Source organism: Rhizobium sp. 268 (assembly GCF_036571585.1).
GTDB classification, from domain to species: domain Bacteria; phylum Pseudomonadota; class Alphaproteobacteria; order Rhizobiales; family Rhizobiaceae; genus Rhizobium; species Rhizobium redzepovicii.
Map to the genome: position 1 here is coordinate 111785 of NZ_JAPPSO010000015.1, position 56724 is coordinate 168508.

General features: G+C 61.7%; 54 protein-coding genes and 2 tRNA genes (2 of these 56 only partly in view). 31 read left to right on the forward strand and 25 right to left on the reverse strand.

The genetic code is table 11. The features are described from left to right. The 8 genes from OS035_RS26440 to OS035_RS26475 form a co-directional block, all read right to left on the reverse strand. Window positions 1-75: the 5' portion of an alpha/beta hydrolase family protein gene (locus OS035_RS26440; protein WP_097624789.1), read on the reverse strand. It extends 912 nt beyond the left edge of the window; 75 of the gene's 987 nt are visible here — the first part of the coding sequence; its start codon is at window positions 73-75; its stop codon lies beyond the left edge, outside the window. Between the two features lie 108 nt (window positions 76-183). After that, window positions 184-741 carry a dihydrofolate reductase family protein gene (locus OS035_RS26445; RefSeq protein WP_097624790.1) on the reverse strand — a complete coding sequence of 186 codons (558 nt, stop codon included), beginning with the start codon at window positions 739-741 and terminating at the stop codon, window positions 184-186. 181 nt (window positions 742-922) lie between these two features. Beyond that, window positions 923-1723, reverse strand: coding sequence for a TIGR02186 family protein (locus tag OS035_RS26450; RefSeq protein ID WP_331814242.1), 801 nt, complete (start codon window positions 1721-1723; stop codon window positions 923-925). Continuing rightward, window positions 1723-2646 carry a sulfite exporter TauE/SafE family protein gene (locus tag OS035_RS26455; protein WP_054183786.1) on the reverse strand — a complete coding sequence of 308 codons (924 nt, stop codon included), beginning with the start codon at window positions 2644-2646 and terminating at the stop codon, window positions 1723-1725. The genes OS035_RS26450 and OS035_RS26455 overlap by 1 nt, the downstream gene beginning before the upstream one ends. 346 nt (window positions 2647-2992) lie before the next feature. Further along, window positions 2993-6778, reverse strand: coding sequence for a peptidoglycan-binding protein (locus tag OS035_RS26460; RefSeq protein ID WP_331814243.1), 3786 nt, complete (start codon window positions 6776-6778; stop codon window positions 2993-2995). A gap of 327 nt (window positions 6779-7105) precedes the next feature. Further along, window positions 7106-7471, reverse strand: a complete 366-nt coding sequence (locus tag OS035_RS26465) for a VOC family protein (RefSeq protein ID WP_097624792.1) — start codon at window positions 7469-7471, stop codon at window positions 7106-7108. A gap of 84 nt (window positions 7472-7555) precedes the next feature. Beyond that, window positions 7556-8257 carry an SDR family NAD(P)-dependent oxidoreductase gene (locus OS035_RS26470; RefSeq protein ID WP_331814244.1) on the reverse strand — a complete coding sequence of 234 codons (702 nt, stop codon included), beginning with the start codon at window positions 8255-8257 and terminating at the stop codon, window positions 7556-7558. 75 nt (window positions 8258-8332) lie between these two features. After that, entirely contained in the window at window positions 8333-9022 is a 690-nt protein-coding gene (locus OS035_RS26475; protein ID WP_183852724.1) for a DNA-3-methyladenine glycosylase I, read from the reverse strand. A 230-nt stretch (window positions 9023-9252) separates the two neighbouring features. Between OS035_RS26475 and OS035_RS26480 the strand changes: the two genes are divergently transcribed. From OS035_RS26480 to OS035_RS26500, 5 genes are all read left to right on the forward strand, one after another. After that, window positions 9253-11049, forward strand: coding sequence for an acyl-CoA dehydrogenase C-terminal domain-containing protein (locus OS035_RS26480; RefSeq protein ID WP_331814245.1), 1797 nt, complete (start codon window positions 9253-9255; stop codon window positions 11047-11049). A gap of 229 nt (window positions 11050-11278) precedes the next feature. Beyond that, window positions 11279-12487, forward strand: coding sequence for an acetyl-CoA C-acetyltransferase (locus tag OS035_RS26485; protein WP_331814246.1), 1209 nt, complete (start codon window positions 11279-11281; stop codon window positions 12485-12487). 2 nt (window positions 12488-12489) lie between these two features. Next, window positions 12490-12873: a cupin domain-containing protein gene (locus OS035_RS26490; protein ID WP_130715564.1), complete on the forward strand. Its 384-nt coding sequence runs from the start codon at window positions 12490-12492 to the stop codon at window positions 12871-12873. A 16-nt stretch (window positions 12874-12889) separates the two neighbouring features. Next, window positions 12890-15103, forward strand: a complete 2214-nt coding sequence (locus tag OS035_RS26495; RefSeq protein WP_183779296.1) for a 3-hydroxyacyl-CoA dehydrogenase NAD-binding domain-containing protein — start codon at window positions 12890-12892, stop codon at window positions 15101-15103. 458 nt (window positions 15104-15561) lie between these two features. After that, complete coding sequence (locus OS035_RS26500; RefSeq protein WP_003545273.1) at window positions 15562-15771, forward strand: cold-shock protein; 210 nt, start codon at window positions 15562-15564, stop codon at window positions 15769-15771. Window positions 15772-15994: 223 nt separating this feature from the next. On the opposite strand, the gene OS035_RS26505 is transcribed toward OS035_RS26500, so the two are convergent. Beyond that, the gene (locus OS035_RS26505; RefSeq protein ID WP_097624798.1) at window positions 15995-16495 is read right to left on the reverse strand and encodes a MarR family winged helix-turn-helix transcriptional regulator; all 501 of its coding nucleotides are present in this window, start codon (window positions 16493-16495) and stop codon (window positions 15995-15997) included. A gap of 54 nt (window positions 16496-16549) precedes the next feature. On the opposite strand from OS035_RS26505, the gene OS035_RS26510 reads away from it, so the two are divergent. The 3 genes from OS035_RS26510 to OS035_RS26520 all read left to right on the forward strand — a co-directional run bounded on the left by OS035_RS26510 (window position 16550) and on the right by OS035_RS26520 (window position 20119). Then, a complete protein-coding gene (locus OS035_RS26510) occupies window positions 16550-16954 on the forward strand; it encodes a GFA family protein (RefSeq protein WP_183779298.1) in 405 nt (134 codons plus the stop codon). Window positions 16955-17037: 83 nt separating this feature from the next. Further along, window positions 17038-17502 carry a YybH family protein gene (locus OS035_RS26515; protein WP_183779300.1) on the forward strand — a complete coding sequence of 155 codons (465 nt, stop codon included), beginning with the start codon at window positions 17038-17040 and terminating at the stop codon, window positions 17500-17502. 259 nt (window positions 17503-17761) lie between these two features. Then, window positions 17762-20119, forward strand: coding sequence for a methyl-accepting chemotaxis protein (locus OS035_RS26520; RefSeq protein WP_183852714.1), 2358 nt, complete (start codon window positions 17762-17764; stop codon window positions 20117-20119). A gap of 60 nt (window positions 20120-20179) precedes the next feature. On the opposite strand, the gene OS035_RS26525 is transcribed toward OS035_RS26520, so the two are convergent. Beyond that, window positions 20180-21373, reverse strand: coding sequence for an MFS transporter (locus OS035_RS26525; protein ID WP_097624801.1), 1194 nt, complete (start codon window positions 21371-21373; stop codon window positions 20180-20182). Window positions 21374-21536: 163 nt separating this feature from the next. On the opposite strand from OS035_RS26525, the gene OS035_RS26530 reads away from it, so the two are divergent. Next, on the forward strand, window positions 21537-22094 hold the full coding sequence (locus OS035_RS26530) for a TetR/AcrR family transcriptional regulator (protein ID WP_183779304.1): 558 nt from the start codon (window positions 21537-21539) through the stop codon (window positions 22092-22094). A 9-nt stretch (window positions 22095-22103) separates the two neighbouring features. Here OS035_RS26530 and OS035_RS26535 read toward each other — a convergent pair whose 3' ends face one another. Then, window positions 22104-25607: a PAS domain-containing hybrid sensor histidine kinase/response regulator gene (locus tag OS035_RS26535; protein ID WP_183779306.1), complete on the reverse strand. Its 3504-nt coding sequence runs from the start codon at window positions 25605-25607 to the stop codon at window positions 22104-22106. A gap of 221 nt (window positions 25608-25828) precedes the next feature. On the opposite strand from OS035_RS26535, the gene mscL reads away from it, so the two are divergent. The 5 genes from mscL to OS035_RS26560 all read left to right on the forward strand — a co-directional run bounded on the left by mscL (window position 25829) and on the right by OS035_RS26560 (window position 32033). After that, window positions 25829-26266 carry a large conductance mechanosensitive channel protein MscL gene (gene mscL, locus OS035_RS26540; RefSeq protein ID WP_183779308.1) on the forward strand — a complete coding sequence of 146 codons (438 nt, stop codon included), beginning with the start codon at window positions 25829-25831 and terminating at the stop codon, window positions 26264-26266. Between the two features lie 122 nt (window positions 26267-26388). After that, the gene (locus OS035_RS26545; protein ID WP_310806919.1) at window positions 26389-27555 is read left to right on the forward strand and encodes a pyridoxal phosphate-dependent aminotransferase; all 1167 of its coding nucleotides are present in this window, start codon (window positions 26389-26391) and stop codon (window positions 27553-27555) included. 194 nt (window positions 27556-27749) lie between these two features. Then, a complete protein-coding gene (gene galE / locus OS035_RS26550) occupies window positions 27750-28784 on the forward strand; it encodes a UDP-glucose 4-epimerase GalE (protein ID WP_183779312.1) in 1035 nt (344 codons plus the stop codon). A 107-nt stretch (window positions 28785-28891) separates the two neighbouring features. Then, window positions 28892-30853, forward strand: coding sequence for a putative bifunctional diguanylate cyclase/phosphodiesterase (locus tag OS035_RS26555; protein WP_310804129.1), 1962 nt, complete (start codon window positions 28892-28894; stop codon window positions 30851-30853). Window positions 30854-30980: 127 nt separating this feature from the next. Further along, window positions 30981-32033 carry an enoyl-CoA hydratase/isomerase family protein gene (locus OS035_RS26560; RefSeq protein WP_331814247.1) on the forward strand — a complete coding sequence of 351 codons (1053 nt, stop codon included), beginning with the start codon at window positions 30981-30983 and terminating at the stop codon, window positions 32031-32033. A 13-nt stretch (window positions 32034-32046) separates the two neighbouring features. Here OS035_RS26560 and OS035_RS26565 read toward each other — a convergent pair whose 3' ends face one another. Together OS035_RS26565 and OS035_RS26570 are read right to left on the reverse strand one after the other, a co-directional pair. After that, window positions 32047-34107: an ATP-dependent helicase gene (locus OS035_RS26565; protein WP_331814248.1), complete on the reverse strand. Its 2061-nt coding sequence runs from the start codon at window positions 34105-34107 to the stop codon at window positions 32047-32049. A gap of 106 nt (window positions 34108-34213) precedes the next feature. Continuing rightward, window positions 34214-34480: a hypothetical protein gene (locus OS035_RS26570; RefSeq protein ID WP_097624862.1), complete on the reverse strand. Its 267-nt coding sequence runs from the start codon at window positions 34478-34480 to the stop codon at window positions 34214-34216. A gap of 178 nt (window positions 34481-34658) precedes the next feature. On the opposite strand from OS035_RS26570, the gene OS035_RS26575 reads away from it, so the two are divergent. After that, entirely contained in the window at window positions 34659-34919 is a 261-nt protein-coding gene (locus tag OS035_RS26575) for a BON domain-containing protein (RefSeq protein WP_183852701.1), read from the forward strand. Window positions 34920-34977: 58 nt separating this feature from the next. After that, the gene (locus OS035_RS26580) at window positions 34978-35238 is read left to right on the forward strand and encodes a hypothetical protein (RefSeq protein ID WP_097624809.1); all 261 of its coding nucleotides are present in this window, start codon (window positions 34978-34980) and stop codon (window positions 35236-35238) included. A gap of 267 nt (window positions 35239-35505) precedes the next feature. On the opposite strand, the gene OS035_RS26585 is transcribed toward OS035_RS26580, so the two are convergent. Beyond that, the gene (locus OS035_RS26585) at window positions 35506-35748 is read right to left on the reverse strand and encodes a DUF982 domain-containing protein (RefSeq protein ID WP_003588688.1); all 243 of its coding nucleotides are present in this window, start codon (window positions 35746-35748) and stop codon (window positions 35506-35508) included. A 279-nt stretch (window positions 35749-36027) separates the two neighbouring features. Here OS035_RS26585 and OS035_RS26590 point away from each other — a divergent pair, with 279 nt between their 5' ends. Beyond that, window positions 36028-36450 (forward strand): hypothetical protein, encoded by a 423-nt coding sequence (locus OS035_RS26590; protein ID WP_310804127.1) that lies wholly within the window; start codon window positions 36028-36030, stop codon window positions 36448-36450. A gap of 190 nt (window positions 36451-36640) precedes the next feature. Here OS035_RS26590 and OS035_RS26595 read toward each other — a convergent pair. After that, window positions 36641-36715 (reverse strand) — tRNA-Thr (locus OS035_RS26595). 156 nt (window positions 36716-36871) lie between these two features. On the opposite strand from OS035_RS26595, the gene OS035_RS26600 reads away from it, so the two are divergent. From OS035_RS26600 to OS035_RS26645, 10 genes are all read left to right on the forward strand, one after another. Then, window positions 36872-37066 carry a hypothetical protein gene (locus tag OS035_RS26600; RefSeq protein ID WP_331814249.1) on the forward strand — a complete coding sequence of 65 codons (195 nt, stop codon included), beginning with the start codon at window positions 36872-36874 and terminating at the stop codon, window positions 37064-37066. Window positions 37067-37172: 106 nt separating this feature from the next. After that, window positions 37173-38465 carry a UDP-N-acetylglucosamine 1-carboxyvinyltransferase gene (murA, locus tag OS035_RS26605; RefSeq protein ID WP_088939387.1) on the forward strand — a complete coding sequence of 431 codons (1293 nt, stop codon included), beginning with the start codon at window positions 37173-37175 and terminating at the stop codon, window positions 38463-38465. A gap of 93 nt (window positions 38466-38558) precedes the next feature. After that, on the forward strand, window positions 38559-38990 hold the full coding sequence (locus OS035_RS26610) for a DUF2948 family protein (RefSeq protein ID WP_183779331.1): 432 nt from the start codon (window positions 38559-38561) through the stop codon (window positions 38988-38990). A 115-nt stretch (window positions 38991-39105) separates the two neighbouring features. After that, complete coding sequence (gene hisD / locus OS035_RS26615) at window positions 39106-40404, forward strand: histidinol dehydrogenase (RefSeq protein WP_097624812.1); 1299 nt, start codon at window positions 39106-39108, stop codon at window positions 40402-40404. A gap of 4 nt (window positions 40405-40408) precedes the next feature. Continuing rightward, a complete protein-coding gene (locus OS035_RS26620) occupies window positions 40409-40882 on the forward strand; it encodes a UPF0262 family protein (protein ID WP_097624813.1) in 474 nt (157 codons plus the stop codon). After that, complete coding sequence (locus tag OS035_RS26625) at window positions 40879-41364, forward strand: arsenate-mycothiol transferase ArsC (RefSeq protein ID WP_179867088.1); 486 nt, start codon at window positions 40879-40881, stop codon at window positions 41362-41364. Before OS035_RS26620 ends, OS035_RS26625 begins: the two co-directional genes overlap by 4 nt. 123 nt (window positions 41365-41487) lie before the next feature. Then, entirely contained in the window at window positions 41488-41706 is a 219-nt protein-coding gene (gene infA, locus OS035_RS26630) for a translation initiation factor IF-1 (protein ID WP_003545338.1), read from the forward strand. Between the two features lie 55 nt (window positions 41707-41761). Further along, the gene (locus OS035_RS26635; RefSeq protein ID WP_003570453.1) at window positions 41762-42382 is read left to right on the forward strand and encodes a Maf-like protein; all 621 of its coding nucleotides are present in this window, start codon (window positions 41762-41764) and stop codon (window positions 42380-42382) included. A gap of 167 nt (window positions 42383-42549) precedes the next feature. Next, the gene (gene yacG / locus OS035_RS26640) at window positions 42550-42762 is read left to right on the forward strand and encodes a DNA gyrase inhibitor YacG (RefSeq protein WP_183779338.1); all 213 of its coding nucleotides are present in this window, start codon (window positions 42550-42552) and stop codon (window positions 42760-42762) included. Window positions 42763-43046: 284 nt separating this feature from the next. Continuing rightward, window positions 43047-43122, forward strand: a tRNA-Phe gene (locus OS035_RS26645). Window positions 43123-43203: 81 nt separating this feature from the next. On the opposite strand, the gene OS035_RS26650 is transcribed toward OS035_RS26645, so the two are convergent. The 4 genes from OS035_RS26650 to OS035_RS26665 all read right to left on the reverse strand — a co-directional run bounded on the left by OS035_RS26650 (window position 43204) and on the right by OS035_RS26665 (window position 47331). Beyond that, window positions 43204-43500, reverse strand: a complete 297-nt coding sequence (locus OS035_RS26650; protein WP_131711357.1) for a transposase — start codon at window positions 43498-43500, stop codon at window positions 43204-43206. Next, on the reverse strand, window positions 43490-44932 hold the full coding sequence (locus OS035_RS26655; protein ID WP_131711358.1) for an HlyD family type I secretion periplasmic adaptor subunit: 1443 nt from the start codon (window positions 44930-44932) through the stop codon (window positions 43490-43492). Before OS035_RS26655 ends, OS035_RS26650 begins: the two co-directional genes overlap by 11 nt. A gap of 14 nt (window positions 44933-44946) precedes the next feature. Then, a complete protein-coding gene (locus tag OS035_RS26660; RefSeq protein ID WP_097624817.1) occupies window positions 44947-46662 on the reverse strand; it encodes a type I secretion system permease/ATPase in 1716 nt (571 codons plus the stop codon). Window positions 46663-46755: 93 nt separating this feature from the next. Continuing rightward, the gene (locus tag OS035_RS26665; RefSeq protein ID WP_012556558.1) at window positions 46756-47331 is read right to left on the reverse strand and encodes a hypothetical protein; all 576 of its coding nucleotides are present in this window, start codon (window positions 47329-47331) and stop codon (window positions 46756-46758) included. Window positions 47332-47808: 477 nt separating this feature from the next. Here OS035_RS26665 and OS035_RS26670 point away from each other — a divergent pair, with 477 nt between their 5' ends. The 3 genes from OS035_RS26670 to OS035_RS26680 all read left to right on the forward strand — a co-directional run bounded on the left by OS035_RS26670 (window position 47809) and on the right by OS035_RS26680 (window position 50620). Further along, window positions 47809-48897, forward strand: coding sequence for a hypothetical protein (locus OS035_RS26670; protein WP_097624818.1), 1089 nt, complete (start codon window positions 47809-47811; stop codon window positions 48895-48897). A 640-nt stretch (window positions 48898-49537) separates the two neighbouring features. Then, on the forward strand, window positions 49538-50311 hold the full coding sequence (locus tag OS035_RS26675; protein ID WP_097624819.1) for a response regulator transcription factor: 774 nt from the start codon (window positions 49538-49540) through the stop codon (window positions 50309-50311). Window positions 50312-50419: 108 nt separating this feature from the next. Further along, window positions 50420-50620 (forward strand): hypothetical protein, encoded by a 201-nt coding sequence (locus OS035_RS26680; protein WP_179867089.1) that lies wholly within the window; start codon window positions 50420-50422, stop codon window positions 50618-50620. A 37-nt stretch (window positions 50621-50657) separates the two neighbouring features. Here the strand turns inward: OS035_RS26680 and OS035_RS26685 are convergent, their stop codons facing one another. The 6 genes from OS035_RS26685 to OS035_RS26710 form a co-directional block, all read right to left on the reverse strand. Next, window positions 50658-51383, reverse strand: a complete 726-nt coding sequence (locus OS035_RS26685; protein ID WP_097624820.1) for an SDR family oxidoreductase — start codon at window positions 51381-51383, stop codon at window positions 50658-50660. A 10-nt stretch (window positions 51384-51393) separates the two neighbouring features. Then, the gene (locus OS035_RS26690; protein WP_097624821.1) at window positions 51394-52455 is read right to left on the reverse strand and encodes an ABC transporter ATP-binding protein; all 1062 of its coding nucleotides are present in this window, start codon (window positions 52453-52455) and stop codon (window positions 51394-51396) included. Between the two features lie 153 nt (window positions 52456-52608). Continuing rightward, on the reverse strand, window positions 52609-52815 hold the full coding sequence (locus OS035_RS26695) for a DUF2160 family membrane protein (protein WP_097624822.1): 207 nt from the start codon (window positions 52813-52815) through the stop codon (window positions 52609-52611). 4 nt (window positions 52816-52819) lie between these two features. Next, window positions 52820-53656, reverse strand: a complete 837-nt coding sequence (locus OS035_RS26700) for a carbohydrate ABC transporter permease (RefSeq protein WP_097624823.1) — start codon at window positions 53654-53656, stop codon at window positions 52820-52822. A 4-nt stretch (window positions 53657-53660) separates the two neighbouring features. Beyond that, the gene (locus OS035_RS26705; protein WP_097624824.1) at window positions 53661-54536 is read right to left on the reverse strand and encodes a carbohydrate ABC transporter permease; all 876 of its coding nucleotides are present in this window, start codon (window positions 54534-54536) and stop codon (window positions 53661-53663) included. 94 nt (window positions 54537-54630) lie between these two features. Next, complete coding sequence (locus OS035_RS26710; protein WP_097624825.1) at window positions 54631-56064, reverse strand: extracellular solute-binding protein; 1434 nt, start codon at window positions 56062-56064, stop codon at window positions 54631-54633. Window positions 56065-56358: 294 nt separating this feature from the next. Between OS035_RS26710 and OS035_RS26715 the strand changes: the two genes are divergently transcribed. Next, window positions 56359-56724: the beginning of a sugar phosphate isomerase/epimerase family protein gene (locus tag OS035_RS26715; RefSeq protein WP_097624826.1), read on the forward strand. 519 nt of this gene lie beyond the right edge of the window; 366 of the gene's 885 nt are visible here — the first part of the coding sequence; it begins with the start codon at window positions 56359-56361; the stop codon falls past the right edge of the window.

Genomic DNA, 56724 nt, shown 5'->3' on the forward strand with positions numbered 1-56724 from the left:
GATCTCCACCGGTGTATCCACCGCCGGCCGTTCATCTTGTTCTTGCGCAAGCGACAGGTCAGCGCCTTCTGCCATGCTCCGTCTCCCCAATCTTCGGGGATGATGATAGAGGCGCCATTTCCGCAGGAAAAGCCGAATGCGGCCCCAGATTGGGCCGCCGGCGTCATCAGATAGTCTAAGACGCTACGCTTTCACCGGCTCGTAGCGCAGGATCACCGCACCGCCTTGCGTCGTCGAGGATTCGATGAGCTTCAGCGGCACCTGGCCCTCGGCAGGCTTGAAGAGCGGGTTGCCGCCGCCGAGGATGACGGGCACCACGCAGACCCTGATTTCATCGATAAGACCCGCTTTCAGCAGGCTATCGGCGAGCTCGGCACTGCCGAAGATGAAGATCGTTTTGCCGTCTTCCTGCTTCAGCCGCGTCAGTTCCGGGATCGGATCGCTGACGACGCGGGCATTGTTCCAGCCGGGCTCGGTCATCGTCCGCGACACGGCGATTTTGGCGATGCCGTTCATATAGGCTTTGATTGTGTCTTCGCTTTCGGCGGTCGGCCAGTAGGAGGCCATGCCCTCATAGGTCTTGCGGCCGAAGACCAGGAGATCGCCTTCCTCGCCGAATTGCTCGGCATAGTGCTGCAGCTCCGGCCCCCAGGCGAGATTGTGGAAGTCGATATCCCAAGGCTTGGTGCCTTCGAAATAGCCGTCGAGGGTCATCAGGTTCCAGACGATAATCTTTCTCATGTCCATCCTCCTTGTGGATTGCATTCACCGCAACAAACCGATTGCGAATAGCAACTGGTTCAAGCTAGAGCGACTGATAGCAAAATGCAAGCGGTTTTCACGGGAAGGCAAGATGAGCCGCATCCGTGTCGCGTGCCATTCCGGGAGGAGATTTTCATGAATGCCGCGCCGGCGGCGGAGATCAGTCCTTGCGGAAGATCAGGCTGGCGCCCCAGCCGGTGATGACGGCGAGCAGCACGGCAGCGCAGCCGTAGAGGATCGGCTGACCATGCGCGGCGTCGGTGATCGTCTGCTCGATACCGGTCTTGATGACGCGCAGCGGAAGCGATTCCTCGGTAATCAGAGTCCCGCTCTTGAAGAGATAGGCGCGCACGGTGTGGACGCCGTTCGGAATGTTTGCCGGCAGCCGCAGGCTCGCCTTGAAGAGGTTGGAGGAAACGAAACGCACGCCGCTCGGGTTGCGGTCGTAGAATCCGCCGCCCTGCTGCAGCCGCCGGAAGGCATCGCGGAATTCGCCGAGATTGCTGCCGTCGCCGACGAAGCCGACCGGTGTCAGCGGAATATAGTCGATGCCGATCCCCTGGTCGGTCAGTTCGAGTGGCGTCGTCAGGTCGTCGATCATCCGCGAACTCGACATCGAATAGGAGTGCGGTACGGATTCGAAGGTCATCGAGCGCGTATTCACCCAGATGCCGAAGACGCGCTCCTTCTTGCGCACCGTCGCATCCTGACGCGGGCCCTCCAGGACCACGACCACGTCATATTGGCCGATGGCGAGCAGCAGCTGGTCGGTATTCGACAGCGCCCCGAAGATGGTCAGATCGGCGCCGTGGAAATCCGAGGTGATGGCGATTTCGCTGGTCGACGTGCCGATCTCAAGTCCTTCACGCACTGCTTCGGTTGACTGCCCCGGCAGCCATTGCGCTCCGGCCGCCGCCGGCAGCAGACAAAGCAATGTGAGGACGGCGGCAAGCAGGCGCATCAGTTGTGGGCTCCGATCACCACCGAATAGATGTCGGCCGGCGTCACCACCAAGGCGATCGCCAGACGCAGGCCGACGGCAAGCACCAGCAAGCCGAGCAGGGCGCGCAGCTGCTCGCCGCGCAGCTTCTGGCCGACGCGCACGCCGTATTGCGCCCCGATGACGCCCGCCACCATCAGGATGAAGGCGAGCACGATATCGACGGAAAAGTTCGTCGCCGCCTGGACGATCGTCGTATAGGCGGTCACGAAGATGATCTGGAACAGCGACGTGCCGACGACGACATTGGTCGGGATGCGCAGCAGATAGATCATCGCCGGCACCATGATGAAGCCGCCGCCGACGCCCATGATCGAGGTGAGGATGCCGATCGCAAAACCGAGCGCGACGATCGGAATGACGCTGAGAAAGATCTTCGATTTCTTGAAGCGCACCTTCAGCGGCAGTCTGTGCACCCAGTGCTGATGGCCGGGTTTGCGCGGCGCCGGCGGCTCGTTGCGCGCCGCCCGCCGCATGGCATTGATGCTTTCGAGCAGCATCAGCCCGCCGACCGTGCCGAGGAAGATGACATACATCAGCGAGATGATCAGATCGAGCTGACCGATGGCGCGCAGCAACGAGAAGATCCAGATGCCGACCGTGGCCCCGGTGAGGCCGCCGATCAAAAGCACCGTGCCGAGCTTGACGTCGAGCGTGCCGCGCCGGAAATGGGTGATCGCGCCGGAGATCGACGAGGCCACGACCTGGTTGGCGCCGGTGGCGACGGCAACCACGGGGGGAATATTGTAGAAGATCAGCAGCGGCGTGATCAGAAAGCCGCCGCCGACGCCGAACATTCCAGACAGGAATCCGACGGCCGCCCCCATGCCGAGAATGATGAAGATGTTCACCGACAATTCTGCGATGGGCAGATAGATTGTCACAGCCGACCCCGAATGATGACCGCTCCTGCCGGGCGGTTTCTGTCACGTCCCCGTTCGAATGCGCACCATACTGTGAAATCGTTGCCAGAGGCTTTCGATCGGCCCTTGGATCGAGCGATGGAGATCGGTGGCAGAAGATTCGCCGGATGCGCGGATGGATATGTCCCGCATAATCCGGCTTTTTTCAGGTTTTGTGACAGTCGGCGGCAAAATTGGAAAAAGCCTTGCGGCATAGTGCCGCCAGGCTTTTTCTAAAGCAATTTCAGCAGAAGGGCCGTGCGGTTTGCGCCCGGTTTGGCGCAATCACGATAGAAGTCATTTCCGCGCCCGAGGGAATGGAAATGCTCTAGATCGCTTTGGCTCCCTGCTTGTTGCGTTCGAGCAGCGCCTTGACGGTTGCGTCGGTCACCTTGCCGTCCGGCTCTTGGCCGATCGACTTCTGGAAGTTCTTGATCGCGGTCACCGTCTTGGCGCCCATTTCGCCATCCGGCGTCCCGGCGTCGAAGCCGTTATTGTTGAGGATCGCCTGGATGTTGCGGACCGCCTTCTTCATGTCGACGCTCGCCGTCTTCAGGCCGGTTCCCGCCCATTCGTCCGGAATGTCGATGGTATTGCTGCGGTGGTCGAGCGGCTCCGGCTTCCAGAGATCGGCCTTGGCGCGGGCACGTTCGAGCTGGTCGGGCTTCATGGCGTTGGCCACTTCGTCGCGCTTCTGCGCCGCATCCTTGTCGCCGGCCTTGGCGGCAATCGCAAACCATTTGTAGGATTCTTCGAGATCCGCCGGGACGCCGTTACCCCTCGCGCAGAGGATCGCCAAGTTGAACTGGCTGTCGGTGATGCCGAGGTTGGCAGCCTTGGTGAACCAGGAGGCGGCCGTCGCATAATCCTGCTGGCCAAGAGCGCCAGAGGCGTAGAGCACGGCGAGATTGTGCATGGCGCTGGCATTGCCCTGGTTTGCCGCCTGTTCGTAGAAGCCCTTGGCCTTGGCGATGTCGCGTTCGACGCCGTTGCCCTTCTCGTACATGCTGCCGAGCCGGTATTGCGCCGGTGCAAAACCCTTGTCGGCCGAAAGCTGGTACCAGCCTGCGGCTTGCTTCTGATCGACGGTGATGCCGTTGCGGCCGTCCGAATAACGCGCGCCGATCTCAAACAGCGCCAGCGCATCGCCGCCCTGCGCCGCATCGGCAAGCGATTTCGGCTGGATGGTGTCGGGAATGGCGATGGCGGCCTGGGGCGCGCTGGCCGCCGGCGTATTCGCGACGAAGCCCGATGTCTCCTGCGCAGCACCCGATGGCGCGCCGGGGGCAAAGGTCGCGGCCCCTTCGCCGTCGAGCGGCGTCGCGTCGGTCAGATGATCTCCGGCAACCGGTGGGGTTGCCTCGGGTTGTGCCTGCTCGGCGGCGGGTGGGGTCGCCTCCGCTGTGGGAGCGGCCGTCTCTGCGCCATTGCTGTCCGACTGGGCCGGCGTCGCTTCAGGCAAGGCCGGCTGCGGGTTCTCGGTCGCGCCGGTCAGGGCCGAGACCTCGGCCGGCGGCTGCGGTGCGCTCTCGCCGCTCGTCAGCGTTCTCGCAAGCGGAAAGGCCATGATCGCGAGCAGCACGGCGCCGACTGCCAGCAGGATCGGCCGGCGGTAACGCGAAAAGGCGCTGGTCTTGCCTGCCTTATCCGTCTTCTCGGAAATCTTGCCGCCCTTGTCGGCAGCCTTCTTCTCGCCCTTGACGGCTGCCTGTTTCGGATTGGCGTCCACCTCCATCGCGGCCGCCTGAGCGGCGCGACGGGCAGCGGCGATATAATCGGCGCGATCAGTTTCGGCGGCAGGTTTGCCACGTGCCGCACTCTGGCTGGCGCGAACCCGCTCGAGGATCTTCTTGACGTCCGGTGCGCCCGAGCCCGGCTCGAGCAGTTCGTTTGATGCATCCGACGGCATCACGTCGGCGGGATCGATCGACGGCGCGGGGTCGATCATCGGGCGTTCGGCTGCCCGGTTTTCGGCCTTCTTGCCGGGCCGCAGCCGCTTGCCGAGGCTGGCGAGCAGGCTGGCCTTTGCCGGTGCCTGTGCCAGCGCGGCGGTGGCAGCCTCCGGCGTCCTGGTGGCGGCTTCGATGGCGATCGCGCTCGTTCCGCTCATGGCGGTTGCCTGTGCCGGGGGGGCAGGTTCGGGGGCGACCTCGGCGGTGCGGATGACGGGAGAGGCCTTCGCCGTCGCGACAGCGGCCGGCGCCTTGTTCATCTCGGCCTCGGCCACCATCAGCGCATAGGGATCGACATCGAAGTCGACCTCGGCCAACGGCATCTGGGCGGCCGGCCGCCCGCGCTCTTCCATGCCATCGAGGCGATCGGCGATATGCACCAGCGTCTCGTGCAGCGCCTTGAAGGTCTTGTGCGTGCGTTCCTCGCTGTCGCGGCTGATATCCTCGAGATGGCGCAGGTCTTCGGCGAGCGCCGTCAGCGCCGACATGTCGGCGGCGGGCACGCCGCCCTGGGCGGCGCCATTGCGCGAATAGGCCTCGACGACGGCCTCAGCCGCCTGGCGCGCTGCCTCGATGATATATTCGTCGCTGGTCGCCATATAATCTTCGATCGCGCCCATCCGCCGGTCGAGATCGGCGGGGATCGCAGCGCTTTCGCGCGGCTCGCTCATCAGCGCCGAAAGATTGGCGATCTGGTCTTCGAGGTTCTTCAGCGCGTGCGGATCGGTCGGAGCTGCCGCCGTGCTCTCTTCCAGCCGGGCGGCGATGTCGCTCAGCCGTCCTTCCAAACGCTGGAAGGCGCCGTCGTCGACCGCCGCCACGGGCGCCGGCTGCTGATAGGCCATCTCGTCGATGCGTCGGGCGAGATGATCGAGCCGCTGCGCCAGCACGTCGTTGACGGCGCCGTTTTCGAGCGCGTCGATCTTGCGGGAAATGTCGGAAAGCGGTCCGGTGAGATCGGGCTGCGGCGCGGCCTTCTGGGTGTGCTCCAGCAGATAGGACAGATGTTCCAGCCGTTCGTCGAGTCGCGACGTCGCTTCCGCCTTGGTCAGCTCCTCGACGCGGGATGTTAGGGCCTCGAGCCGCAGCGCCAGCTCGTCATCAGGCGTTGCGCGATTGGCCGCATCATGACTCATCAGGTCTATCTGGTCGGCCAGCGCCGAAAGCCGGCCCTCCAGCCGCTGCATCAGCCCCGGATCGTTGGCGGCGGCCGCGCGTCCGCTGGCCGCGATCGCCCGGCTGATCTCGTCGAGCCGCATGTCCATGGCGGCGAACTGTTCGGACATCACCCGGTCGTGCGGCTGGATCATGCTGCCGAACTGTTCCATCGCCGTGGCGATGGCGATGAGCTTGTCCTCAAGCGCCCTGACCGCCGGGCTTTCGCCCATGCCGCCGATATGGCGCTTGATGTCGTCGAGCCGATAGGCGAGCGAAACCAGTTCTTCCTGCAGCCCCTCGGTATCGAGGGCGGCAAGCCGGCTTTCGAAGCCGTCCCAGCGATTTTCCATATGGCGCAGCGAATCCTCGCGCGCCAGCCCGTCCATCAGCGAGCGCAGTTCCTCGAAATCCTCGCGAAGGCCGGCGGCCTCCGGGGCGCTCGAACGGCCGGTCAGCTGGGTGATGCTCTGGGCAAGGCGGCCCATATCGGCGCGCATGTCGTCGGCGAAGCGGCCGTCTCCGGCATTCGTCTTGATCTCGCGAAGTTCGGCGCGCAGCGCGTTCATCTCGCGGGTGACGCCTTCGGAAATGTCGCGCTTCAGGTCTTGGCGCAGGTTGACGAGCGCCTGGGCGATCTCCGTCATCGTGTCGTCGCCGGGGCGGAAGGCGGGTGCCGCCTGCGGTGCGGCGCGCGGCGCAGGGTCGCGCAATTGCGGGGCCGGCTCGCGTCCGTAGGGCCGCTCACGGCCGGCTTCGAGCGCGCGTTGGCGCTGGCGGATTTCGGCGAGCGGATCCGGCCGCGGCTCGATCGGCGCCCTTGCCGGGCGCGGAGGGTTGGAGCCGCCATAGGGATCGCGCTCGGCCGTTGCCGTGCGCGGCCGCTGTTCGCGCCCGCTGCCCATCAGCCCTTCAATGCGCGCCTCCAGCCCCTCGATCGTGCGGTTCAGCGCATCGAGCGAGGTCCTGTCGGACTGTCGGGAAGGATTTGATCGCGATCCGTTCATCTTCTTGCTCGCTTCGACTGCTCGACCCCTCGTCAGAGCTCGATCCGTGGCTTTTCCGTCTGTGGCCAGCGTCTTCACGCGGACCGGAGCATCTTTCATCAGAAGTTAGTCAATTAGACTTTCCTCAAGCTGAACGATGTAGCGGCATCCCTGGGAAACGCGAGACTGGGAAAAGGAATGCGGATTGCTGTTGCTCAATCCGCACCTTTCACGAAACGTGGTAAACAAGCCGTTAATGTCGCTGAGAATTTTTTAACGTTTGGGCTCAAAACGCCGTTTTTGGCGGCAATTGCCGGCCAATTGGTCGGATCGAACGGCGGTGCGCGTTCAGGCCGGCCGCTTATATTGCAGCTCGATCTTCACGCCCTCGGGGCCGTAAACGAAGACCTGGCCGAGATCGGTGTCGGGGATATCGTAATATTCGTAGCGATAGCCGCTCGACTTGATGCGCTCCAGCGCCGGGGCGAATTCGTAAAGGCTGAAGGCGACATGGTTGAAGATGCCGGGTGGAAAATCACCGCTGCGCGATGTCAGGCTGAGATGGATGACCGGGCGGTCGTCGAGATAGAGCCAGTGGCCGGGCGAGGGGAAAGGCGGCCGGTAGCCTTCCTCGACGCCGAGCACGGTCTTGAAGAAGCCGATCATGCGAGGCGCATCGCGGGTATCGATCGTGACATGGTCCAGGCGCGGCATCGGTTCCTCCCTGCCAGCTCTTTCGACGAAACATAGTCTGTTCGTAACCGTCGCGAAAGCGGCCTCTTCTGCGCCGCCGGCAGCTCAGAAATTCTCCGTCCATGGCCGGACTTCCACTTCCAGCGACCAAGCACTGCGGTGCTGGCGAAGCACGTCAACATAGGTCTGGGCGATCGCGTCCGGCAGCAGCGTGCCGTCTGGTTTCTCCACCCGGTCCGGCCGGATTTCGGAACGCACGCCGCCGTCGATGACGAAATGGGCGACATGGATGCCCATCGGCCCGAGCTCGCGGGCGGCACTCTGGGCAAGGCCGCGCAGCGCGAACTTGCCCATAGCGAAGGGAGCCGATTGCGCAAAGCCTTTCACGCTTGCCGAAGCGCCGGTGAAGAAGATCGCGCCGCGGCCGCGCGGTATCATGTGCTGCGCCGCCTGTTGCGCCACCAGAAAGCCGCCGAAGGCGGTGGTCGCGATCGCCTTTTCCACTTCGGCGGGGTCGAGTTCGGCAAGCGGGCCGCGCACCCGGGCGCCGGCATTGAAGATCACGACCTCTGGCCCGCCGATGGTGGCGGCAGCCTCTTCGAACAGCGCCGCGACGCTGGCAGGCTTCGACACATCGGCGCTGAATGCGCTGGCGCCTGTTTCCTCCAAGAGCGCCTGGAGCTTTTCGATGTTGCGGGCGGCAAGCCCGACCTTGACTCCGAGCGCCGACAATTGCCGGGCGAGCGATGCGCTGATGCCGGAACCCGCCCCGACGATGAGGGCGCTGGCATAGGGAAAGTCGGACATGAGTATCTTCCTGCGTGGATCGTCCGAAAGAGGTAGGAAGTGCCGATGGCTCGTGCCAGCGCCCTGGCGGGAATTTCAGTGCGGCCCTACCGCATCGATCGAATAGGCGCTGATGCGCGAGAGGTGATTGAAGGAAAGGCCGGTCTCCTCCGCCCATGCATTGAAGGCCTGCTGGATCAGCGGCTGGTCCTTCTTCGCTGTGCCGGAGGCAGACAGCGGCACGCCCGCCGATCGCAGGCAGGCGAGTACGTCCATCGTGGCGACGAAGCTGTCGCGGCCGATGCCGCGCAGGAAATATTGCCCGGTCATGCCGCCGAGCCGGCTGCCGCGTTTGCTCAGCAGGTCGAGAAGGCCGATCTGGTCCTCTCGCGGCCAGTCGGCGAAAAAGGCGCCGGCGCTGCCATATTCCTTCGCCAGCTCCCTCACGAAAGCGGCATTGGCGCGCACCGCCATGATCTTCGCGCCGTTGCGGATGATCCGTTCGTCCGAGGTCAGCTCATGCCAGTAATCGTCCGGCGCAATATTGAGCATTGCCGGATCGAAACCGTAAAACGCCGCTTCGAAGCCCGGCCACTTCGCATCGATCACCTTCTGGACGAAGCCGCTGTAGAAGATACGTCGGGTCATGTCGGCGAGGATGCGGTCGTCGGGCATGGTGCGCAGCCGGTCGTGATCCGGCCGATGTTTCTCCAGCATTGCCTGCAGCGCTGCCGCGCCGCCTTTCCGTTGCTCCGCACGCTGCCTTATCGCATCGAAACTGATCATCTGAAGCATTCCCGATCTGCGGTTTAAAGAGCCTTGCCGCTTATACGTCGTTCCGCAATGGACAAGGAAGGGGAGACGACGTCTCGTCAGCAGTTGCGGATTCGCGCCCGTAATTTTTTTCGCGAAAGGCAGCCAACGTGGCGATTTTGACGTTTACGCAAACGTCAATATTTTGTAAGACAGTCCGCGAGGCCGGCGCGACCGGCAGTCGAATGGGAGGAATTTGACAGATGCCAGTCTACAAGGCCCCGGTGAACGATACGCTCTTCGTCCTGAACGACGTGCTGGGCCTCGAACGCTACAACAATCTGCCGGGTTTCGCCGACGCCACGCCCGATATGATCGAAGCGATCCTCGGCGAGGCGGCCAAGGTGGCCGAAGAAGTTCTCTTTCCCGTGAATTATTCCGGCGATCAGGAAGGCTGCACGCGCCACGACGATGCCAGCGTCTCGACGCCGAAAGGCTTCCAGGAGGCTTACAAAGCCTATCGCGATGGCGGCTGGATCGGCCTTGCGGTGCCGGAGGAATTCGGCGGGCAGGGGCTTCCCTATACGCTGCATACCGCCGTCGGCGAATATACCTCCGCCGCCAACATGTCGTTGATGATGTATCCGGGCCTGACGCAGGGCGCGATCGCCGCGATCCTCGTCCACGGTTCGGCCGAGCAGAAAACCACCTATCTGCCGAAGATGGTGGACGGCGCCTGGACCGGCACGATGAACTTGACCGAGCCGCATTGCGGCACCGATCTCGGCATGCTGCGCACCAAGGCAGTGCCGCAGGCCGACGGCAGCTACAAGATCTCCGGCCAGAAGATCTTCATCTCCGCCGGTGAGCATGACCTTGCCGACAACATCGTCCACCTGGTGCTTGCCCGCATCGAGGGCGCGCCGGAGGGTACCAAGGGCATCTCGCTCTTCATCGTACCGAAATTCCTCGTCGGCAAGGACGGTGCGCTTGGCGCCCGCAACGCGGTCACCTGCGGTGCGATCGAGCACAAGATGGGCATCCACGCCAACGCCACCTGCGTCATGAATTACGACGAGGCGACCGGCTTCCTGATCGGCGCCGAAAACCGCGGCCTCAACGCCATGTTCGTGATGATGAACGAGGCCCGTCTGATGGTCGGCCTGCAGGGTATCGCCATTTCCGAGATCGCCTATCAGAATGCCGCCAACTACGCCCGCGACCGCATCCAGGGTCGCTCGCTGTCCGGTCCCAAGGCGCCGGACAGGAAGGCCGATCCGATCATCGTCCATCCCGATATCCGCCGGACGCTGATGACCATCCGCGCCTTCAACGAGGCCGGCCGCGCCTTCCTGCTCTGGACGGCGCTCAAATCCGATATCGCCCACCGCGCCACCGACGACAAGGAGCGCCAGACGGCCGACGATATTCTCGGCCTCGTCACCCCCATCCTCAAGGGCGTGATGACCGACAAGGGCTTCGATAACGCCGTCATGGCCCAGCAGGTCTTCGGCGGTCACGGCTATATCGAAGAACACGGCATGAGCCAGTATGTGCGCGATGCCCGCATCGCCATGATCTATGAAGGCGCCAACGGCATTCAGGCGCTCGACCTCGTCGGCCGCAAGCTCGCCCTGAACGGCGGCCGCGCCGCCATGGCCCTTTTCAAGGAGATCGGTGATTTCTGCGAGGAGAACCGCGGCGACGAAAAGCTCTCCTTCTTCACCAAGCATCTGAAGAAGGGCTTGAACGACGTCCAGGCCGCGACCATGTGGTTCATGCAGAACGCCATGGCCAAGCCCGACAACGCCGGCGCCGGCTCGACCGACTATATGCATCTCTTCGGCCTCGTCGTTCTCGGCTATATGTGGGCAAAGATGGCGAAAGCCGCCGATGACGGCCTTGCATCCGGCGATGGGAGCCGCGAAGATTTCCTGAAGAACAAGCTGGTGACCGCCCGCTTCTTCATGGAGCGCATCATGCCGGAAACCGCGCTGCGCAAGACCCGCATCGAAGCCGGCGCCGACACGATGATGGACCTGGCCGCGGAAGCCTTCTAATTGAGGTTCCCCCTTCTCCCTAGCGGGGAGAAGGTGGCCCGAAGGGTCGGATGAGGGGGGGGCCGCAGGCGCGGCTTTCGTTTGGCTCCGGCCTTGCCGGAGCCCCCTCATCGCCTCGCTTTGCCCAGGGTCGAGCCACTGGTCTCGACCCGTCCTTCGCACCCCCGCTGGGGAGAAGCGAAAACACGAAATTTACCGGCGCCCGCCGCGCCGCCAGGGAGACGAGACAATGACCGAGGTTTTCATTTACGATCACGTCCGCACGCCGCGCGGCCGCGGCAAGAAGGACGGCGCCCTGCATGAGGTGCCCTCCGTCCGCCTTGCGGCCAAGACGCTGGAGGCAATCCGCGACCGCAACGGGCTCGACACCACGACGGTCGACGACATCATCATGGGCTGCGTCGATCCGGTGATGGATGCCGGCGCGGTCATCCCCAAGGCCGCCGCTTTCGAGGCCGGTTATTCCACCAGGGCGCCCGGCATGCAGATCTCCCGTTTCTGCGCCTCCGGCCTCGATGCCGTCAATTTCGGCGCCGGCAAGATCGCTCAAGGCGCCGACGACATCGTCATCGCGGGCGGCGTCGAAAGCATGTCCCGCGTCGGCCTCGGCATGTCCGGCGGCGCCTGGTTCATGGATCCCTCGGTGAATTTCCCGGCCTATTTCATGCCGCAGGGCGTCTCGGCCGATCTCATCGCCACCAAATACGGTTTCAGCAGAACCGATGTCGACGCCTATGCCGTCGAGAGCCAGAAGCGCGCCGGACATGCCTGGGCGCACGGTTGGTTCGACAAGTCGGTCGTCCCGGTCAAGGATCAGAACGGCCTGACGATCCTGGATAAGGATGAACATATGCGCCCGGGCACCGATATGCAGGCGCTGGCTTCGCTCAATCCGTCCTTCCAGATGCCGGGCGAGATGGGCGGCTTCGAAGCCGTCGGCATCCAGGCGCATCCCGAGATCGAGCGCATCAACTATGTCCACCATGCCGGCAATTCCTCCGGCATCGTTGACGGCGCCGGCGTCGTCCTGCTCGGCTCGAAGGCCGGCGGCGAAAGCATGGGGCTGAAGCCCCGCGCCCGCATCAAGGCCTTCGCCAATATCGGCTCCGATCCGGCTTTGATGCTGACCGGCCCGGTCGATGTCACCGAGAAGCTGTTGACGCGGACCGGCATGCGCCTTGCCGATATCGACCTCTTCGAGCTGAACGAGGCCTTCGCCGCCGTGGTGCTGCGATACATGCAGGCTTTCGACATCGATCACGACAGGATCAACGTCAATGGCGGCGCCATCGCCATGGGCCATCCGCTCGGCGCCACCGGCGCGATGATCCTCGGCACGGTGCTGGACGAACTTGAACGCCGCGACCTCAACACTGCGCTGGTGACGCTCTGCATCGGCGCCGGCATGGGTACCGCAACGGTTATCGAAAGGGTCTGACGATGGGCTTCAACACCGGCACGATCGAAACCGAATATGCTGAGGTCACCGAGCACTGGTCGCCCCGCGTCATCGCAGATCTCAACGGCCAGAGCGTCAAGCTCGCCAAGGTTAAGGGCCAGCTCGCCTGGCATTCCCACCGTGACGAGGACGAGCTTTTCCTCATCTGGAAGGGGTCGTTGACCATCGAATATCGCGATCGCCCGCATGTGCATCTGAGCGCCGGTGATTTTCATGTCGTGCCGAGGGGTGTCGAGCATAATCCGGTTGCGCCGGAGGAATGCTGGATCGTGCTTTTCGAGCCTTCGCAGACCAAGCACACCGGCGATGTCGTCACCGAAAAGACGAAGACCTTAGACGCGCAGCGCAGCCATTTGCCGGCCTGATCGGGGAGGAAACCCAATGACCTACACCAATTTCACGCTCGAAACCGACGCCGATGGCATCGCTCTCGTCACCTGGGACATGCCCGGCAAATCGATGAACGTCTTCACCGCCGAGGTGATGGCCGAACTCGACGCGATCATTGACGCCACGACCGCTGACGCTGCCGTCAAGGGCGTCGTCTTCACCTCGGGCAAATCCTCCTTCTCCGGCGGCGCCGATCTGTCGATGATCAAGTCGATGTTCAGCGCCTATCAGGACGAGAAGGCAAACAGCCCGGAGACAGCGGTGCAGAACCTCTTCGGGCTGGTCGGGCGCATGTCCGGCCTGTTCCGCAAGCTCGAAACATCGGGCAAGCCCTGGGTTTCGGCCATCAACGGCACCTGCATGGGCGGCGCCTTTGAACTGTCGCTTGCCTGCCACGGCCGTGTCGCCTCCAACGCCAAGAGCGTCAAGATCGCGCTGCCCGAGGTAAAGGTCGGCATCTTCCCCGGCGCCGGCGGCACCCAGCGTGTGCCGCGGCTGGCCAACGCCCAGGACGCGCTGCAGATGATGACGACCGGCCAGTCGCTGACCGGCTCCCGCGCCAAGGCGATGAACCTCGTGCATCAGGTGGTCGAGCCGGATCAGTTGATCCCCGCCGCCAAGCAGATGATCAAGGATGGCCTGAAGCCGGTCGCCCCCTGGGACGAGAAGGGCTTCAAGGCGCCTGGCGGCGGCATCTGGACGCCGGCCTCCGCCCAGCTCTGGCCGGCCGCACCGGCAATCCTGCGCCGCGAAACCTCCGGCAATTATCCAGCCGCGCTCGCCATCCTGAAATGCGTCTATGAAGGCCTGCAGGTGCCCTTCGACACCGGACTGAAGATCGAGCAGCGTTATTTCACCGAAGTGCTGCAGACCCGCGAAGCCTTCTCGATGATCCGCTCGCTGTTCATCTCGATGCAGGAACTCGGCAAGGGTGCCCGCCGCCCGGCAGGCCATCCCAAGACCGAACTGAAACATGTCGGTGTCGTCGGCGCCGGCTTCATGGGCGCCTCGATCGCCTATGTCACCGCCGCCGCCGGTCTCCCGGTGACGCTGATCGACCGCGACATGGAAGCGGCCGCCAAGGGCAAGGCCGTCTGCGAAGGCCTGGTCAAGGATTCCGTCGGTAAGGGACGGTTTACGCAGGACGAGGCCGCGGCCCTTCTTGCCCGCATCACGCCCTCCGCCGATTATGCCGGTCTCGCCACCGCCGATCTCGTCATCGAGGCGGTGTTCGAGGATCGCGAAGTGAAAAAGTCGGTCATCGAGGCGGTCGAAGCCGTACTGCCGGAAGGCGCGATCTTCGCCTCCAATACCTCGACCCTGCCGATCACGGGACTGGCGAAGAACTCGAAGCGCCCCGCCGATTTCATCGGCATCCACTTCTTCTCGCCCGTGGAGAAGATGATGCTGACCGAGGTCATCCTCGGCAAGGAGACCGGCGACAAGGCGCTCGCCGTCGCTCTCGATTATGTCGCGGCGATCAAGAAGACGCCGATCGTCGTCAACGACACCCGCGGCTTCTTCGTCAATCGCTGCGTGCTGCGCTACATGTCTGAGAGTTACGACATGCTGATCGAGGGCGTGCCGCCTGCGATGATCGAGAATGCGGCGAAGATGGCCGGCATGCCGGTCGGTCCCCTGGCGCTAAACGACGAGGTGGCGATCGACCTGTCGCTGAAGATCCTCAAGGCCACCGCCGCCGATCTTGGCGAGAAGGCGATCGACCCCAGGCATATGGAGCTGATCTCCCGCATGGTGGAAAAGGAGGGCCGTTTCGGCCGCAAGAATTCCAAGGGCTTTTACGACTATCCGCCGAAACCGGCGAAAAAGTCGCTCTGGCCCGAACTGAAGAGCCTCTACCCGCAGAAGAAGGCGGATGAGGTCGATGTCGCCGTGCTGAAGCAACGCTTCCTCGTCACCATCGCGCTCGAAGCCGCCCGCACCGTCGAGGAAGGTATCGTCACCGATCCGCGCGAAGCCGACGTCGGCTCGATCCTCGGATTCGGCTTCGCGCCCTATACCGGCGGCGCGCTCAGCTATATCGACGGCATGGGCGCTAAGGCCTTCGTGGACCTGGCAGAAAAGTTAGCTGGGGCTTACGGAGATCATTTCAAGCCGACGCCGCTGCTGAAGGATATGGCTGCCAAGGGTGAGACGTTTTATGGGCGGTTCGATCCTTATGCGGGGGCGAAGGTGGCGGCGTAAGCCGTTTCGCGGTCTTGGTTTTAACGGGACGAGCTTTTCCGTTGTGCCGCGGCCGCCCCCCTCTGCCCTGCCGGGCATCTTTCGCACAGGTGGGGAGATCACAAGTGGCCAAACCTTCCCGTCCCTCGACGGTTTCGCCACGCTGTGACGCCAGTTGTTTGGGGAAGCCAGTAAGCCAAGCCAATCTCCCCACCTGGGGGGAGATGCCCGGCAGGGCAGAGGGGTGGCCACGGCACGCCGTCCAAGAACGTCCCGCAAGCTGATTCGACTTTTCCGTGCCGACGCCTTGCCACGGACACAATTCCCGATTAAACGTTCTCGCATCGATCTTGCTAGATGAACTTTGAAACGGCGCTTGCGTCGTTCCTGGCGAACTTCCTCCAAAATCGGTTTTCATCGCCGCTCGTGCTTCGGTACGCGCGGCAATCTTCTATGAGCGATTCGAAAAGGATATCGTCATGAGCACTGGTACCGTAAAGTGGTTCAACGCAACCAAGGGCTTCGGCTTCATTCAGCCGGATGACGGCGCTGCCGACGTTTTCGTCCACATCTCGGCCGTCGAACGCGCCGGCATGCGCGATCTCAAGGATGGCCAGAAGCTCTCTTACGAGCTCGTCCGCGACAACAAGTCCGGCAAGATGTCGGCTGACCGCCTCCAGGCGGCTTAAGGCCCAGAGCAATTTCCAGGAAAACTGCGAAGCGGTTTTCCGTCGGGAATTGCGTAGAATAAAAAGCAGCGCGTCCCTTGGACGCGTGGAGCTTTGAATATCATCTCCGGATCGTGACCACGGATGTACTGGCACGGTTCGTTGAGATGGCAGGGAAGGTCGGGTTAGCCCGGCCTTTTTTATTTGCGGTCAGCCCCGGCCGTATCATCGCAAGGCCGATCGTTCAGCCGCGCGACGCCTCTTCGGCCTCCAGCATCTCCATCACCCGCGCCATCACCCCCCGCGCGGCATCGAGTTCGGTCGACATAAACGCGGCTCCAAGCCCATCGGCCCATCGGGCCTGCGCCACCTCGATGACGCCGAGCCGCGCTGCCCCTTCCGCGGTCAGCCGCACCAGCTTGGCCCGCTGGTGCTGCGGGTTGTCGGCATAGGCGATCAGCCCTTCACCCTCCAGCACGTCGGCAAGCCGCTGCACGCCCTGGCGGGCGAGGCCGAGCGCACGGGCGATCTGCGCCACCGACATGTCGCCGCGCCTTGCTGCGGCCAGCACCTGCCATCGCGCGCTTGTCTGTCCCGCGGGCTTCGCCAGCTGGTCGCCCGCCGCCGTCAGATGGCCGGCGAGGCGAAGGGCGGTGATCGCGAAAGCGGAAAAGGCATTCCCCTCCATCGTTCGCTCCGGCCGATTTTGTTTGACAACATGTTGTCGATTTTGTATCTCATCCATAATGACAACATATTGTCATATCGAAGTGTTGAAGGCAACAGTGAGGCGAGCGCCATGAAGAAGACCTACAAGGGAAGCTGCCATTGCGGCAAAGTGCACTACGAGGTCGATATGGATCTCGAAGAAGGCACCGGCCGCTGCAATTGTTCGATCTGCGCCAAGCGGCGCTATTGGGGCGCCAACGTCAAGCCGGAGGATTTCCGGCTGATGTCCGACGCAGCTGAGACATCAGATTACCAGTTCAACACGATGAGCGGCCATCACCGCTTCTGCCGCACCTGCGGCGTGCCTGCCTTCGGCGACGGTTATGTCGAGGCGGTCGGCGGCGCCTATGTCTCGATCAACATCGCCTGTCTCGACGATATCACCCCTGAGGAACTGGCAGCCTTATCAGTCCGTTATTACGACGGCAGGCACGATGCTTGGTGGAACGAGCCTGAAGTGACGAGTTATCTCTGAAGCAATTCAGCAAATTGCGTGGCGGTTGTCGGATCGTCCTCCTCTCGTTCGTCCTCTGGCCGTAGTGGAAAAGGAGAACGATCGTGAACGACGAAGCCAATGCCAGGCATGAAGAAGAGGCGATCATCGCCATGCTGATGATGCGGGCCAAGGCGCTCGGTGAAAAGAACGCCGAAGAGGCGCTTTCCTATGAGGCCGAGGATTCCGTCGAGTTTTCGCTGGCGCCGCCGCTCGTCATCAATGGCAAGGACGAGGCCGGCGTGCAGGCCTGGTTCGATACTTGGGAAGGCCCAATCGGTGGCGAAGTGCGCGATGCCAGGTTGACGGTCGGCGGCGATGTCGCCTTCTGGAGCGGGCTGACGCGCATGACAGGCACCAAGACCGATGGCACGGAGGTCGATCTCTGGTTCCGCCAGACGCTGGGCCTCGTCAAGCGGGATGGCCGCTGGCTGGTCGTCCATCAGCACGCTTCCGTCCCCTTCGCCATGGATGGCAGCGGCCGTGCGCTGCTCGATCTGAAGCCGGAAAGTGCAGGCCCTGCGGAATAATCCCGTCGTCTTCAAAGCATGCCGTGCAGACCGCGCAGCGGTTTTGCGGCAAAGACATGCGAGAAAATAAACACTTAAAGCGCGCGCGGATCTGAAGGATAGCGGCGCTGCTTTAGAGCATAAGAACTTTCTTTTAATCAAATTTTGCAAGCATGAATATTGGGGGGCCTTCAGTTTCTGCTGGATGACGGTTGTTTAAACGCGCCGGCGAATTGGACTTAAGGCATGCGCCAGTACAGCAGCGAAGGCGAGCGGGAACATGCTTTTCAAGTCTACGACAAGTCGCAATCTCTTCTCTGTGGCGGCCTGCGGCGTCATTGCCGTTATTGTCGCTTCGGGGGCCATTTTCTATCGGTCCTATACCGAAATTCACAGCGGCAGCATCGAGCAGATGCGCCAGATCGCGACGGCCGAGGCGCTGAAGGTCGAAAAGAACATCGGCGGCACCGTGCATATCGTGGACGGTCTGAACGCCGTGCTGACGACGATGAAGGAAATGGGCGACACCGATCGTGCCAAGGCGGACAAGGTCCTGCGCAACATGCTGCAAGCCAACCCCCCGGTCCTTGGGATTTGGACCGGATGGGAGCCGAATGCTTTCGACGGCAAGGACAAGGAATACGTCGGCAAGGAAGGACACGACACGACGGGCCGCTATGTGCCCTATTGGGTGCGCAGCGGCGGCCAGATCACCCATGCGGCTTTGACGGATTACACCGTCGCCGGAGCGGGCGACTATTATCAACTGCCGTTCACGCAGCGCAAAACCGTGATCATCGAGCCCTATTCCTATGCGATCGATGGAAAAGACGTTTTGATGACCTCTGTCACCGAGCCGATTGTGATCGACGGCAAAGCCGTCGGCGTTGCCGGCCTTGATCTTTCGCTTCAGGACACCGCCAAGGCGCTGTCAGCCAGCCGACCGATGGGAGCGGGCTTTCTTGGCCTGGTCACCAGTGCCGGCAAGATCGTCAGTCACCCGGATGCAAGCCTCATCGGCAAGAGCCTTTCCGAGACCGGAGCGAAAACTGCGGATTGGGACCATCTCATCGCCAACGCCGGTCTTGAGCGTGAAGTGACCAATGAGGACGGCAGCGTCTCCCTGGCAATTGCCACCGCCGTCAAGCTTGCCGAGGGCTCCAATTGGTATGCGATCGTTTCGGTCCCGAAGGCAACACTGTTCGCACCGCTCTATGCGGTGGTTCGGGATGCCATCGTCGCGACGAGCCTTGCGGCGGTGCTGCTGGGCATTGCCGGGTGGCTGATCGCACGCCGCTTCGTCGGCCGGATTTCCGGCGTCATCGCCGAGACTGCCGAGATTGCCGCGGGCAAGCTCGATGTCACCCTGAAGGACGGTGAGGCGAAGGACGAAATCGGCGATCTCTCGCGCTCGCTGAAGGCGCTATTGGAGAGCAACCGCGACAGGGCGCGTCTGGAGACCGAGGCAGAAGAAAACCGCGCGCTGCAGGAACGGGAGCGTGCCGAGCGCGCCCGGATCGACCAGGCCCAGGAAGCGGACGTCAAATTCGCCGTCGGTGAATTGGCGCTTGGCCTAGCCAAGCTTGCCGAAGGCGACATGACGAGCGCGCTCGAGCATCCTTTCGCCGCGACGCTTGATGAGACCCGCATCAATTTCAACGAGTCGGTCGTTAAACTGCGTTCGGCGCTGGTGTCGTTCTCGCAGAATGCGGAGGTCATCCAAAGCGGCACCGAGGAGATTCGTTCTGCGGCCGACGATCTGGCGCGCCGGACGGAACAACAGGCTGCCTCCGTCGAGCAAACTGCCGCGGCGCTTGAGCAGATCACGACATCCGTCAAGGATTCCACGGCGCGTGCCGAAGAAGCCGGATCGATGGTTGTTCGCACGAAGGAAAATGCCGAACGGTCCGGCCAGATCGTGCAGCGGGCTGTCGAAGCGATGAACGACATCGAACAGTCCTCCAAGTCGATCTCCAATATCATCGGCGTCATCGACGAGATCGCCTTCCAGACGAACCTGCTTGCGCTGAATGCCGGCGTCGAGGCCGCCCGTGCCGGAGAAGCCGGCAAGGGCTTCGCGGTCGTCGCTCAGGAGGTCCGGGAGCTGGCGCAGCGCTCGGCCGGCGCAGCCAAGGAGATCAAGGCGCTGATTAGTGCTTCCGGCGGCCAGGTGCGGCATGGCGTTGCCCTGGTGCGTGAGACCGGCGATGCCTTGGACGGGATTGTGCAGGAGGTGCAGCAGATCGACCGCAATGTCCACGCGATCGTCCAATCCGCGCGCGAGCAGTCGACCGGCCTTCAGGAAATCAATACCGCCGTCAATCAGATGGATCAGGCGACGCAGAAGAACGCGGCTATGGTCGAGGAGTCGAATGCCGCGGCCCACACGCTTGCGACCGAGGTTTCCGCCCTGTCCGGACGGTTGGGCCAGTTCCGCCTCGATACGGGCACGGGCATGACATCGGCTATATCGCGATCGAACGCGCCGCGTCCGCTCGCCGCGCCGAAAATCGTCTCGTCGCATGCAACGATCCCGGTTCCCTCGCCGGCGCGTGCGCTGAAGAAGACGCTGGCGGCCGCGCTTGGCGGCGGTTCAAAGGCGGCCGCGCCGGCCGACCACGGCTGGGAGGATTTCTGACCCGATCCCTTCAACGGAACGGTGACGGATCCCCACCATGGATGATTGCGGCGGCCGTCCTCAGGCCGCCGCCTTCCGTCGTCCGGCGCGAAGCCCGAGCAGTCCGGCGCCCATCAGCAGCAGGATTGCCGTCGCATAGATATCGGTCGTCAGCGCATAACCGGCGGATTTCGCCAGGAACCCGGCAAGAATCGCCGGCAGGCTGAAGGCGAGATAGCTCTGAACGTAGAACGCCGACAGCAGCCCGGCCCGTTCATCCGCCTTGGCGAGCGGCATGATGGTGCCGATCGAGCCGAGGAAATTGGTGCCGAAACCGGCGCCGGTGAAGACGGTGCCGATGAGAAGCAGCGGCACATTGGCGAGATGCACGCCGGCAACGACCGTCAGAATGCCGAGCGTCTTGGCCGACACGCCGAAACCGAGATTGGCCGAGGCCGACTTGCCGCGCCTGAGATAGACGGTGATCGCTCCGCTCGCCATCAGCGCAGTCACGACGGCCCCGCCGGTCAGTGGCGCGCGGCTGCCGGTGGTGCTGGCGACCAGCGACGGGACCAGCGAAAGATAGAAGCCGGCGAGCGTCCAGTTGGCGATGTTGATCGGCGTCACCAGCGACAGCGGCCGCTTCACCTGCTGGGGAACCGTGACCCTGGGGATCAGCGAACCGAGCGCGCCCGGCCGTGTGCCGCCGGTCTCCTGCGTCAGCCAGATCGCCGCCGCCAGCAGCGCGAAGGCGAGAAGCAGCAGGGCATAAATGAGATGCATCGGGAAAGGGCCGTATTGGATCAGGGCGCTGGTGCCGACCGCGCCCACCGCCATGCCGCAAAGCGGCGCGATCGAATTGACGATCTGCCCCTTTGCCCGGTCGACATCGACGAGAGCAGCGCCCAGCGAGGCGCCGGCGATCCCGGTCGCAATTCCCTGGACGATCCGCGCCGCAATCAACCAGCCGGGGCCGCCGGCGACGACGAAGAGGCCCATGGCGATGATTTCGAGCACCAGGGCGAAAAAGATCACCGGCTTGCGGCCGAGATGATCCGAGAGCGAACCGGCGGTCAGGAGCGCTGCCAGCAGCGCGAAGGCGTAAACGGCGAAGACCACCGTAATCAGCACCGGCGAGAGCGAGAAGTTTTCCTGGTAGATCCGGTAGAGCGGCGTGGGCGCCGCGGAGGCGCCGAAAAAAGTGGCGAGCGTCAGCGCATGGAAACCGATCGAGGGCTGCGGCGCATTCTCTGTGGATTTAGCTGCGGCGACCATATATAAGCCCTCTTAAAGCTAAGCCGTTGCGTTAGCTCCATGTAAGGCGAGTGCATCGTAAAGGCAAATTCTTTGCGTTTATGGTTCTGTCAAAGATTTTGAACCATGCGTGTGTAAGGCATGTCGCCCGGAAGGTTCCGGGATAAGAGGTCGGGTTGCAGGCATGGCAGTGAAAGAGAATCTCCGTCCGGGCGGCAGAAGCGCCCGGGTTCAGGCATCGGTGCACAAGGCGGTCCGTGAGCTATTGGCCGACATGAACCGTGCCGAGGTGACGATTCCGCTGATCGCCGCAAGCGCGGGTGTGACGCCGTCGACCATCTATCGCCGCTGGGGCGACCTGCAGGAGCTTCTTGCCGATGTCGCCGTCGAGCGGCTGCGTCCGGATATGCAGCCGATCGATGCCGGCAGCGGCAAGGCCGATCTACAGGCCTGGGCTGAGCAATATGCCGAGGAAATGTCCTCCGGGCCGGGCCGCGAGATGATCCGCGACGTGCTGGCGGCACAAGCGGGCGCCAATGCCTGCAAATGCTCGGAATATACCCGCCAGCAGATCCTCGTCATCGCCGAGAGGGCCAAGGCCCGTAGCGAGATCTTTCCGGATGTCGACCGGGTCATGGATGATGTGGTGGCGCCGATCATGTACCGCATCCTGTTCGGCGACGTGCCGGATGCCGCGCGGGTGAGCGATCTAGTCTCGCGCGTCATGACCACGAAGGATTGAGCCTGTCTCTTACTCCGCGGCCGCGCGCTTGAGGCCGGAAATCTGCGTGATATAGGCGCGCAGGGCTGCCGGCCGCACCGGCTTGTGCTGGACGGCGATGCCGTATCGCTCGGCCTCGCTGCGCACTTCAGGCGTGCGGTCGGCGGTAACCAACAAAGCGGGAATATCGGCGCCGAACTGCCGGCGCAGATGCAGGATCGCGGCGATGCCGGTGCCGTCGTCGAGATGATAATCGGCGATGGCGAGATCCGGCGGCCCGTCACGGCCGTCGCCTGATATCACGTCGGCGAGGCCATTAAGCGCCTTGACCTCGCAGCCCCAGCCGCTCAGCAGCAGCCGCATGCCTTCGAGGATCTTCGGCTCGTTGTCGATGCAGAGGATCTTCAGTCCCTTGAGCGGCTGCCCCGGCCGGTCGGCGGGCGTGACGGCCGCCGCCGCCTCGGCCGGCCGCGAGATGTCGAGCGGCATGGCGATGCGGAATTCCGTGCCCCTGCCGTGCGTCGAGTGCAGCTCCACCGGATGGTTGAGCACCCGGGCGATGCGGTCGACGATCGACAGGCCGAGTCCGAGGCCGGAAGCGGTTTTCGCCCCTTCGTCCAGCCGGGCGAATTCCTTGAACACCGTGCGGAATTTCGACGGCGGTATGCCGATGCCGGAATCGATCACCTGGATGATCACCTGGTTACCGCGCCGCCGCGCGCCCACCAGCACCTTGCCGGTGATCGTGTATTTGATCGCGTTGGAAACGAGGTTCTGCACCAGCCGGCGCAGAAGATTGGGGTCGGAGCGCACCCTGAGCGACGTCCGCATGACCACTAGCTTCAGCTGTTTTTCGCGGGCGATCGGCGCGAAATCGGTTTCGATCCGCTCCAAGAGGTCGCAAAGTGCGACGGCAGCGAGCCGCGGCCGCATCGCGCCGGTATCGAGCCTGGAGATATCGAGCACCGCGCCGAGAATGGTTTCGACCGATTCCAGCGCCGAATCGATATTGCGGACGATCGGGCTGTTGTCGGATTGCGCCATGCGCTCGACCAGTGCCGAGGAATAGAGCCTGGCGGCGTTCAGCGGCTGCAGGATATCGTGGCCGGCGGCGGCGAAAAAGCGCGTCTTGCCGATATTCGCCTCGTCGGCGGCGGCCCGCGCCTCGGCGAGTTCGTGATTGACGCGGGTCAGCTCGGCCGTGCGTTCGGCAACGCGCTGCTCCAGCGTCTCATTTGCCTGTTTCAGCGCCTGGTCGGCGCTGACGCGCTGGGTGATATCGGTGAAGGTGGCGACGATGCCCTTGTCCGGCATGGCGTTGGAGCGCACCTCGATAATCCGCTCGCCGCCGCTGAGCACCAGTGCGAAGGGTTTGTCGAGCGTCAGGAAATGCCGCACCGTCTGATTGAGATCGCCGGGCGCGATGTCGCCGCGCTCGCTGAGTGTTTTGACGATATCGGACAAGGGGAAACCGACCTGGCCGGCGCTTTCCGGCAGGTCCAGCAATTGCCGGAAGCGCCGGTTCCAGATCGTCAGCCGGTTGGAGCTGTCGAAGACGGCAATGCCCTGGTCCATCTGCGAAAGGGCGGTTTGCAGCATATCCTGGTTATATTGCAGCGCCTCGCTCGCCTGGTCGAGCAGCCATGCAGTGTCGGAAGAGGCGTCCTCGGTCTTCTGCAGGATCAACGACAGCACCAGCCGCGCCGAGGACGAGCCGATGGCGCTGCCGAGCAGCTGCTCGCTGAAATGAATCAGCGCCATATCGGCCGGCTGATCGTCCTCCAGCTTGCGGCCGGAGCTTTGTTCGTAGGTCGTCAACGAGCGCTGCATGCGTTCTTCGCCGAGATAACGCGAGATCGCCGCCTTGAGGTCGCCGACGCTGATGCGGGTCTTCCAGCCGCGCGTGGCAAATTGCGAGCGCGAATGGCGTTTGACGAAGATGCCGGCCTGGATGCGTTCGAGTGGCCTGGCATTGCGGGTCAGCGAGCCGACGATGAAGAAGGCGGTGTTGACGAGGAGGCTCATCACCGTCGCATTGACCAGCGGATCGGCGTCGGGCGCGGCAAACAGTGTCGTGCCCGGAAAGATGAAGCCGAGCACGGCGCTCGCCACATAGGAATAATCGGGGCCGCCGAGCGAGGGCAGGAACAGCAGGTAGATCCAGATGACGAAGCCGGAGGAAAGCCCGAGGATCGCGCCGCGTGCATTGGCCCGCCGCCAGATCAGCCCGCCGAACAGCGCTGGGGCGATCTGGGCGATGGCGGCAAAGGAGATTAGGCCGATCGAGGCAAGGCCGGCGGTGCTGTCGGTCGAGCGGTAATAGGCGTAGCCGAACAGCAGCACCGCAAAAATGGCGCTGCGGCGGATGTTGAGCAGCGTCTTGGCGAAATTGTCGCGCTGGCTGGCGCGGCCGGCAAGTTTACGCCTCAGGAAGATCGGCATGATGATGTCGTTCGACACCATGATCGACAGCGCCACGGAATCAACGATGACCATCGCCGTTGCGGCGGAAAAGCCGCCGATGAAGGTGATTAGCGACACCACCGGCATCTCACCGGCCAGCGGCAGCGACAGCATGTAGAAATCGGCATTGCCGGCGCCGCCGAAGGTCAGCAGTCCGCCGATCGCCACCGGCAGCACGAAGAGATTGATCGCAATGAGGTAGGTGGGAAACAGGAAGCCTGCGAGTTTCAGCTGTTTCGGCGTCCGGTTTTCGACGACCGTCACGTGGAATTGCCGCGGCAGCAGGATGATCGCGAAGGCCGACAGCGCGATCAGGGTGATCCAGCGGCTGATTGGCGTGTGGTAGCTGAGGGCCGACATGACGAGGCTGTTGTCGACGGTCTTTTGCCAGAGATCGCTCGGGCCGTCGAAGAGAAACCAGATGACGCAGACGCCGGCCGTCAGGAAGGCGACCAGCTTGACCACGGATTCCATCGAAACGGCGAGGATGAGGCCGTCCTGGTGTTCCGTCGCGTCGGTATGCCGCGTGCCGAACATGATGGCGAAGCAGGCAAGCACCAGCGTTGCCACGAGCGGCAGGTCGAGAAAGTAGAGATTGCCGCTGCCAATGCCGTAGTCGGACGGGTTGACCATGGCGCTGACGGTGCTGGAGATCGCCTTCAGCTGCAGAGCGATATAGGGAATGGTGCCGATCAGCGAGATCAGCGCGACGATGGTGGCGACCGTCGGGTTCTTGCCGTAGCGCGCGGCGACGAAATCGGCAACCGAGGTGAGCTTCTCGGCCTTGGCGAGCTCGATGATGCGGCGAAGCAGCGGCATGCCGAGCGTGAAGACCAGAATGGGGCCGATATAGATGCCGGCAAATTCCAGGCCGCGCTGGGCGGCAAGCCCGACGCTGCCGAAATAGGTCCAGGAGGTGCAGTAGATCGCCAGGCTCAGCGCATAGACCACCGGCCATCCGCCTTCGAGCGCACCCGGGCCGCGCTTCTTGCGGTCCCCATAGCTTGCCACGGCGAAAAGCAGGAGCAGATAGCCGAAGGCAGACGCGAATATGACCCAGCCTGGAAGCATTGACCCTCCGCCGGCGGAAAACCCGCCGGGACCTCCCGCAACCCTTTCAGCTTAAGTCATTTCAGAGGCGTTGAAAATTCCCGCCCGTCTAGGCCTTAAGTCAAAGACCACCGGGGGTATTGCCAAATAATTGCGATTGCCGATTGATTAATCGCAATGAAGATGTAGCTAATGAAATCCATCGCATACTCTCTGAAATGGATCGAAGGGAGACGGATCCGATGCTCAACGAATTCAAAGCCTTTATCGCCCGCGGCAATGTCATGGATTTGGCGGTCGGCGTCATCATCGGCGGCGCCTTCGGTGGCATTGTCAAATCTCTGGTCGACGACCTCATCATGCCGATCGTCGGCGCCATTTTCGGCGGCTTCGATTTTTCGAATTATTTCCTGCCGCTCTCTTCGGCCGTCAACGCGCCGACACTGGCAGCCGCCCGCGCGCAAGGGGCGGTGTTTGCCTATGGCAGCTTCCTCACCGTGCTCATCAACTTCCTGATCCTTGCCTGGATCATCTTCCTGATGGTCAAGGGCGTGAACACCCTGCGTGCCCAAGTCGAGCGCAAGGAAAAGGCCGCACCGGAGGAACTGCCCCCGCCGCCGGCAGACGTTCAGCTGCTCACGGAAATCCGCGATCTTCTGGCCACACGCCCGGCGGCTTGATCCGAGCTGGAGCCCATCCGTTCCGGCCGGACTCATTCATCACGAAAATCGATGTGCCATCACTGGATATCATGGGATTTGCCGGCGCAAATCCTCTATGAAGGCGGAAACCGGAGATATGCATGTCGATTGTGAAGAGCCTCAGCCCGCGCGCCTTGGCGGCGCCAGAAAGCGGGATCGTCGAAGTCGTCAATTATGCCCGCGGCCGCGAAGGCCTGCTGCCTCTCTGGGTGGGGGAAGGCGACCTGCCAACGCCGGATTTCATCAGCCGGGCGGCGATGGACGCGCTTGCTTCAGGCGAGACCTTCTACACCTGGCAGCGCGGCATTCCCGAGCTTCGCCAGGCGCTTTCGGATTATTACTTCAGGCATTTCGGACACCGGCTTCCGGTCGAGCATTTCTATGTCACCGGCTCCGGCATGCAGGCGATCCAGATCGCCGTGCAGACGATGACCTCGCCGGGTGACGAATTCGTCTATCTCACCCCCGCCTGGCCGAATATCGCCGCAGCCCTGGAGATCGCGGGTGCGCGCTCCGTCGGCGTCGAACTGCAGTTCGAAGGCGGCAAATGGGCGGTCGATCTCGACCGCGTCGAAGCCGCCATCACGCCGAAGACCAGGGGCATCTTCGTCAACACGCCGTCGAATCCGACGGGCTGGACGGCGACGAAGAAGGATCTGACCGATATCCTGGCGCTGGCCCGCCGGCACGATCTCTGGATCATGGCCGATGAAATCTACGCGCTCTATTATTTTGCCGGCGGCAGGGCGCCGTCTTTCCTCGATGTGATGCAGACGGACGACAAGATCATCTTCGTCAATTCCTTCTCGAAGAACTGGTCGATGACCGGCTGGCGCGTCGGCTGGATCGTCGCCCCGCCTCAGATGGGCCAGGTGCTCGAAAACCTCATCCAGTATTCGACATCGGGTGTCGCCCAGTTCATGCAGAAGGGCGCCGTCGCAGCCCTTAATCAGGGCGACGATTTCATCGCCGCCAATATCGCCAAGGCGGCCCGCTCCCGCGATCTTCTCTGCGACGCGCTTGTCGCCACCAATCGCGTGGAGACACTGAAGCCGGATGGCGCTCTCTATGCCTTCCTGAAGATCGACGGCGTCACCGATAGCCGCAGCGCTGCCATCGACATCGTCGACAAGACAGGCGTCGGCCTTGCCCCCGGAACCGCGTTCGGCGCCGGCGGCGAACTTTTCCTGCGCGCCTGTTTCCTGCGCGATCCCGCCCAGGTGGCGGTCGCGGCCGAGCGTCTCTGCGACTATATCCTCAAGCGCTGAGAAGCGGCTCGATCCAAACGATTTCGTGCCGGAATCGGCCGATCGATAAAACTTGAGCAAAGCCTGAAATCGGCCTCTAACCACAAGTCCAAACATACCGGTTCAAAGGGCCTGGAACGGCCGTTCGATAAGAAAATTGGAAAGAAAAACCGGGCCTGATGACCCTGCTATAAAACAAGGCAGGGATGCGGGACATGGCGGTTTTGGTGACGGGCGGCGCCGGATATATCGGCAGTCACATGGTTTGGGCGCTGCTCGACGCGGGGGAGGATGTGGTCGTGCTCGACCGCCTCTCCACGGGCTTTCGCTGGGCCGTGGCGCCGGCGGCGCGTTTCTATCTCGGCGACGTCGCCGATCCCGACATCTTGAAGAAAATCTTCATCGAAAACGACATCGAGGCGATCATTCATTTCGCCGGCTCCGCCGTCGTCCCGGTCTCGGTCGCCGATCCGCTTTCCTATTACGACAACAATTCAGGCAAGACCCGGGCGCTGCTCTCCGCGTCGGTCGAAGCCGGGATCCGCAATTTCGTCTTCTCGTCGACCGCGGCCGTCTACGGTCAGCAAAAGACCGACCTGCCGGTGAAAGAGACTGCCTCCCTCAATCCGGAAAATCCCTACGGCCAGTCGAAGCTGATGACCGAATTCATGCTGCGCGATGCCGCCGCGGCCTATGACTTCAACTATGTCGCGCTTCGCTACTTCAACGTTGCCGGGGCCGATCCCGACCACCGCGCCGGCCAGTCGACGTCAGGTGCCACCCACCTCATCAAGGTTGCCTGCGAGGCAGCGCTCGGCAGGCGCGACAGCGTCAGTGTCTACGGGATCGATTATCCCACCCATGACGGCACCGGCGTGCGCGACTACATCCATGTCACCGATCTTGTCGATGCGCATCTGAAAGCGCTGCAGCACCTGCGCCGCGGCAAGGGTTCGCTCGTTGCCAATTGCGGTTATGGCAGCGGCTATTCCGTGCTCGACGTGCTAAACATGGTCACCCGCCTGCACGGACATTCCTTCAAGATCCACATGGCGCCGCGCCGCGCCGGCGATTCAGCCAGCGTCGTCGCCGACGCTTCGCTCGCCCGGCAGGTGCTCGACTGGAAGCCCAGGCACGATTCGCTGGAAACCATCGTCCAGAGCTCTCTCGATTGGGAACTCTTCCTAGCGAACAGAAACGTCGACGACCTGCACAGCATCCACCGGGCACTCGCAGCCGCTTCCTTCTGAGCGGCCTGAGCGCTGACCATCCCGCGCTTACAAGCCTCGCATGCCGTCACGTGAATAAGGAATGATCAAGCTTTCTCTGGCCGGCTGTGGCCGACGGAAAAGGGAAGATGAAGAAGTTTCTGGCCTCATTGCAGCTGCAAAAAGACAATCCGACGCTTCTGACGGCGCAGTTTCGGGCCCTGTCGTCGCAGATCCCCATTCTCTATGTACTCCTGGTCATCAACGCCCTTGCGGTGGCGATCACCCATCTTGAATCCGCGCCGCTCTGGCTTTCGCTCTATATCCCTGTCGCCTTGAGCATCGTCTGTGTCTTCCGTCTCTGCTGGTGGGAAATCAGGGGCAAGGAGAACGTCACAGCCGAGCGCGCCTACCGGCTGATGAAGATCACCATATCGGGCGCCGCCATCCTCACCGTCGCTTTCGGCGGCTGGGCGATCGCGCTTTCCCAGTATGGCGATGCGTCCCAGCAGGGCCAGATCGCCTATTTCCTCGTCGTCACCGGCATCTCCTGCATCTTTTGCCTGATGCATCTGCCGATGGCGGCGGCGCTCACCACGGTCATCACCTTCTCGGCCATGGTCGCGACCTTCATGTTCTCGGGCAATCCTGTTTTCGTCGCGACCGCCGTCAGCGGCCTCTTCCTGATCCTGCCCTTCCTCAGGGTGATCGACAGCTATTTCCAGAATTTCGTCGGTCTGGTGCAATTGACCGAGGAACTGAAGCAGAAGCGGGCGGAAGCCGAGGAGTTGAACCTCGTCAATAGCCGCAATGCGCTGCAGGACCAGCTGACCGGCCTCGCCAACCGCCGCAGCTTCTTTCTCTCGCTGGAAAAACGGTTGCAGAAGGATCCGTCCGCGCCGCCCGTTCTCGGCATTCTCGATCTCGACGGCTTCAAGCCCGTCAACGATGTCTTCGGCCATGCCGCCGGCGATCTGGTACTCAAGGAGACGGCCCGCCGTTTTGCCGCGCTGGTCGGCGAAGAGGGCATCGTCTCCCGTCTCGGCGGCGACGAGTTCGGTATCATTTTCCCCTGTTCGATGACACGCCAGGCGATCGCCGATCTCGGCCAGGCACTCTGCGCCGCCGTCCGCGATCCTTACGAAATCCCCGACGGCTCGGTCCGCGTTTTCGGCTCCTGCGGCATCGTCTATCCCGAGATCGGCAGATACACCGCAGAGGATCTCTACGAGAAAGCCGATTTCGCCCTCTACCAGGTCAAGAGCAAGCGCAGCAGTGGCGTCGAATTCTTCTCGGCTGAGCACGAGAAGATCCTGACCCAGCGCCACCTGATCGAACTCGAGCTGCAGGCGAATGATTTTGCCAGCGAATTGAAACTCGAATATCAGCCGATCGTCGAGTTGAAGAGCGGCCGCGTCGTCGGTTACGAGGCGCTTGCCCGCTGGGACAGCGCCCGCTTCGGCCGCATCAGCCCCGAAGCTTTCATTCCCGCGGCCGAGCGCACGGCCGTTATCGGCCGGATGACGCGCATCCTTTTTGCCAAGGCGCTCGAAGCGCTGGCAATCATTCCATGCCATCTCAAGCTGTCCTTCAATCTTTCGGCCCGCGATATTTGCGACCATGAAACATCGATGGCGCTGCTTGGCATGATCACCCGCTCCGGCCTCGATCCCCGGCGCATCGAATTTGAAATCACCGAGACGGCGCTGCTCTCCGATTTCGACACCGCCGACCAGGTCATCACCATGCTGCGCGCGGCCGGCATTTCGATCGCGCTCGACGATTTCGGCACTGGCTATTCGAGCCTCAGCCATATCCACCGTCTTGGCTTCGACAAGCTGAAGATCGACAAGGCCTTCGTGATGAATTTCGATCGCGACGCCCGTTGCATGAACATCACCCGCTCGGTCGCCAATCTCTGCCAGAATCTCGGCATTGCCTCCGTTGCCGAAGGCGTCGAAAGCGAAGGGGTCGCCGAGGGATTGAAGGCGATGGGCGTTCGCCTGGCGCAGGGCTATCATTTCTCGCGGCCGCTGCCGCTGGAGCTTGCCATCGACTACGCCACCCGCTGCGAAGCCGAAGCCATCGCCCGCAATTCGCTGTCGGCCTGAACCGATCGATTTCGCCTGTGTTAAATCGACTGGAGCGACGCTGCATCGTCGTCTATTCATGGTCTCGAGCCTTTCCTGGGCAGAATGCCTCAATGGATCAGGAAGGCTCCAGCAGCGGAGGCGAAGCATGCAGGACGGCGAAGTCATCATTGAACAGCAGGGCACTGCCGGCATCATCCGGCTCAACCGACCGCGGGCGCTGAACAGCCTGACGCTGCCGATGATCCGGGCGATCACCGAGGCTCTTGATGGCTTTGCCTCTGATGCCGGGGTGGCGAGTGTCGTGGCGACGGGGGAGGGTGAACGCGGTTTCTGCGCCGGCGGCGACATCCGCGCCCTGCATGAAAGTGCGCGCGCCGGCGATGGGCTCGCAGGCGCCTTCTGGCGCGAAGAATTCCGCCTCAACCATCAGATCGCCGTCTACCCCAAACCCTATGTCGCGCTGATGGACGGCATCACCATGGGCGGCGGCGTCGGTCTATCGTCGCATGGCCGCCACCGCATCGTCACCGAGCGCACCCGGCTTGCCATGCCCGAAACCGGCATCGGCTATGTCCCCGATGTCGGCGCCACTTGGCTGTTGCCGAAGGCGCCCGGCGAAGCCGGAACATGGCTCGGTCTGACCGGGCTCGATATTGGTGCTGCCGACGCGATCCACGCCGGGCTGGCCGATCGTCACATCGCCTCGTCGCGGCTTAGCGCCGTGATCGAGGCGCTGTCGGCCCTGCCGCTTGACAGCTCGTCCAGCGATGTCGATGCCCTCTTGCAGCAGTTTGCCGAGCCTGCCGGAGAAAGCCGGCTCAGGCAGAATGCTGCGATGATCGATCGCGCCTTTCGTTTCGACAGTGTCGAGGAAATCCTGGCAGCGCTTGCCGGGGAGGAGGGCGACTTCGCCGCCGAGACCCGCCGGGTGCTGTCGACCCGTTCGCCGACCAGCCTGAAGCTCGCTTTGGCGCTGCTCAGGGCCGGCCGACGCAGCGCCTCGCTTGCCGAATGCCTTGGCCGCGAACTCGGCGCCTGCCTGCGGATGCTCGATAATCCCGATTTCTTCGAAGGCATCCGCGCCGCCGTCATCGACAAGGACCGCAACCCGAAATGGTCGCCGGCCTCCGTCGAGGCGGTGGGAGCTGCAAGGATCGAGCATTTCCTGAAGCCGGCCGAACCGCCGCTATCTCTCTGAGACGATAGTCGATTTATCGCCACATGCCGCGCATGCGGGCGCCGACATCGATGCGCATCTGCCGCACATGCGCTTGCGCGGCGGTCTCCGATTTCACCTGCGGCCAGCTGCAGGCCTCGAAGAACTGCAGCAATGTTGCCGGAATGAAGCGGCTGCGCGAGGCATAGACGTGCCGGTCGCCCTGCGCATTCTGCCCATAGGTGAAGAAGCGCTGCGGCACGACGAGATCGAGACCGTCCCGAGCACGGGTCATCGCCACATAGAGCAGCCGGCGTTCCTCCTCGATTTCGGCGGTGGCGCCGACGGCGAGATCGCTCGGAATGCAGCCGTCGACGACATTCAGCATGAAGACCCTCGTCCATTCCTGGCCCTTGGCGGAATGGATGGTGGAAAGGATGAGGTAATCCTCGTCGAGCAGCGGCACGCCGGCCTGGTCGCTGGTGGCATCCGGCGGATCGAGGGTGAGCTCGGTGAGGAAACGCTCGCGTGAGGCATAACCGCTAGCGATCTGCTCGAGCTGCAGCAGGTCGGCCTGCCGCGTCGCCGCGTCCTCGTGCAGCCGTTCCAGATGCGGCGCATACCATTGCCGCGCCAGCTCGATTTCCGCCGGCCAGCCGGCCTTGCCGGATTTCATCTCCTGCAGCATCGAAACGAAACCCGTCCAGTCCTCGCCGGAACGCGGCGGCGCCGGCATGGCGGCGAGTGCCGTGATCGGGCTCGCATCCTCGGCCATCAGGTCGAGCGCCTTCTGCGCCGTCGACGGCCCGACGCCCGGCAGGATCTGCATCAGCCGGAAGCCTGCCACCCGGTCGCGCGGGTTCTGCGCGAAGCGAAGGGCGGCCAGCATGTCCTTGACATGGGCGCTGTCGAGAAACTTCAGCCCGCCGAACTTGACGAAGGGAATGTTGCGCCGTGTCAGCTCGACCTCCAGCGGCCCGCTGTGATGCGAGGCGCGGAAGAGTACGGCCTGCTGCTTGAGCATCAGGCCTTCCTCGCGGTTGTCGAGCACCATGTCGGCGATATAACGCGCCTGGTCAGCCTCGTCGCGCACCGTGACGAGGCGCGGCCGCTCGGCAGATTGCCGCTCGGTCCAGAGGTTCTTGGTGAAGCGTTCCGAGGCGAGATCGATGACGGCGTTGGCCGCCGCAAGGATCGGCTGCGTCGAGCGATAGTTGCGGTCGAGCGTGACGATATTGGCGGCCGGGCTGAAGGCGGCGGGAAAATCGAGGATGTTGCGCACCGTCGCCGCGCGAAAGGAATAGATCGACTGCGCATCGTCACCGACGACCGTCAGCCCCTGGCCTTGGGGTTTCAGCGCGAGCAGGATCGAGGCCTGCAGCCGGTTGGTGTCCTGATATTCGTCGACCAGCACATGGTCGAAGCGGCTGCCGATATCCTCGGCAATCACGCTCTCGCCGACCATCTGCGCCCAGTAGAGCAAGAGGTCGTCGTAATCGAGCACGTTCTGGCTCTGCTTCGCCTCGACATAACAGGCGAAAAGCTCGCGCAGCTGTTTCTCCCAGGCCGCGCACCAGGGAAAAACGTCGCGCAGCACCTGATCGAGTGCCGTTTCCGAGTTCACTGCCCGGGAATAGATGGCAAGGCAGGTGCCTTTGGCCGGAAACCGGCTTTCCGTTTTGGACAAGCCGAGATCGTGCCGGATGAGGTTCATCAGGTCGGCGCTGTCTTCGCGGTCGTGGATGGTGAAATCGGCATCGAGGCCGATCTGCTGCGCATAATCGCGCAACAGCCGCGCGCCAATACCGTGGAAAGTGCCGGACCAGTGAAGCGCATCGGCCATGACACCGGCGTTCGTGCCCAGCACATCCCGGCAGATGCGCTCGACGCGCCGCGCCATCTCGGCGGCGGCCCGCCGCGAGAAGGTCATCAGCAGGATGCGGCGGGGATCGGCGCCCTTGACGATGAGATGGGCGACCCGATGCGCCAGCGTATTGGTCTTGCCCGAGCCGGCGCCGGCAATGACCAGCAGCGGCCCGGCAATATGGCTGCCGTCGGTGAGCGTGCCATGCTCGACGGCCATGCGCTGCTGGGGATTGAGCTTTTCGAGATACATCCAGCCGTCCGGTCGGGCTTCCGCAGAATCACTGCGGAAAGATTAGATGTTCCTTGAATGTTCGCGATTTCAGCCGCTGTCAAGCATTCTGGCGCAGAGGGGTGCCTCAATCGGGGAAATCCGGCCCTACCACGCGCCGCACCAGCTTCAGGCTCCGATCCGGCTGAAGAATGTAGGTTTCCTCGACGCGCTGGCCGGTCCCGTCGTAGAACTGGTGGTGGACGGCGCTGCCGACCGGCGATTTGGTCAGTTTCGTTCGCGGCTGGCCGCCATAGGTGATGCTGCCGGGAATGGGGTCCAACGCCGGACTATCGGCCGACGAGCAGCCGGCCAGCAACACTCCGGCAAACAAAACGGGCAGCAGCACTTTCATCACCGTCATCCTCTTTCGGCTGCAGAGAGATATGGAAGCCGCGGCACCTTTCGCCAAGGGTGGGCCACACCAGGCCCCGCAGAAATCACGCGCGAATATCCGGTCGAGACCGGCGGGCCGCAACGAAAAGCGTTGTTGCGGCGTTAACCGGATATACCAAACCTCAGGAGGCGCTTTGGTGATCGGGTATCCTTTATTCCCCGACCATGACGAACCCGGCCGACAGGGCCATGGCGATGCGGCGACACGTGCTTCGGTGGAGAGCGCTCTTCATGCCGCCGATGGTCTCGACGCTGAGGAAATTGCTGTGAGCATGCTGGGCTCCTATGTCATTCTCGACGGTTTCGTGCGACGGCGCGGCGATGTCGAGCGGGCGGTCGCAATCGCCGAAAGCATCGTCGGCCGAGGTTATGTGCACAGTCGTCTGTTGCGGCGCTGAGGGAACCAAGTGCCCTTCCGCGGGTTGAAATGCCGGATCGAAACGCTGGAGACCCCTCATGCAGTCGCTTCCTCGCCTCTCGGCAGTCACCATGATATCGGCCGGCGTTTTTGCCGGTTCCGCTTATGCCTCGCTGGAAACCGGCACAAATTATTCGGCGCTGCCGAAGGACCAGGTCGCCCTCAATGAATATACCGGCGCCATCGCCTGCACGCCGGCAGAACCGCAGTATCTCCCCTCCTTCATCCGCGCCGGCGATGGCACGATCATCGGCGTCGGTTATATCGAGGTGGAAAGTGAGGGTGGCGCGGACTGCTGAAAATAGTCCTGCCCAAACGAGGCTCGCCTGCGTTCCCGCAGAGGTGACGAGCCTCTAACCATCATCATGATGGCTGCGTGTCTTTTATGAATAGACTTATCCCGGGCACAACGCCCGTTGCACCAAAACCCGCCATAGGTTCGATGCAGGGTTAAGTAAATTAAAGCGTCGCACCGTTCCGGCACACTCCGTTTACGGAAATGCCGGCAGAAGAACCCAGTTCATCGTGGCGGAGCGTGCTTCCGCGTCCTGTCGGACGCTTGGGCGCTAATGCAACTTCAGCTTCGCCTCTTCGGCCGCCGCCAGGAATTCGGCTCGTGCTTCCTCCACGCTCTTGCGCCCATCGAGCGCTGCCCGGCAGGTGCTGCGGGCCTTGATATAACGCAGCCCGCGCGAATTCGGCCAGAAATCCGCCAGGCATTTCAGCGCATCGAACGGCCCGCTGACCGTTCGCGCGTCGGCATCTTCGAAACCGACCTTGACCGGGCTGTCCCATTTTTCAGTTGCCATCAATGCTCCTCCACGATTGTCGACAGAAACAAAGCATGCAGCGCCTCCGTATTCCTCCGTGGAGACGTCGCCATAGTGGCATTCTAGCGGGATTTTCACGGCCAACAATGGTGAATCGTTTGTTGCCGATGAGGCCAAATGTCAGCTTGTGGAGGACGGACCTCGAGCGGGCGCCAAACGAAATTTTTCGCAGTCGCAAATAAGTTGTATGGCGTCGGCGCGGTGCCACCGCTACCGTGCCGGGAAATCTGAGGGCTCGAGATGAGTTTAGATCGAAAAATGATCCAGGCTGCTTTTCTCTGCGCGGCGCTGGCAATGCCGGCCTTCGCTCGCGGGGCAGAGGTATCTGCTACTGAAGACGCTTTCCTGACACATATCTCCGTCGAAACCATCCCCGAAATGCAGCGGAAATATTTGCAAGCTACCCTCCCGGTGTACGGCACGGTCATTGATCTTGGCGCCTATCTCTCGGCAGAGAAATTTGATCACTGGTATGTCGAAAGCGTGTTCGATGGAGTTCCTTTGGGGCCTCACGAACCAATTCCAGATGAGGAAGTAGTGCTGACCGGAGAATTGTTCGACCTCTGGCAGTTTTCGCCCTTCATACCTTATTATCTCGAAGTCACCGAAATCCCGGATTGCACTGCCGTGCTGTCCGCTTCGTGCGGATGGCTGCCCCTCACCCTAACCCTCTCCCCGTAAACGGGGCGAGGGGACGTGCCATGCAAGAGGTTAGCGAGGGACGGAGAGTTCGCGACATTCCCCCTTCGCCCCGCAAGCGGGGGTCCGAAGGACGGGTCGCGACGCGTGGCTCGACCCCGGTTGGTGGCGGCAGCTGAATGAGGGCAAGCCGAGCGCGCGGAAAATGATGTCGGATACTGAAAGAGAAAACTGGTGCTGCCGAGTGGGATTGAACCACCGACCTCACCCTTACCAAGGGTGTGCTCTACCACTGAGCTACGGCAGCAGGACCAGGACCCGTGCGAGCCGGGTGGCTCAAATCGCGGGAACGGGGCGGCTATTGCCACAGCTTGGCGGCAAGCGCAAGCAGCAAATTCCAACTTCGCGTGGATTGGGGCGCAAGGCCCTTTTGGATCGGCGCGAATTCGGCTAATCCTGTCACATGAACGACAAGACCGAAACCGGCCAGCAGAGCCGCAAACAGGCGATCGAGGCCCAGGCGAAACTGCGCCGCGAACGCGCCGCCGCAAAACTCAGGGAAAATCTTTCGAAACGCAAACAGCAGGTGCGCGCCCGCCGTTCGGGCCAGGCCGACGAAACAAATGGACTGCCTGCCGCAAAAATGGACGAATCGTAATGTTCCGTCCGCGGTCAATTGAAGCGTCGCGAAAAATCCCTTAAACACCCCACTCCCTATTCCAAGGCAGTATTTCAGGAAAGGCGGGCGCGGCCCGTAAGCGCACATGGATCGTATCAGAATCGTCGGCGGTAATGAGCTGAATGGCATCATTCCGATTTCCGGCGCCAAGAATGCCGCATTGCCGCTGATGATTGCCTCGCTTCTGACCAGCGACACGCTGACGCTGGAAAACGTGCCGCATCTGGCCGATGTCGAACTCTTGATGCGCATCCTCGGCAATCATGGCGTCGATGTCGCCGTCAACGGCCGCCGCGAGCGCCAGGAAGATTCCTACGCCCGCACGATCCATTTCACCTGCCGCACGATCGTCGATACCACCGCTTCCTACGAACTGGTCTCGAAGATGCGCGCTTCCTTCTGGGTCATCGGCCCGCTCCTGGCGCGCGAAGGCCATTGCCGGGTGTCGCTGCCGGGCGGCTGTGCCATCGGCACGCGTCCCGTCGATCTCTTCATCGAGGGCCTGACGGCGCTCGGCGCCACTATGGAGATCGACGCGGGTTACATCAACGCCAAGGCGCCGAATGGTGGCCTGATCGGCGCGCGCTACACCTTCCCGAAAGTCTCCGTCGGCGCCACCCATGTGCTGATGATGGCGGCAACGCTCGCCCGCGGCACGACCGTCATCGGCAACGCCGCCCGCGAGCCCGAGGTCGTCGATCTCGCCAACTGCCTGAACGCCATGGGCGCCAAAATCTCGGGCGCCGGCACGGCGACCATCACCATCGAAGGCGTCACCTCGCTCTCCGGCGCGCGCCACCGCGTGCTGCCGGATCGCATCGAGACCGGCACCTATGCCATGGCGGTTGCCATGGCCGGCGGCGACGTCGTGCTCGAAAATACCGATGTAGCGCTGCTCGACACCGCCTTGGAAACGCTGCGCCGCGCCGGCGCCGACATCTCTTCGACCAACAACGGCATGCGCGTCAGGCGCAATGGCGCCGGCATCAAGCCGGTCGATATCGTCACCGATCCCTTCCCGGGCTTCCCCACCGACCTGCAGGCGCAGTTCATGGCGCTGATGACCCGCTCTTCCGGCATCTCGCACGTGACCGAGACCATCTTCGAAAACCGCTTCATGCATGTGCAGGAGCTGGCCCGCCTCGGCGCCCGGATCACGCTCTCCGGCCAGACGGCAAAGATCGAGGGTGTCCAGCGGCTGCGCGGCGCCCCCGTCATGGCGACCGATCTGCGCGCCTCCGTCTCGCTCGTCATCGCCGGCCTTGCCGCCGAGGGCGAAACCACGGTCTCCCGCGTCTATCACCTCGACCGCGGTTTCGAGCGGCTCGAGGAGAAGCTGACCCGCTGTGGCGCCGTCGTCGAGCGCATCAGCGAGTAAGCCGTTCATCCCGGTTGCGTATTTGGCCGCAGCATCTTATTTCCCTTGTCTGACGCATCGCCATTTCGGCGGTGCCTGCTGGGATGAAGCTGAATGACCGAACTGAAGCTTGTGGCGCTCGATGACGAGGATCTTGCGATCATCTCCGCGCATATGCAGGACAGCGTCTTCAAGGTCGGGGATATCGACTGGTCGCCGCGCGACGCGCAGTTCGCCCTTGCCGTCAATCGTTTCGTCTGGGAAGGTGCCGAGCGCAAGCGCAGAGGCTTCGAGCGCCGCCGGGCTGCCCTGGTGTTCAAGCGGGTGCTCGCCGTGCGGTCGCTCGGCATCGACCGCGGCAAACGCGACGAGGTGCTGTCGCTGCTGGCCCTGCGCTTCGAGCAGAAGGGCGAGGGACCGGAGGGTACGATCGAGCTGTCGCTGTCCGGCACCGCCTCGCTTGCGCTCGATGTCGAATGCATCGAGGTGCAAATGGCCGATATCGGCGGTGCCTGGGAGGCTTCGTCCAAGCCTCGTCACCGCTAATGCATGTCGCCCGGAAATGTGCTGCGGTTCCGGGATAACGACATGCATAAAACAATGAGTGTTTGACGCTTGAGGTTTGAACATCGCAGTTTCGAGTTGAGAAGGAATATCGGCCTTGGCAATCTGGCTGGATCAGGCATCGGAAGGTTTCGAGCAGCGTTTTGCCGCCTTTCTGACGACCAAGCGTGAAGTCTCCGAGGATGTGAACACGGTCGTTCGCGCCATCATCGATGATGTCAGGGCCCGCGGCGATGTGGCGCTTGCCGAATATTCGCTGAAGTTCGACGGCATCGATTTCGCCGCCGTGCCGATGCGGGTCACGCCTGAGGAATTCGACGCGGCGATCGAGGCGGTGCCTCCGGAAGTGCTGGGGGCGCTGAAGCTCGCAGCACTGCGCATCGAAAGCCATCATCGCCGGCAGCTGCCGAAGGACGATATCTACGAAGACGACATGGGTGTTGGACTCGGCTCGCGCTGGACGGCGATCGAGGCGGTCGGGCTCTATGTTCCGGGCGGCACGGCGAGTTATCCGAGCTCGGTGCTGATGAATGCCGTGCCGGCCAAGGTTGCCGGCGTCGATCGCATCGTCATCGCCGTTCCCGCCACCGGCGGTGCCGTCAACCCCGCCGTGCTTGCCGCAGCCAAGCTTGCCGGTGTGACCGAGGTTTATCGTGTCGGCGGCGCCCAGGCGATCGCCGCTCTTGCCTATGGCACCGAGACGATCGCCCCGGTTGCCAAGATCACCGGTCCCGGTAATGCCTATGTCGCAGCCGCCAAGCGCCACGTCTTCGGCACTGTCGGCATCGATATGATCGCTGGCCCTTCCGAAGTGCTGGTCATCGCCGACAAGGACAACAATCCCGATTGGATCGCCGCCGATCTGCTGGCGCAGGCCGAGCACGATGCCAGCGCCCAGGCAATCCTGATCACCGATAATGCCGAATTCGGCAAGGCGGTGGAGCAGGCGGTCGAACGCCAGCTGAAGACGCTGAACCGCGCCGAGACCGCCGCGGCAAGCTGGCGCGATTTCGGCGCGGTCATTCTCGTTGCCGATCTGAACCAGGCCATTCCGCTTGCCAACCGCGTCGCCGCCGAGCATCTGGAGCTTGCCGTTGCCGATCCGGACCGGCTGCTCGACGGCATCCGCAATGCCGGCGCGATCTTCATCGGCGCCCATACGCCCGAGGTGATCGGCGATTATGTCGGCGGGTCCAACCACGTGCTGCCGACGGCGCGCTCGGCGCGTTTCTCCTCCGGCCTTTCGGTGCTCGATTTCGTCAAGCGCACCTCGATCCTGCGGCTTGGCCCACAGCAATTGCGCACCCTCGGCCCGGCGGCGATTGCGCTAGCCGTCTCCGAAGGCCTCGATGCCCATGCGCGATCGGTTGCGATCCGCCTCAACCTCGAAAGGTGAGGGGATGGCGGCGGGCGATTTCCGGCTTTGCGATGTCGTCCTCGACGATACGATCGGCCGTTCGACGCCCGATGTCGAGCATGAACGCGCCGTCGCCATCTTCGATCTGATCGAGGAGAACCGTTTTGCGCCGATCGGCCATGCCGGCGGCCCTTACCGGTTGAATATCTCGCTGGTCGATTCCAAGCTGGTCTTTGCCATCAGGACGGAGGAAGGCATCGACGTCGCCACCCATATCCTGTCGCTCACCCCCTTCCGGCGGATCGTCAAGGATTACTTCATGATCTGCGAGAGCTATTATGAAGCGATCCGTTCGTCGACGCCGAGCCGCATCGAGGCGATCGACATGGGCCGGCGCGGCATCCACAATGAAGGTTCGCAGACGCTGAAGGACAGGCTGACCGGCAAGATAGAGGTCGATTTCGACACCGCCCGGCGGCTGTTCACCCTGGTCTGCGTGCTCTACTGGCGCGGATGACGGCAATGGATCGCGCCGCCGACGTCGAGGAAGGAAAAAGGCCGGGCGCCATCCTCTTCATGTGCGGGATGAATGCCATCCGCTCGCCGATGGCCGAAGCGATCGCCCGTAGTATTCTGCCGGCCAATACCTATATCAGGTCGGCCGGCGTGCGCGCCGGCGAGCGCGATCCTTTCGTCGATGTCGTGCTCGACGAGATCGGCCTGTCACTGGGGCGCCGCCTGCCGCAGACGCTTGAAGAACTCGAAGACGATTATTTCGATCTGATCATCACGCTGTCGCCGCCGGCCCATCACGCCGCCCTCGAGCTGACCCGCTCGAATGCGATCGACGTCGTCTACTGGCCGACGATGGATCCGACGGTCGTCAGTGGCACGCGCGAGCAGATTCTGGAGAGCTACCGCGAGGTCCGCGATCACCTGGCCGGCCTCATCGAAAGCCGGCTGCTCAAACGAAATGGCATTGCCGCGCAATCGGCATGAAAACAAATAAAGGAAAGCCTGATCAACAAGGTTCACAAACCTTCGTTGATTGTGTAGTTTCCGCCCAAATTTTAAGGGCGCGCGCTGCGCTGCCTTTTCAACCCACAGGAAGAAAACACTTATATGCCGAAAGAAGAAGTCCTCGAATTCCCGGGTATCGTCACCGAACTTCTGCCGAATGCGACGTTCCGCGTGAAGCTCGAAAACGAACACGAGATCATCGCCCATACCGCCGGCCGCATGCGCAAGAACCGCATCCGCGTTCTCGCCGGCGACAAGGTGCTTGTGGAAATGACGCCCTACGATCTGACCAAGGGCCGCATCACCTACCGTTTCAAGTAAGCTTGCCCAAGATCCTGCAAGGGGTTTTCTCCCGTCTGCCGATGGTCGAGGTTCCATGGCGCTGAAATACAAGCTCATTCTGGCCTCGGGCTCGCCCCGCCGCGTCGACCTGCTCAACCAGGCGGGCATCGAACCGTCGCGGCTGATGCCGATGGATATCGACGAGACGCCCAAGAAGTCGGAGCATCCGCGTTCGCTGGCGCGCCGGCTTTCGGCCGAGAAGGCGGAAGCGGCCCTTGCCGCCATCAAGAGCGATATCACCTGGAAGGGCAGCTATATTCTCTCGGCCGATACGGTGGTCGCCGTCGGCCGGCGCATTCTCGGCAAGGCCGAGTTCGCCGACGAGGCGTTAAGTTCGCTGCATCTGTTGTCGGGACGCAACCATCTCGTCTATACCGGCGTTTGCCTGGTGACGCCGGATCGCAAGATCCGCCAGAAGATCGTCGAGACCAAGGTGCGCTTCAAGCGTCTCTCCGGCTTCGAGATCGAAAACTACCTGGCCTCCGGCCAGTGGCGCGGCAAGGCAGGCGCCTATGGCATTCAGGGACTTGCCGGCACCTTCGTGCAGAAGATGGTCGGCTCCTACACCAATGTCGTCGGCCTGCCGCTTTATGAAACCATCGTGCTTTTGACCGGCGAAGGCTTCGACGTGCATAGCCGGTGGCCCGAGGGCTAAAGCCCGAAGGCCGACTCCTGAACTAAAGCATGTCGCGCAAAAGTGTGCAGCGGTTTTCCCTGGCAAAGCGCGAAGCGCTTTTGCCGTAACGACATGCGTAAAAACAAAGAATTAAAGCGCAAGGAGCGAATCTGAAAGATCGTGACGCGCTTTAGGACGGACCGATCATGCCCGAAGACAACAAAGCCGCCGCCAAGGTCGAACCGCTGCGCAAGGCGCACCCTTGCCCCGAATGCGGCAAACCCTCTCACCGCGAACATTACCCCTTCTGCTCAAACCGCTGCCGCGAGGTCGACCTCTCTCGCTGGCTGACCGGCGCCTATGCCATTCCGGTTGCCGACGACGAGACCAAGGCCGAATATCCCGATGAGGAAAACTAATGCATGTCGCCCGGAAGTGTGCAGCGGTTCCGGGGTAACGACATGCATCAAAACAAAGAACTAAAGCGCGTCGCATGAATCAAGTTTGATGCGACGCGCTTTAGAGAATTCGGCCAGCGAAGCTCTTATTTTTCCTCACGAATCGGCAAAACGGGCAAGACCGTCAAAAAAGAGTCATTTGACGCTTGCCATGGCCGAACAAGATGCTATAACCCCGCTCGCTTCCGGGGCGAACCAAGGCCCCGCGGTTCTTTTTCGAAAAAGGCACCATCGGAAGCAGGTTAGCCCAGGTAGCTCAGTTGGTAGAGCAGCGGATTGAAAATCCGCGTGTCACTGGTTCGATTCCGGTCCTGGGCACCACTCAATCCCCTAGAACTAATCTCCATGCACAGTATTGGATAGCGGGCCAGAAGCTGGCCAACAAACCCCTCTGTCGAGAAGCTAGTGCCGCCCTTTTGTCGTCTTCGCCAGCATCTCGCTCAGAGTTGCCGCCGAAAGCATGGATTCGGCCAGAAGCTTCTTGAGCTTCTGGTTCTCTTCCTCCAGGGCTCTTAGCCGTCTCGCATGGAGACCGGCATTTCCGGACTGCAGGGATTGCCACCGATAGAAGGTCGGCTCGCTGATGCCGTATCGGTGGCAAACATCGGCCACCGTCACGCCGGCCTGGTGCTCCTTGAGAATGCCCGTAATCTGGTCGTCGTCAAATTTTCGCTTGCCCATCACCGCTTCAGTCCTCACGAAATGCTCTGTTGAAACTGTCGAGAAGCGGTCTGACAGCGTAGAGCGCCACGCTGCTTTTGCCGGTTTCGATCAGTGTCTGTGCGGGCATGCCCGCGACCAGTTCGACATCACGCATTTTCGCCAGCCGCTCGTCCGTTACGCGGATTGTCGCGGCATAATAGGGTTGGCCGCTCTGCGTATCGGTGAGGCGGTCGGCTGACACATACTCGACCCGACCTTTCAGCAGTGGAACGCGCCGCTGATTGTATGGAAGAAGGTGCACCTGCGCCTCCAGCCCCGCATGGACAAGATTGATGTCCTCCGGCCTGACATGGGCAGACACGATCAGGCGATCGGAGCGTGGCAGAAGATCGACGAGCGGTTCGCCCGCACCGATCACCCCGCCTGCTGTGTGGATGCGCAGGTTCATGATCGTTCCATCTTCGGGAGCCCGGATATCGGTCCTTGAAAGTTGGTCGTCGATCGCCCGCAAGCGCTCGCGCAATTGCATGATCCGGCTTTCCGTATCGCGCATGCCTTGGGCGACTTCGCTCAAGCGGTCGCTCTCAAGCTTTGCGAGATCGACCTGCGACTCGCTGATCACCTGGTAGGCGCGAGCGATCTGTGCCTCGACTTGGCCCTGCTGGCCGTCAAGATCTGCTTTTTCGCGCTCGAGGTTGAGAAGCCTGCTCCTTCGTTCCAGTCCCTTGGCAGTGAGGATCGTCACCTGATCCAGTTCTTCCTGCGAGATTGCGGCTCTGTCGGCCAGTGCCCCTTTCTGAGCACCAAGCCCGACGATTTCTTGCCGCACCTGCGCGATTTTTTCATTGCCGATCTGAATTTCCGCCTCCATGACCCGGCGGCGGGCCTCGAAGATTTTCTGTTGCCCGGTCAGAATCGCGCCGACCGAAGGATATTTGTCCATGGCTGCCCTGAGATCGTCGGGATAGGCGACATGGTCGCCGCCCGTCTGCTCCGCAAGCAGCCGGGCGCGGCTTCCTTCGGCGTCCCAAAGCTGCCCTTGGATGCTGTCGCGCTCCGAGCGGGACTTGGTGTCGTCGAGTTCTATGACGATTTGCCCGGCCATCACCGTGTCGCCGTTCCTGACGAGGATCCGCCGCACAATTCCGCCTTCGAGATGTTGGATGGTCTTGCGGCTGGTCTCCGGCTCGATAACGCCGGATGCGACCGCAGCGCTGTGCAGCGGGGCCAGAGCCGACCAAATTCCCAATCCGACGACAAAGACGAGGATCAGCAGGTTCCCCGTCCAGACGACGCCTCTGAGCACCGGCATGGGCGAAGGGGCGGCGGGTCCGCGCTGTTTCTGTTCGATCACCGGCGGATAGGCAGTCTGCCTGGCTGTCGCTGTCCATCCATGAGCGAAGCGCTGGCCCATCCTTGACGAATTCGAAAATTTCGCCGGCGGCGCGTCCAGTGGAACAAGGGTCATGGCAGCATCCCTCCCTAGGTTCCCGTTCGAGCCGGTGGCTGAAGATAGGTTTCATAAATCCGCTCGCTGTCGCCGAAGGCAGCCACCGTTCCGTTGCGCATGATGGCAATCTTATTGGTGACCGGCAGGATCCCCATCCGGTGCGTTATGATAACGACGGTCATGCCCCTGGATCTCATCCGCTCGATTGCCGTAAACAGCATGCGTTCGCCGTCATAATCCAGGCTCGAATTCGGATCGTCGAGAACGATAAGGGACGGATTTCCATAGGCGGCCCGTGCCAGCCCCAGCTGTTGGCGCTGAGCCCGAAGGAGCAGGTTTCCGCCTTCACCGATATCGGTCTCGTAGCCCTGCGGCAGTCGCATGATCGCGTCGTGCAATCCAACCAGCTTTGCGGCGTCGATCGCCTTGCCGGGATCTCCTCCGTCCAGCCGGCCGATCACATCCTTGATTGCTCCGCCGAAAAGCTCGATATCCTGCGGCAGGTATCCGACGTGGCAGGTCCCCCCGCAAAGACGCAGAGCCGAGATATCGACCCCGCCCAGAAGAGCATATCCGCTCGTTGCCGGCACAACGCCTGCCATGATGCGGCCCAGTGTCGATTTTCCCGATCCAGACGGACCGATGAGCGCAATGCAATCGCCAGGTGCCAGGCGCAATGTGATATCGGTCAATATCGGTCGATCGGCGAATGGCTTGATATAGCTGACATTATCGAGAACCAAGCCATTGGGTTCCGGCAGCGGCACCATGCGGGCATCGCATTCCGATGCAATTGCTATCAGCATTCTGTTCAAGCGATTGAAGGCATTGCGCGCAAACATGAAGGAGCGCCATGCCCCTATTGCGCCCTCGATCGGTGCGAGCCCACGCCCGAGCAGCAGGCTCGCAACGAAGATGATTCCGGGACTGCCGCTGTTGACGAGCACCAGCCAGGTCGCCGATCCCATCATCAGGATCTGCGCCAATGTGCGGATCGATTTCGAGAAACCAAGGATGATCTCCGTGCGATGCATCGCGATGTCCTGGGCCCTTCTTGCCATTTCCGCATCGCGATAGACGATCAGCGCTGCACCGTCCTGCATGCCCATGGCCCGGATCACTTCGATGTTTTTCAGTGCGGTCGCAAATCGCAGATAGCTCCTCGAAAGGGCAAGATTGGCGTGAGCAAGCGGCGCTCGCGTCGCCAGTTCCGTCGCCAACGCAAACAGCAAGAGCGCAACTGCGCACAGAAGACCGATGGTTCCAAGCAGCGGGTGAACAAGAAAGAGCAGAAGCAGGAATACCGGCGCCCAGGGAACGTCGAATAAAAGCGAGCTGGCCGGTGAATCGAGGAACTGGCGCAATGCGGCGAGATCCCTGTAGCACTCTGAGGCGGCTCCCGTATCGGCGCGAGCGGCATATTCGAACGATGCGGTAAGCACCATGGGCCGCAGCCTGTGGTCCAGCCAGCTGCCGATGCGCGAAAGAGCTGCCCTGCGCACGATATCGAGCGTCGACCCGACCAGCACGGCGATGGCGATGATCATCGTCAGCATCAGCAGCGTGTCGACGCTTCGGCTCGACAGGACCCTGTCGTAGATCTGCAGGAGATAGATGGAAGGCGTGAGAAGAAAGAGATTGTAGCCGCAGCTGTAAAGGAAGACCAACCCGAAGGCCCCGGCACAAGCCCGGAGCGCAACAACGAGCTGTGTCGGTGGTCGCGGCGGTTTTATGGAGATTGTTGTCATTATCAGATCTCGCTGCACTTGATACTGACAAGAAGAGACTGCTTGCCCTGAGGACCGCCGGCCGAAACCAGCGGCCCTTGATGTCGTCTGAGTTCAGGAACCGAGATGGTCGACGTCGATATGGCCGAAGGCGTTGATGAAGTGATCGAGAGAATTGGTCACCGTCGTCGTTTCGGGATCCGTGTGGACCAATGCCGACGAGATATCGCCGCCATGCGCCATGTTTCCGTTGCCGCCGTTGCCGCCGACACCGGCGAGGATGGTGGCATGCTGATCGGCCATAAGCTGCGTATATTGTGTCGCGGTCGTTGCCGCAGCCACTGCAGCCGTGTCGCCGCCGCTTGAGTTTCCTTGACTGCCGTTCGAGTTGGAATCTCCGCCCGCGCCGCCGTCGCCGTGGTTCGAGATTTTCGCCAGGAAGCCGTTCTGGGCCTCGGTAAAGCCACCGGATCCACCATGGCCGGCATCCCAATCGGCCGTCTGCCAAACGTGATCGCCGTTGTGCACATCGGTAGTGGCCCCATAGACCTTTTGCACGGGATCGACATATGCAACCGGGTTGTAGTTGATGTTGCCATCGTTGTGGCCATCACCACCGTTGCCGGCATTCGCGTCACCCGCATCCGGATGGCTGAGATGAATCGTGTCGGATATTTGTGGAATAGGCATTGATGTCACTCCTCTACTTGGTTTCGTGCGTGTTGGTTTTTTACGGCGTCCCCCTGCGGCATGCGTTCCGGCATATCGCCACAGCCAATACGACCGCGGAGGAATATTGCTCGCGATTTAAACTTTGAACTACCTAGATATTCGGAGACATTCCTTCGGATGTATACTTGATGTGGCGGAACGTTATTTGGATTGATGTTTGGTGATTTGGCGCAGGGCGGCATGCTCATGATCAAGTCTTCGACTTCGCCGAAGCGACGCCCGGAGCCTCTCATCCAAAGCCGATTGAGTGCTTGCAACGCGCACAGCGGGTGCTGCGGCCATGACACCCAAATGGCTAGAGAACTAGCCGAGTGGATGTAGACGAATTGCAGGCTCTGCTTTTCCGAGGTTCAGATGCACAATGCCTGAACAATTAAAGGCGGCATGGCGCCGCATGCTCGGTGGCCGTGCGGTCGACCGCGAATGGAGACGGTAATGGCGGAACCTCGTCCCTTATTGGAAGACCTGCCCAAGACGGGCACCGATCAACACCTCGCCGCCAATGTGGCTGCGGGGCATCTGGCACTAGTGCCGACCTGGCTTCCATTGGATGTCGCTTCCGCGCCAACTCATACGTCAGCCGGCAGCGGTGGTGACGGGATAAGCGAAGGCGTGATCAGCAGCAATGCGTTGGCCGTCTTCATGCCGTCCAATGCGGCTATTGCGGGACCTCATTCGAGTGCCGACGCTTTCCAGGGCAACGATGCATCAATCAATCAGCATCCCACCGAAATGGCTGGGATCGGCGGGAATGGCGGAAGCGGCAATGTTGCCATCGGCAGCGGCGATGGCGCCACTCATGCCGGCACCGGGGGCAACGGGCTCTTCTATGGCGGGCTGGTCAGCACCGAAGTCGCAGTCTTTGCGCCCGTCAATACCGCTGTGGCTGCCGGCCCAGGCGCGGAGGCTCACGCCGAGCAGTCGAACAACGCAATGTTCCTGCAGGGCGCAACCCAGATGGGTGGCATAGGCGGCTCGGGCGGAGACCATAATGTCGCGACCCATGGCTCGTCGATGAGCCCGGGAACTGCGTTGACATTGACCGGCGACTATTATGCCGGCCACGGCGGCGATGGATATTTCGTCGGCAGCATGGTCGACGTGAGCATCGCCATCTTCTCGCCGATCAACATCGCCATCGGCGCCGCAGGCGGCTCGGCGGAGGCTCATCAGACAAACAATGTGATTTTCGATCAGGGCACTGTGCAGATCGCAGGCATGGGCGGCAATGGCGGTGGCTTCAACCTGTCGTCGGACACGATTTTTACCGGCAACCATGCCGGTGGCGGTGGCGGCGACGGATCGTCGACCGGCGCCATGGTCGACGTCAATTTCGGCTATTTCCATCCCATCAACATTGCCGTTCCCGCCGGTGGGACGGCGGACGCCCAACAGATCGATCATGTTCTCTATGATCAGCATGCGCTTCAGCTGGCCGGCATAGCGGGCCACGGCGGAGAGGGTAACCTCACGGACGCCCATTCGGCGCTCGTCGACGACATTCTGACTTTCATGCATAGCTAGCGGGATAGACTCCCCGCTCGTATTGCGCCGGCACAACTGCACGAGATTGTTCTCGGTGCCGTTTTTCAAGCCTTATGATTAATCGCTTTCTTCGCTCGGTTTCAACGGAGATACCGACCATTCCCCCATGACCTTATCGGCATAGTCGGCGCCTTCGCGATGCTGCCTGAGTGAAAAGCGATGCCGGCTGGTATTATGCGTCATTGGAGCGCGGTTTTCAGTAATCAAAAAGGGTAGTCGCCGATCTCAGGCTTTTGTTGCTTCCGGCATTTGTCGTTTTTCTGTCGAGATTTGCAACTGTTTTGAATTGAGACAGATAAATAACGCCGAACCGATCCGCACCTTGTTATGTAAGACAGCATTTTGCAGAATTGGACCGTAGCAGATCGGTTGGCTTTTCAACTCCTTTCAAAGCTTTGTTGACCTGCTTGCCGTACGTGAATTCGGCGAAGTCGGGAAAGTCTTCGGCGATAAGTCGAGCCATCGGCTAATGATGAACAAGCGCATCAATATGCTCTCAGAGAATAGTTATCTCTCATGGAAATCTTATAGGCTATAATAATTATCCTGAGAGATCAGACTATTGATAGTGGCAATACACTCGCTTTTTCTCATGACATGTCGCGAGAACAGGAATAGTATGAATGACTGTTGGGTTGCACATAATCTGGGGAGCACGCAGGTGTCCGACAGTGCTGGAACAAAGCGCCGGCGCAATGCACCAACTGTGATCATTATTGAGCATTCTACACTGGCGCGCACAACCGTGGTGAAGCTACTTGAGCGGGAACTCGCGGGGTGGAACTTAATCGATTTGAGCTCGACCGAAAGTCTCGATCGGGCGCTTGGAGCCGAGGTGCGTTTGATCGCATTGGATCTGGCCGGCAGAGGTTTTGAGAGCGCCAGCCTGCGGGATGATCTCGCCGCGATTACCGCACGTTTTCCCGAGGTTCCTATCACGTTGCTCTCAAGTACTGATGACGCCATCATTGCCCGTCAGGCGCTGAAGATCGGCATCCGCGGCTTTTTCTCGACGTCCCTTCCCATCGACATTGCTCTTGCCGGTCTTCGCCTCGTCCTGGCAGGAGGAACATTTTTCCCACAGCTTCTGGGGGCAGTTACAAACGGCTCAAACGAGCATAGCCCCGCCAGAAACGAGGCCGAAAAAAGCCTGGATGAGAGGACGCAATACTTGGCGCTTGCCGAGTTCACGCCCCGCGAAGCGGATGTCCTCGCAGAGTTGCAATCCGGCTGTTCAAATAAGGTCATTGCAGGAAAGCTCAATTTGTCGGGGCATACGGTGAAGATGCATCTGCAACACATCATGCGAAAGCTGCAGGCGCAGAACCGGACTGAAGTGGTTGCCCGCTTGATCCAAAGAGCCGCCAGCGGGCCTGACGCCTCGCCCAGTTAGGCCCAGCACCACCCGCGCGGCCGTGTTCATGTCAGCTGGTTTTATATCGTGAATCCCTCATGGGAACCGCGAGTCCAGCCGGCCGTTACCTTTTGAGGAACGGAGGATATGGACATGCGCAAGAAAAAGGCCATCGTCGAGGCGGCGCTCGAGTCCGAATATGAGCGCCAGCCGCTCGGGATCATGAATACGGAGCAAGCCCTCGAGCTTGAGGATGCCGACGGTCTTGTTTTCAGTCACCCGGATAAAGAGGCCGGGGTGACGGATCACTTTGTCGATCAGGAACAGTTGCGCCGATTGGTGCAGTAGATCTTTGCGCGTTTGGAAAAACGCGCAGCTATCGATCTCAGGCAATCATATAACCGCCGTCCACCGGCATCGATATCCCGTTCACCATCGCCGCCTCATCCGACAGCAGGAAGAGAACGACTTCGGCGACGTCGCTCGGCTCGGCGAAACGACCGACGGGGATGCGCTGCATCATCCCGGCGGCCTTCTCGGGGTCGCTCCAGGCCTTCACCGCCATTGGTGTCAGCGTCACCGTCGGGTGCACGCCGTTCGCGCGGATGCCGTGCGGGGCAAGCTCCTTCGCCATGACACGCGTCAAGCCATCCAGCCCGCCCTTCGATGCACAATAAGCTGCGTGGTCGGGGATCCCGACAAACGAGGCGACCGACGAGACGTTGACGATGGCGCCTTTGCGGCCCTCCTTGATCAGGAAGCGGGCATATTCCTGCGCCACGATCATCGGTGCACGTGTGTTGACCGCCACAAGCCGGTCGAATGCTTCGACTGTCGTCTCCAGGAACGGCTGGAGTTCGGTGGTGCCGGCGCAATTGATCAGGAAATCCGCCGGCAGGGCCGCAATCGCCGCCTTCCTCGTCGCATCGGCGTCGGCGAGATCGACCTCTATGGCGCGGCAACCCGCTTCCTCTCGCAGGGCGTCGACGTCGGCGGAACTGCGGGTGAGGGCAACGACATCAGCACCCCGTTCGACGAGCATCCGGGCAATTTCGCGTCCGATGCCCTTTCCCGCTCCGGTAACGATGACCGTCTTTCCATTGAAGTCCATGGTCGCCTCCTTACAGTCTCTGGCCCGTTTCCCGATCGAAGATATGTGCACGCCGGGGATCGATGTGGAAATACACCGTCCGTCCGGGATCTACCTCGATACGTTCGCGGATCAAGGCGTCGATCGGCACACCTTGCGTACGGCCGAAGATCAATGTCTCCGAACCCGTCGGCTCGAACACTGATACCTCGACGGGAACGCCATCGTCGCCGATCGTGATATGCTCCGGTCGGATGCCGTAGGTCACGGCTCGTCCGTCGTCCGCATTCGTCTTGTCGACGGGCAGGACGACGCCCTGGTCTGTGACGACGACCTTCCTGCCGTCGCGGGTGGCGATGCGGCCCTGAAGGAAGTTCATCGATGGGCTGCCGATGAAGCCGGCGACGAAGAGATTGACCGGGAAGTCGTAAAGATCGAGAGGCTTGCCGATCTGCTCGACCCTGCCGTCGCGCATCACCACGATCTTGTTGGCCATCGTCATGGCCTCGATCTGATCGTGCGTGACGTAGACGGTGGTGGTTTTCAGCCGCTGGTGAAGCTCCTTGATTTCGACGCGCATGGTGACGCGAAGTTTGGCGTCGAGATTGGACAGCGGTTCGTCGAACAGGAAGACCTGCGGATCGCGGACGATGGCGCGGCCCATCGCCACGCGCTGACGCTGCCCGCCCGACAGTTGCTTCGGATAGCGATCGAGATAACGCGTCAGGTCGAGGATCTCGGCGGCCCTTCCGACCTTCTCGTCGATCTCCGCTTTGGGGCGCTTGGCCATCTTCAGCGGAAAGCCCATGTTTTCGGCGACCGTCTTGTGGGGATAGAGCGCGTAGCTCTGGAAGACCATCGCGATGTCGCGCTCCTTTGGCGGAGCGTTGGTGACGACACGGCCGCCGATCCGGATGTCGCCGCCGCTGACGGTCTCGAGGCCGGCGATCATCCGCAGCAGGGTGGACTTGCCGCATCCGGAGGGGCCGACCAGCACGACGAATTCGCCGTCCTCGATGTCGACGCTGACGCCGTGCATGACCTGAAGCGCGCCATACCTCTTGGTGACGTCGCTAACCTGTACGTTTGCCAATGTCGTTCCTCCCTAAAGCATGTCTCGCAAAAGTGTGCAGCGGTTTTGCGATAAAGACATGCGTAAAAACAAAGACCTAAAGCGTGAGCGAATCTGAAAGATCGCGACGCGCTTTAAAGCAGCGCGGCTGGTGTGTTGACGGAAGTCATCGGCTCATCCCTTCCAGACGATGTAGGCGCCAAGCACCGCCGAGATTGCCGCCGCGCACCATACCGACAGCCCGACCGGCTCGATGAACCGCATCCAGAACAACGAGAGAGCGACCCAGATCACCACCGAGATGAACAGCCGGTCGAACCAGTTCGTTTCGATCGGCAGAAATCCCGGCTTGCGTTGGTTGTTTCTTGATTGAGAGCTCATGGCTTCACCCTTTCACCGCACCGAAGGTCAGGCCGGCGACGATGTGACGTTGCACCACTGAAAAGACGATGAGCGCCGGCACCAATGTCAGCATCGAGATCGCGGCCATGATGCCCCAGGCGGTCCCGGTGGTCGTCACATATTCCGACAGGCCGGTGGTCAGGGTTCGCGCATTGAAGTTGGTGAGCGTCGCTGCGAGCAGATATTCGTTCCACGCAAACACCCAGGTCAGGATCAGGGTCACCGCAAGTCCGGGCCGCGCCAGGGGAAAGACGATGTCATAGAGGACGGTCCATGGGCTGGCGCCATCCATATAGGCCGCCTCGTCCAATTCCTTTGGAATGCCTTCGACGGTCGGGCGCAGCGTCCAGATGGCGAAGGGAAGGTTGAAGGAGCAGTAGACCAGGATCATGCCCAGCCGGGAATCGGCGAGCGAGAAGTCGCCGATCTTGTAGACCTGCGTCAGCAGCAGGAAAAGCGGCAGCAGGAAGACCGCCGGAGGCGCCATGCGGTTGGTGATCGTCCAGAAGAAGATGCTTTCCTTGCCCGCGAGGTCGAAGCGGGTCAGCGCGTAGCAGGCAAAGAAGCCGAGCGTCGTGACGAGCAGTGCGTTGCCCGACGATATGATCATCGAGTTGAGCATGTATCCGCGCAGGGTCGGATTGGTCAGCACATCCTGGTAGTTTTTCCAGAAGAAGCTGCGGAGCACGACATCGGGCGTCGAGAACAGGTCGAAGGGCTGTTTCACCGATATGACGAACAGCCAGTAGATCGGGAAAAGCGTCGCGAGGCTGATTAAGATCCAAAGGACGACCGGAAGCCAGGGGGTCTGGTTTTTCATCGGATCAACCTCTCTTCACGCGGGGCGCAATCAGGCCGACATAGAGCAGCCAGCACACGACGATGGTGAGGTAAAGGACGATGACGGAGATGGCCGAACCATAGCCGTAATTGGTCTTGGGGAAGACCTCCTTGAAGATGTGGACGCCGATATAGCGTGTCGACGAACCCGGGCCGCCGCCGGTCAGCATCAGGACCTCGTCGACGGTGCGCAGCGCATCCATCAGCCTGATGAACACCGTGGCGAGCAGGGCCGGGCGGATCAGCGGGAGCGTGATGTGCCAGAAGATCTGGCTCTTGCCTGCGCCGTCGATCTGCGCCTGCTCGAACGGATCGGGCGGGAGCGAGACCAGTGCGGCGATCAGCGACAGGGTGACAAGCGGCGTCCAGTGCCAGATGTCCATGATCACCGTAACGGTGAAGGCCGCGACAGCACTCTGGCCGATATTCAGATCGTAGCCGAACCAGCTTCTGAGAAGATACGGGATGATGCCGATCGACGGTGTGGTCATCAGCTTCCAGACAGAGCCGACGATGATTGGCGCCATGATCAGCGGCAAGGTGTGGATCGTGCGAAACACCGCTTTTCCAGGAAAATCCTTCAGCAGCGCCTGGGCGAGGATATAGCCGAGGATCAGTTCCGAGACGACCGCGAAGAAGACGAATGTGAGGGTTATGCCGAGCGATGCCAGGAATTGGGCGTCGAAGACGAGCCGCCGATAGTTGTCGGCCCAATTGAAGACCATGCCCGGATTGGCCGCGAACGGGTTCCATGCATGGAACGAGACCCAGAGGACGTAGATGAACGGAAAGATCCCGAACAGTCCAAGGATCACGATGGTCGGTGACAGCAACAGCCACCCGAGCTTCTGCGAATGCATCGCCTATCCCCCATTGAACGTTATGTGACGTCCGCCCATCCTGGAGCGAAAGATGACGGGTCGTAGGACACGACCCGTCAATTGGGGAGGATGTTTATTTGCGATAGCCGAGCGATGTCAGTTCCTCTTCGGCCTTGGCCGCCATCTGGTCGAGCCCTTCATCGGGAGCGATCTTGCCGGTCAAGATGTCGTAGAAGATCGGGGCGGTCGCTTCCCGCACCTGCGCATGGAAGGGGTAGGGAGGAGCGCCGGCGAAGAGTTTGCCCTCATCCTTCAGCATCGTGTAGAAGCCGCCGAGCTTGGTATCCATCTCCTTCACCTTCGGATCGTCGAACGTCGCCTTATTGGTGATGCGCGGCGCAGCGATGGCCCAGTCGGGCTGCACTTCGTTCTGACCGATGAATTCGAGGAACAGCAACGACGCTTCCTTGTTCTTCGACGTGATCGGCACGCCGAAGGCGCCGCCGTCGTAGTAACCGATATAGCCCTTTCCGGCTTTTGCATCGTCCAAAACGCCTGGTTCGAGCGGCGGCAGCGCGAACCCGACCTTTCCGACGACCTTCGACTGCGCTTCATCGCTTGCAATCCACGCGGCATTCTCACCGTAGATCAGCCCCTGGGCGACACGGCCGGCGGCAAAGGTCGTTGCCGTCTCCGTCCAGGTCGACTGGGTCGATTCCGGCGGAGCGATGTCGCGCAGGTGCAGCCAATATTTCAGCGCGGCCTTCGCCTTGTCGCCGTTCATCGTGCCGCCGTGTTCGACGGTGGCCGCATAGTTGTTCTTGGCGTCGATGCCCCAATTGTAGACCCCGAACGTCGGCACGATGGACTCGAAGAATTCATACCAGGAAGCCGGATGGCCGGTATGGGCCTGGGCGGTCGTGCCCCAGAGCTCCATGCCGTTGTCCTTGCCGTACTTGGTGAAGAATTCGGCAATCTGAGTGTATTCCTCGTGGGTGGTCGCCGGCTTCAGGTCCTTGCCGGTTTCCTTCTTGAAGGCCTCCTTGATCTTCGGATCGTCGAAGAGGTCCTTGCGATAGAGATATGTCTTGAGGAACGCTTCCATCGGCGTGCCGAAGAGATCGCCGTTGGCGTCCTTGAAATAGTCGGCGAAGCTGGTGAAATTCGAATCGTCGTAGGTCGGGGCCTTCAGATCCGGCTGATCCTTCAGCGTCTTGGTGATGTCGACGAGGAAATTCCTGGCCAGATAGGAATAGATGATGTCCTGCTCGATGTAGACCATGTCATAGATGCCGGTCTTGGCTTCCATGTCCTTGATCGCCTTGTCGTACATCTGATCCCAGGAGGTCGTCTCGATTTCGACCTTGATGCCGGTCTTCTTTTCGAATTCCGGAGCGAGCACGTTCTTGATGTAGTTCGATGGCGGGGTGCTTTCGGTGACGCCGTGCAGGGTCACACCCTTGTATTTTGCGCCCGCGTCGGACCAGAAGTCAGCCCAGGCCGGCGAAGCGGTCGTCGCAAGGCCGAGCGTCAGCGCAAGCGCGCTAGCCTTCAAAGCATAGTGCATTTCCAATCCTCCCAGATAGCAGCGAGAACATTCGCCGGTGCTTGTGTAGGCCAAAAAAACCGACAGCGCAACATTTGTTGTCTAAACATGCAAATAGATAGCCTATCCCATTGATTTTCACAGGAACAAATTTTTCGTACCGACCTGGAAACGAAGGCCATGGCATAAAATGCTGCAACGCAAAGTCTTTTTGCAGGACAGCAAAATGACGGTGTCAGAATTTATTTGTTGTCTTGCCAAACTAAATGGCATAGCACTGGGCACAATCACCGGCATATCGTGGAGGAAAGACCTATGCGTCGATTGGGTATCCATTCATTTGTATGGACAGGCGGCCAAACGCAGGAAGGCCTGGAGATGGCCCTCAACAAGACCGCCGAACACGGATATCGCACCATCGAATTTGCCTATCTGCGCCCCGAGAAATTCAATCTCGACCGGCTGGCAAAGCTCGCCCAGTCCCTCGATGTGGAGATCGGCGTAACCATGGGGCTGCCGCTCGACAAGGACGTGTCGAGCGAGGACGCTGCTGCGGTGTCCGCCGGCAGGCAGACGCTGGCCGACGCCGTTCGTGCAGTCCGTGATATCGGCGGCAACAAGCTCGGCGGGATTCTCTATTCCGCCCACACCAAGTACAATCGCCAGCCGACGAAGAAGGGC

Excerpts from the sequence above, each read along its gene's own strand:
- OS035_RS26445 (WP_097624790.1), bottom strand. The coding sequence starts at position 741 with ATGAGAAAGATTATCGTCTGGAACCTGATGACCCTCGACGGCTATTTC.
- OS035_RS26450 (WP_331814242.1), bottom strand. The coding sequence starts at position 1,723 with ATGCGCCTGCTTGCCGCCGTCCTCACATTGCTTTGTCTGCTGCCGGCG.
- OS035_RS26460 (WP_331814243.1), bottom strand. The coding sequence starts at position 6,778 with ATGAACGGATCGCGATCAAATCCTTCCCGACAGTCCGACAGGACCTCG.
- OS035_RS26465 (WP_097624792.1), bottom strand. The coding sequence starts at position 7,471 with ATGCCGCGCCTGGACCATGTCACGATCGATACCCGCGATGCGCCTCGC.
- OS035_RS26470 (WP_331814244.1), bottom strand. The coding sequence starts at position 8,257 with ATGTCCGACTTTCCCTATGCCAGCGCCCTCATCGTCGGGGCGGGTTCC.
- OS035_RS26475 (WP_183852724.1), bottom strand. The coding sequence starts at position 9,022 with ATGATCAGTTTCGATGCGATAAGGCAGCGTGCGGAGCAACGGAAAGGC.
- OS035_RS26480 (WP_331814245.1), top strand. The coding sequence starts at position 9,253 with ATGCCAGTCTACAAGGCCCCGGTGAACGATACGCTCTTCGTCCTGAAC.
- OS035_RS26485 (WP_331814246.1), top strand. The coding sequence starts at position 11,279 with ATGACCGAGGTTTTCATTTACGATCACGTCCGCACGCCGCGCGGCCGC.
- OS035_RS26490 (WP_130715564.1), top strand. The coding sequence starts at position 12,490 with ATGGGCTTCAACACCGGCACGATCGAAACCGAATATGCTGAGGTCACC.
- OS035_RS26495 (WP_183779296.1), top strand. The coding sequence starts at position 12,890 with ATGACCTACACCAATTTCACGCTCGAAACCGACGCCGATGGCATCGCT.
- OS035_RS26500 (WP_003545273.1), top strand. The coding sequence starts at position 15,562 with ATGAGCACTGGTACCGTAAAGTGGTTCAACGCAACCAAGGGCTTCGGC.
- OS035_RS26505 (WP_097624798.1), bottom strand. The coding sequence starts at position 16,495 with ATGGATGAGATACAAAATCGACAACATGTTGTCAAACAAAATCGGCCG.
- OS035_RS26510 (WP_183779298.1), top strand. The coding sequence starts at position 16,550 with ATGAAGAAGACCTACAAGGGAAGCTGCCATTGCGGCAAAGTGCACTAC.
- OS035_RS26520 (WP_183852714.1), top strand. The coding sequence starts at position 17,762 with ATGCTTTTCAAGTCTACGACAAGTCGCAATCTCTTCTCTGTGGCGGCC.
- OS035_RS26525 (WP_097624801.1), bottom strand. The coding sequence starts at position 21,373 with ATGGTCGCCGCAGCTAAATCCACAGAGAATGCGCCGCAGCCCTCGATC.
- OS035_RS26530 (WP_183779304.1), top strand. The coding sequence starts at position 21,537 with ATGGCAGTGAAAGAGAATCTCCGTCCGGGCGGCAGAAGCGCCCGGGTT.
- OS035_RS26535 (WP_183779306.1), bottom strand. The coding sequence starts at position 25,607 with ATGCTTCCAGGCTGGGTCATATTCGCGTCTGCCTTCGGCTATCTGCTC.
- mscL (WP_183779308.1), top strand. The coding sequence starts at position 25,829 with ATGCTCAACGAATTCAAAGCCTTTATCGCCCGCGGCAATGTCATGGAT.
- OS035_RS26545 (WP_310806919.1), top strand. The coding sequence starts at position 26,389 with ATGTCGATTGTGAAGAGCCTCAGCCCGCGCGCCTTGGCGGCGCCAGAA.
- galE (WP_183779312.1), top strand. The coding sequence starts at position 27,750 with ATGGCGGTTTTGGTGACGGGCGGCGCCGGATATATCGGCAGTCACATG.
- OS035_RS26555 (WP_310804129.1), top strand. The coding sequence starts at position 28,892 with ATGAAGAAGTTTCTGGCCTCATTGCAGCTGCAAAAAGACAATCCGACG.
- OS035_RS26560 (WP_331814247.1), top strand. The coding sequence starts at position 30,981 with ATGCAGGACGGCGAAGTCATCATTGAACAGCAGGGCACTGCCGGCATC.
- OS035_RS26565 (WP_331814248.1), bottom strand. The coding sequence starts at position 34,107 with ATGTATCTCGAAAAGCTCAATCCCCAGCAGCGCATGGCCGTCGAGCAT.
- OS035_RS26570 (WP_097624862.1), bottom strand. The coding sequence starts at position 34,480 with ATGAAAGTGCTGCTGCCCGTTTTGTTTGCCGGAGTGTTGCTGGCCGGC.
- OS035_RS26580 (WP_097624809.1), top strand. The coding sequence starts at position 34,978 with ATGCAGTCGCTTCCTCGCCTCTCGGCAGTCACCATGATATCGGCCGGC.
- OS035_RS26585 (WP_003588688.1), bottom strand. The coding sequence starts at position 35,748 with ATGGCAACTGAAAAATGGGACAGCCCGGTCAAGGTCGGTTTCGAAGAT.
- OS035_RS26590 (WP_310804127.1), top strand. The coding sequence starts at position 36,028 with ATGATCCAGGCTGCTTTTCTCTGCGCGGCGCTGGCAATGCCGGCCTTC.
- OS035_RS26600 (WP_331814249.1), top strand. The coding sequence starts at position 36,872 with ATGAACGACAAGACCGAAACCGGCCAGCAGAGCCGCAAACAGGCGATC.
- murA (WP_088939387.1), top strand. The coding sequence starts at position 37,173 with ATGGATCGTATCAGAATCGTCGGCGGTAATGAGCTGAATGGCATCATT.
- OS035_RS26610 (WP_183779331.1), top strand. The coding sequence starts at position 38,559 with ATGACCGAACTGAAGCTTGTGGCGCTCGATGACGAGGATCTTGCGATC.
- OS035_RS26620 (WP_097624813.1), top strand. The coding sequence starts at position 40,409 with ATGGCGGCGGGCGATTTCCGGCTTTGCGATGTCGTCCTCGACGATACG.
- OS035_RS26625 (WP_179867088.1), top strand. The coding sequence starts at position 40,879 with ATGACGGCAATGGATCGCGCCGCCGACGTCGAGGAAGGAAAAAGGCCG.
- infA (WP_003545338.1), top strand. The coding sequence starts at position 41,488 with ATGCCGAAAGAAGAAGTCCTCGAATTCCCGGGTATCGTCACCGAACTT.
- OS035_RS26635 (WP_003570453.1), top strand. The coding sequence starts at position 41,762 with ATGGCGCTGAAATACAAGCTCATTCTGGCCTCGGGCTCGCCCCGCCGC.
- yacG (WP_183779338.1), top strand. The coding sequence starts at position 42,550 with ATGCCCGAAGACAACAAAGCCGCCGCCAAGGTCGAACCGCTGCGCAAG.
- OS035_RS26655 (WP_131711358.1), bottom strand. The coding sequence starts at position 44,932 with ATGACCCTTGTTCCACTGGACGCGCCGCCGGCGAAATTTTCGAATTCG.
- OS035_RS26660 (WP_097624817.1), bottom strand. The coding sequence starts at position 46,662 with ATGACAACAATCTCCATAAAACCGCCGCGACCACCGACACAGCTCGTT.
- OS035_RS26665 (WP_012556558.1), bottom strand. The coding sequence starts at position 47,331 with ATGCCTATTCCACAAATATCCGACACGATTCATCTCAGCCATCCGGAT.
- OS035_RS26670 (WP_097624818.1), top strand. The coding sequence starts at position 47,809 with ATGGCGGAACCTCGTCCCTTATTGGAAGACCTGCCCAAGACGGGCACC.
- OS035_RS26675 (WP_097624819.1), top strand. The coding sequence starts at position 49,538 with ATGAATGACTGTTGGGTTGCACATAATCTGGGGAGCACGCAGGTGTCC.
- OS035_RS26680 (WP_179867089.1), top strand. The coding sequence starts at position 50,420 with ATGGACATGCGCAAGAAAAAGGCCATCGTCGAGGCGGCGCTCGAGTCC.
- OS035_RS26685 (WP_097624820.1), bottom strand. The coding sequence starts at position 51,383 with ATGGACTTCAATGGAAAGACGGTCATCGTTACCGGAGCGGGAAAGGGC.
- OS035_RS26695 (WP_097624822.1), bottom strand. The coding sequence starts at position 52,815 with ATGAGCTCTCAATCAAGAAACAACCAACGCAAGCCGGGATTTCTGCCG.
- OS035_RS26700 (WP_097624823.1), bottom strand. The coding sequence starts at position 53,656 with ATGAAAAACCAGACCCCCTGGCTTCCGGTCGTCCTTTGGATCTTAATC.
- OS035_RS26705 (WP_097624824.1), bottom strand. The coding sequence starts at position 54,536 with ATGCATTCGCAGAAGCTCGGGTGGCTGTTGCTGTCACCGACCATCGTG.
- OS035_RS26710 (WP_097624825.1), bottom strand. The coding sequence starts at position 56,064 with ATGCACTATGCTTTGAAGGCTAGCGCGCTTGCGCTGACGCTCGGCCTT.